Origin of the sequence: Nakamurella alba, assembly GCF_009707545.1 — a bacterium.
GTDB lineage: Bacteria > Actinomycetota > Actinomycetes > Mycobacteriales > Nakamurellaceae > Nakamurella > Nakamurella alba.
Genome location: NZ_WLYK01000001.1, coordinates 57672 through 114123, shown reverse-complemented (window position 1 = coordinate 114123; position 56452 = coordinate 57672). Strand labels below are relative to the sequence as shown.

General features: G+C 68.4%; 56 protein-coding genes (2 of these 56 only partly in view). 17 read left to right on the top strand and 39 right to left on the bottom strand.

Annotated elements, in window-relative coordinates:
• The 7 genes in view from GIS00_RS00540 to GIS00_RS00510 are tightly spaced (each overlapping or abutting the next) and all read right to left on the bottom strand, a layout consistent with a single transcriptional unit that may run on beyond the window.
• Window positions 1–582 carry the 5' portion of an acyl-CoA dehydrogenase family protein gene (locus GIS00_RS00540; RefSeq protein ID WP_154766501.1) on the bottom strand. Its footprint begins 564 nt before the window's first position, so 582 of the gene's 1146 nt are visible here — the first part of the coding sequence; it begins with the start codon at window positions 580–582; its stop codon lies beyond the left edge, outside the window.
• On the bottom strand, window positions 575–1477 hold the full coding sequence (locus GIS00_RS00535) for an SDR family NAD(P)-dependent oxidoreductase (protein WP_154766500.1): 903 nt from the start codon (window positions 1475–1477) through the stop codon (window positions 575–577). The genes GIS00_RS00540 and GIS00_RS00535 overlap by 8 nt, the downstream gene beginning before the upstream one ends.
• Window positions 1470–1925 (bottom strand): Zn-ribbon domain-containing OB-fold protein, encoded by a 456-nt coding sequence (locus tag GIS00_RS00530; RefSeq protein ID WP_154766499.1) that lies wholly within the window; start codon window positions 1923–1925, stop codon window positions 1470–1472. The genes GIS00_RS00535 and GIS00_RS00530 overlap by 8 nt, the downstream gene beginning before the upstream one ends.
• The gene (locus tag GIS00_RS00525; RefSeq protein ID WP_154766498.1) at window positions 1922–3094 is read right to left on the bottom strand and encodes a thiolase C-terminal domain-containing protein; all 1173 of its coding nucleotides are present in this window, start codon (window positions 3092–3094) and stop codon (window positions 1922–1924) included. The genes GIS00_RS00530 and GIS00_RS00525 overlap by 4 nt, the downstream gene beginning before the upstream one ends.
• A complete protein-coding gene (locus GIS00_RS00520) occupies window positions 3087–4748 on the bottom strand; it encodes a class I adenylate-forming enzyme family protein (protein ID WP_154766497.1) in 1662 nt (553 codons plus the stop codon). Before GIS00_RS00520 ends, GIS00_RS00525 begins: the two co-directional genes overlap by 8 nt.
• Window positions 4745–5194, bottom strand: a complete 450-nt coding sequence (locus tag GIS00_RS00515; protein WP_322097294.1) for a MaoC/PaaZ C-terminal domain-containing protein — start codon at window positions 5192–5194, stop codon at window positions 4745–4747. Before GIS00_RS00515 ends, GIS00_RS00520 begins: the two co-directional genes overlap by 4 nt.
• Window positions 5191–5622, bottom strand: a complete 432-nt coding sequence (locus GIS00_RS00510) for an FAS1-like dehydratase domain-containing protein (protein WP_196073051.1) — start codon at window positions 5620–5622, stop codon at window positions 5191–5193. Before GIS00_RS00510 ends, GIS00_RS00515 begins: the two co-directional genes overlap by 4 nt.
• Window positions 5623–5729: 107 nt before the next feature.
• Between GIS00_RS00510 and GIS00_RS00505 the strand changes: the two genes are divergently transcribed.
• Window positions 5730–6440 carry a TetR/AcrR family transcriptional regulator gene (locus GIS00_RS00505; RefSeq protein WP_154766496.1) on the top strand — a complete coding sequence of 237 codons (711 nt, stop codon included), beginning with the start codon at window positions 5730–5732 and terminating at the stop codon, window positions 6438–6440.
• 3 nt (window positions 6441–6443) lie between these two features.
• Here the strand turns inward: GIS00_RS00505 and GIS00_RS00500 are convergent, their stop codons facing one another.
• From GIS00_RS00500 to GIS00_RS00465, 9 genes are read right to left on the bottom strand one after another with little or no spacing between them, the layout of a single operon-like run.
• Window positions 6444–6992, bottom strand: a complete 549-nt coding sequence (locus GIS00_RS00500) for a nuclear transport factor 2 family protein (RefSeq protein ID WP_154766495.1) — start codon at window positions 6990–6992, stop codon at window positions 6444–6446.
• Between the two features lies 1 nt (window position 6993).
• A complete protein-coding gene (locus GIS00_RS00495) occupies window positions 6994–8232 on the bottom strand; it encodes a cytochrome P450 (RefSeq protein WP_154766494.1) in 1239 nt (412 codons plus the stop codon).
• A 15-nt stretch (window positions 8233–8247) separates the two neighbouring features.
• Complete coding sequence (locus GIS00_RS26745; RefSeq protein ID WP_196073050.1) at window positions 8248–8724, bottom strand: nuclear transport factor 2 family protein; 477 nt, start codon at window positions 8722–8724, stop codon at window positions 8248–8250.
• A 43-nt stretch (window positions 8725–8767) separates the two neighbouring features.
• Complete coding sequence (locus GIS00_RS26740; protein ID WP_196073049.1) at window positions 8768–9322, bottom strand: hypothetical protein; 555 nt, start codon at window positions 9320–9322, stop codon at window positions 8768–8770.
• Between the two features lie 60 nt (window positions 9323–9382).
• A complete protein-coding gene (locus tag GIS00_RS00485; protein ID WP_154766492.1) occupies window positions 9383–10240 on the bottom strand; it encodes an enoyl-CoA hydratase/isomerase family protein in 858 nt (285 codons plus the stop codon).
• On the bottom strand, window positions 10233–10949 hold the full coding sequence (locus tag GIS00_RS00480) for an enoyl-CoA hydratase/isomerase family protein (protein WP_154766491.1): 717 nt from the start codon (window positions 10947–10949) through the stop codon (window positions 10233–10235). Before GIS00_RS00480 ends, GIS00_RS00485 begins: the two co-directional genes overlap by 8 nt.
• Window positions 10946–11860 (bottom strand): enoyl-CoA hydratase/isomerase family protein, encoded by a 915-nt coding sequence (locus GIS00_RS00475; RefSeq protein WP_154766490.1) that lies wholly within the window; start codon window positions 11858–11860, stop codon window positions 10946–10948. Before GIS00_RS00475 ends, GIS00_RS00480 begins: the two co-directional genes overlap by 4 nt.
• Window positions 11857–13137: a CaiB/BaiF CoA transferase family protein gene (locus GIS00_RS00470; protein ID WP_154766489.1), complete on the bottom strand. Its 1281-nt coding sequence runs from the start codon at window positions 13135–13137 to the stop codon at window positions 11857–11859. Before GIS00_RS00470 ends, GIS00_RS00475 begins: the two co-directional genes overlap by 4 nt.
• A gap of 2 nt (window positions 13138–13139) precedes the next feature.
• The gene (locus GIS00_RS00465) at window positions 13140–15185 is read right to left on the bottom strand and encodes an acetate--CoA ligase family protein (protein WP_230312704.1); all 2046 of its coding nucleotides are present in this window, start codon (window positions 15183–15185) and stop codon (window positions 13140–13142) included.
• Between the two features lie 7 nt (window positions 15186–15192).
• On the opposite strand from GIS00_RS00465, the gene GIS00_RS28210 reads away from it, so the two are divergent.
• The gene (locus tag GIS00_RS28210; RefSeq protein WP_255454591.1) at window positions 15193–15327 is read left to right on the top strand and encodes a hypothetical protein; all 135 of its coding nucleotides are present in this window, start codon (window positions 15193–15195) and stop codon (window positions 15325–15327) included.
• An 84-nt stretch (window positions 15328–15411) separates the two neighbouring features.
• On the opposite strand, the gene GIS00_RS00460 is transcribed toward GIS00_RS28210, so the two are convergent.
• From GIS00_RS00460 to GIS00_RS00450, 3 genes are read right to left on the bottom strand one after another with little or no spacing between them, the layout of a single operon-like run.
• A complete protein-coding gene (locus GIS00_RS00460) occupies window positions 15412–16131 on the bottom strand; it encodes an ABC transporter ATP-binding protein (RefSeq protein WP_196073048.1) in 720 nt (239 codons plus the stop codon).
• Window positions 16128–18074: a branched-chain amino acid ABC transporter ATP-binding protein/permease gene (locus GIS00_RS00455; RefSeq protein ID WP_154766486.1), complete on the bottom strand. Its 1947-nt coding sequence runs from the start codon at window positions 18072–18074 to the stop codon at window positions 16128–16130. The genes GIS00_RS00460 and GIS00_RS00455 overlap by 4 nt, the downstream gene beginning before the upstream one ends.
• A 4-nt stretch (window positions 18075–18078) precedes the next feature.
• Window positions 18079–18945: a branched-chain amino acid ABC transporter permease gene (locus GIS00_RS00450; protein ID WP_154766485.1), complete on the bottom strand. Its 867-nt coding sequence runs from the start codon at window positions 18943–18945 to the stop codon at window positions 18079–18081.
• 183 nt (window positions 18946–19128) lie between these two features.
• Here GIS00_RS00450 and GIS00_RS00445 point away from each other — a divergent pair, with 183 nt between their 5' ends.
• From GIS00_RS00445 to GIS00_RS00430, 4 genes are all read left to right on the top strand, one after another.
• Complete coding sequence (locus tag GIS00_RS00445; protein ID WP_154766484.1) at window positions 19129–20322, top strand: CoA transferase; 1194 nt, start codon at window positions 19129–19131, stop codon at window positions 20320–20322.
• On the top strand, window positions 20322–21209 hold the full coding sequence (locus GIS00_RS00440; protein WP_154766483.1) for an alcohol dehydrogenase catalytic domain-containing protein: 888 nt from the start codon (window positions 20322–20324) through the stop codon (window positions 21207–21209). Before GIS00_RS00445 ends, GIS00_RS00440 begins: the two co-directional genes overlap by 1 nt.
• A gap of 66 nt (window positions 21210–21275) precedes the next feature.
• Window positions 21276–22757: an HtaA domain-containing protein gene (locus GIS00_RS00435; protein WP_196073047.1), complete on the top strand. Its 1482-nt coding sequence runs from the start codon at window positions 21276–21278 to the stop codon at window positions 22755–22757.
• 83 nt (window positions 22758–22840) lie between these two features.
• Window positions 22841–23305, top strand: coding sequence for a MarR family winged helix-turn-helix transcriptional regulator (locus GIS00_RS00430; protein WP_154766482.1), 465 nt, complete (start codon window positions 22841–22843; stop codon window positions 23303–23305).
• 58 nt (window positions 23306–23363) lie between these two features.
• Here the strand turns inward: GIS00_RS00430 and GIS00_RS00425 are convergent, their stop codons facing one another.
• The gene (locus tag GIS00_RS00425; protein WP_154766481.1) at window positions 23364–24638 is read right to left on the bottom strand and encodes a cytochrome P450; all 1275 of its coding nucleotides are present in this window, start codon (window positions 24636–24638) and stop codon (window positions 23364–23366) included.
• The gene (locus tag GIS00_RS00420) at window positions 24635–25168 is read right to left on the bottom strand and encodes a VOC family protein (RefSeq protein ID WP_154766480.1); all 534 of its coding nucleotides are present in this window, start codon (window positions 25166–25168) and stop codon (window positions 24635–24637) included. The genes GIS00_RS00425 and GIS00_RS00420 overlap by 4 nt, the downstream gene beginning before the upstream one ends.
• Here GIS00_RS00420 and GIS00_RS00415 point away from each other — a divergent pair.
• Complete coding sequence (locus tag GIS00_RS00415; RefSeq protein ID WP_322097293.1) at window positions 25134–26339, top strand: NAD-dependent epimerase/dehydratase family protein; 1206 nt, start codon at window positions 25134–25136, stop codon at window positions 26337–26339. The genes GIS00_RS00420 and GIS00_RS00415 overlap by 35 nt on opposite strands.
• 17 nt (window positions 26340–26356) lie before the next feature.
• On the opposite strand, the gene GIS00_RS00410 is transcribed toward GIS00_RS00415, so the two are convergent.
• A complete protein-coding gene (locus GIS00_RS00410) occupies window positions 26357–27292 on the bottom strand; it encodes a DMT family transporter (RefSeq protein ID WP_196073046.1) in 936 nt (311 codons plus the stop codon).
• Between the two features lie 145 nt (window positions 27293–27437).
• Between GIS00_RS00410 and GIS00_RS00405 the strand changes: the two genes are divergently transcribed.
• Together GIS00_RS00405 and GIS00_RS00400 are read left to right on the top strand one after the other, a co-directional pair.
• On the top strand, window positions 27438–28382 hold the full coding sequence (locus tag GIS00_RS00405) for an MBL fold metallo-hydrolase (protein ID WP_154766477.1): 945 nt from the start codon (window positions 27438–27440) through the stop codon (window positions 28380–28382).
• On the top strand, window positions 28379–29338 hold the full coding sequence (locus GIS00_RS00400; protein WP_154766476.1) for an aldo/keto reductase: 960 nt from the start codon (window positions 28379–28381) through the stop codon (window positions 29336–29338). The genes GIS00_RS00405 and GIS00_RS00400 overlap by 4 nt, the downstream gene beginning before the upstream one ends.
• A 30-nt stretch (window positions 29339–29368) precedes the next feature.
• Here GIS00_RS00400 and GIS00_RS00395 read toward each other — a convergent pair whose 3' ends face one another.
• From GIS00_RS00395 to GIS00_RS00345, 11 genes are all read right to left on the bottom strand, one after another.
• Window positions 29369–30337, bottom strand: a complete 969-nt coding sequence (locus tag GIS00_RS00395; RefSeq protein ID WP_154766475.1) for a zinc-binding dehydrogenase — start codon at window positions 30335–30337, stop codon at window positions 29369–29371.
• 259 nt (window positions 30338–30596) lie between these two features.
• Window positions 30597–31955 (bottom strand): carboxylesterase/lipase family protein, encoded by a 1359-nt coding sequence (locus GIS00_RS00390; protein ID WP_196073045.1) that lies wholly within the window; start codon window positions 31953–31955, stop codon window positions 30597–30599.
• Between the two features lie 29 nt (window positions 31956–31984).
• Window positions 31985–32998: an ABC transporter ATP-binding protein gene (locus GIS00_RS00385; protein ID WP_322097292.1), complete on the bottom strand. Its 1014-nt coding sequence runs from the start codon at window positions 32996–32998 to the stop codon at window positions 31985–31987.
• Window positions 32995–34926 carry a dipeptide/oligopeptide/nickel ABC transporter permease/ATP-binding protein gene (locus GIS00_RS00380; protein WP_154766473.1) on the bottom strand — a complete coding sequence of 644 codons (1932 nt, stop codon included), beginning with the start codon at window positions 34924–34926 and terminating at the stop codon, window positions 32995–32997. The genes GIS00_RS00385 and GIS00_RS00380 overlap by 4 nt, the downstream gene beginning before the upstream one ends.
• On the bottom strand, window positions 34923–35864 hold the full coding sequence (locus GIS00_RS00375) for an ABC transporter permease (RefSeq protein WP_154766472.1): 942 nt from the start codon (window positions 35862–35864) through the stop codon (window positions 34923–34925). Before GIS00_RS00375 ends, GIS00_RS00380 begins: the two co-directional genes overlap by 4 nt.
• A gap of 72 nt (window positions 35865–35936) precedes the next feature.
• Complete coding sequence (locus GIS00_RS00370) at window positions 35937–37460, bottom strand: ABC transporter substrate-binding protein (protein WP_196073044.1); 1524 nt, start codon at window positions 37458–37460, stop codon at window positions 35937–35939.
• Between the two features lie 68 nt (window positions 37461–37528).
• Complete coding sequence (locus tag GIS00_RS00365; protein ID WP_154766470.1) at window positions 37529–38383, bottom strand: enoyl-CoA hydratase/isomerase family protein; 855 nt, start codon at window positions 38381–38383, stop codon at window positions 37529–37531.
• The gene (locus tag GIS00_RS00360) at window positions 38376–39308 is read right to left on the bottom strand and encodes an isocitrate lyase/PEP mutase family protein (RefSeq protein WP_154766469.1); all 933 of its coding nucleotides are present in this window, start codon (window positions 39306–39308) and stop codon (window positions 38376–38378) included. The genes GIS00_RS00365 and GIS00_RS00360 overlap by 8 nt, the downstream gene beginning before the upstream one ends.
• Window positions 39309–39365: 57 nt before the next feature.
• Entirely contained in the window at window positions 39366–40013 is a 648-nt protein-coding gene (locus GIS00_RS00355) for a cysteine hydrolase family protein (RefSeq protein ID WP_154766468.1), read from the bottom strand.
• The gene (locus tag GIS00_RS00350; RefSeq protein WP_196073043.1) at window positions 40010–40948 is read right to left on the bottom strand and encodes a dihydrodipicolinate synthase family protein; all 939 of its coding nucleotides are present in this window, start codon (window positions 40946–40948) and stop codon (window positions 40010–40012) included. The genes GIS00_RS00355 and GIS00_RS00350 overlap by 4 nt, the downstream gene beginning before the upstream one ends.
• Window positions 40932–42176: a CaiB/BaiF CoA transferase family protein gene (locus tag GIS00_RS00345; RefSeq protein ID WP_154766466.1), complete on the bottom strand. Its 1245-nt coding sequence runs from the start codon at window positions 42174–42176 to the stop codon at window positions 40932–40934. The genes GIS00_RS00350 and GIS00_RS00345 overlap by 17 nt, the downstream gene beginning before the upstream one ends.
• A gap of 194 nt (window positions 42177–42370) precedes the next feature.
• Here GIS00_RS00345 and GIS00_RS00340 point away from each other — a divergent pair, with 194 nt between their 5' ends.
• On the top strand, window positions 42371–43138 hold the full coding sequence (locus tag GIS00_RS00340; RefSeq protein ID WP_154766465.1) for a GntR family transcriptional regulator: 768 nt from the start codon (window positions 42371–42373) through the stop codon (window positions 43136–43138).
• 359 nt (window positions 43139–43497) lie between these two features.
• Window positions 43498–44301 carry an alpha/beta fold hydrolase gene (locus GIS00_RS00335; protein WP_154766464.1) on the top strand — a complete coding sequence of 268 codons (804 nt, stop codon included), beginning with the start codon at window positions 43498–43500 and terminating at the stop codon, window positions 44299–44301.
• A gap of 138 nt (window positions 44302–44439) precedes the next feature.
• Here the strand turns inward: GIS00_RS00335 and GIS00_RS00330 are convergent, their stop codons facing one another.
• Together GIS00_RS00330 and GIS00_RS00325 are read right to left on the bottom strand one after the other, a co-directional pair.
• Window positions 44440–45000: a dihydrofolate reductase family protein gene (locus GIS00_RS00330; RefSeq protein ID WP_154766463.1), complete on the bottom strand. Its 561-nt coding sequence runs from the start codon at window positions 44998–45000 to the stop codon at window positions 44440–44442.
• A gap of 126 nt (window positions 45001–45126) precedes the next feature.
• Window positions 45127–46068: an alpha/beta hydrolase gene (locus tag GIS00_RS00325; RefSeq protein ID WP_230312950.1), complete on the bottom strand. Its 942-nt coding sequence runs from the start codon at window positions 46066–46068 to the stop codon at window positions 45127–45129.
• Window positions 46069–46288: 220 nt separating this feature from the next.
• On the opposite strand from GIS00_RS00325, the gene GIS00_RS00320 reads away from it, so the two are divergent.
• The 6 genes from GIS00_RS00320 to GIS00_RS27105 all read left to right on the top strand — a co-directional run bounded on the left by GIS00_RS00320 (window position 46289) and on the right by GIS00_RS27105 (window position 52658).
• Window positions 46289–47206: a LysR family transcriptional regulator gene (locus GIS00_RS00320; RefSeq protein ID WP_154766461.1), complete on the top strand. Its 918-nt coding sequence runs from the start codon at window positions 46289–46291 to the stop codon at window positions 47204–47206.
• A 122-nt stretch (window positions 47207–47328) separates the two neighbouring features.
• A complete protein-coding gene (locus GIS00_RS00315; RefSeq protein WP_154766460.1) occupies window positions 47329–48339 on the top strand; it encodes an alpha-hydroxy acid oxidase in 1011 nt (336 codons plus the stop codon).
• A gap of 381 nt (window positions 48340–48720) precedes the next feature.
• Window positions 48721–49710: an NAD-dependent epimerase/dehydratase family protein gene (locus tag GIS00_RS00310; protein WP_154766459.1), complete on the top strand. Its 990-nt coding sequence runs from the start codon at window positions 48721–48723 to the stop codon at window positions 49708–49710.
• A complete protein-coding gene (locus GIS00_RS00305; protein ID WP_196073042.1) occupies window positions 49707–50660 on the top strand; it encodes a glycosyltransferase family 2 protein in 954 nt (317 codons plus the stop codon). The genes GIS00_RS00310 and GIS00_RS00305 overlap by 4 nt, the downstream gene beginning before the upstream one ends.
• Window positions 50657–51691 carry a glycosyltransferase family 2 protein gene (locus GIS00_RS00300; protein ID WP_154766457.1) on the top strand — a complete coding sequence of 345 codons (1035 nt, stop codon included), beginning with the start codon at window positions 50657–50659 and terminating at the stop codon, window positions 51689–51691. The genes GIS00_RS00305 and GIS00_RS00300 overlap by 4 nt, the downstream gene beginning before the upstream one ends.
• 40 nt (window positions 51692–51731) lie before the next feature.
• Window positions 51732–52658: a glycosyltransferase family 2 protein gene (locus GIS00_RS27105; protein ID WP_154766456.1), complete on the top strand. Its 927-nt coding sequence runs from the start codon at window positions 51732–51734 to the stop codon at window positions 52656–52658.
• A gap of 186 nt (window positions 52659–52844) precedes the next feature.
• On the opposite strand, the gene GIS00_RS00290 is transcribed toward GIS00_RS27105, so the two are convergent.
• The 4 genes from GIS00_RS00290 to GIS00_RS00275 all read right to left on the bottom strand — a co-directional run.
• A complete protein-coding gene (locus tag GIS00_RS00290; protein ID WP_154766455.1) occupies window positions 52845–53894 on the bottom strand; it encodes an NAD(P)-dependent alcohol dehydrogenase in 1050 nt (349 codons plus the stop codon).
• A 383-nt stretch (window positions 53895–54277) separates the two neighbouring features.
• Entirely contained in the window at window positions 54278–55354 is a 1077-nt protein-coding gene (locus GIS00_RS00285) for an NADH:flavin oxidoreductase (RefSeq protein WP_322097291.1), read from the bottom strand.
• A gap of 193 nt (window positions 55355–55547) precedes the next feature.
• A complete protein-coding gene (locus GIS00_RS00280) occupies window positions 55548–56171 on the bottom strand; it encodes a hypothetical protein (protein ID WP_154766454.1) in 624 nt (207 codons plus the stop codon).
• 118 nt (window positions 56172–56289) lie between these two features.
• On the bottom strand, window positions 56290–56452 hold the end of the coding sequence (locus GIS00_RS00275) for an alpha/beta hydrolase family protein (protein WP_154766453.1). 1082 nt of this gene lie beyond the right edge of the window; the window shows 163 of its 1245 coding nt (coding positions 1083–1245); its start codon lies off the right edge, out of view; the stop codon is at window positions 56290–56292.

Below are 56452 nucleotides of genomic sequence, written 5' to 3'. Positions count from 1 at the left end.
ATCCGCCGCGACGGACACGACTCCGAGCGCACCGGAGGGATCACGACCGACCACGAACAGGCGGTCGACCCGGTCACCGTCGATCACGTGGTGCAGGCGCCCGTTCACGGTGGCCGTCGATCCCTCGATGTCGATCCGGACGGGTGTCGACCGCGGATCCCAGTCCCCGGCCGGGCCCACCCAGCCGACGGTGGCAATACTGCTGCCCGAGATCACCGGCGCGAGCGCCGCCACGGCATCGTCCGTCCCCAGGGCCGTGAGCAGTGGTACGGCCAACCCGAGGGTGCCGAAGGACGGCACCGGGACCAGGTTCCGCCCTAGTTCCTCGAAGACAACGCCGGCCAGGCCCGGGGCGAGCCCGTCACCGCCGAGGACTGTGGGCACGGCCAGGCCGACGAGCCCCAGCTCGCCCACCATCCGTCGCCACAGGACGGAGGGATCGTCACCGGTACCGTCCAGGTAGCGACGTGTGACGGCGAGTGGCGCGACATCGGCCAGGAAGGCCCGCAACGTGCTCCTGATCTCGGCCTCCAGCGCCAGTGCCTCGGCCGGGTCCTCGACCGCCGGTGATGCGCTAGGCATGGGCGGCGGTGGGGTCCGGGAACGGCGCGAGCGCCGGCGAGCGGTCGCGGAACAGCTCTGCTGCCGCCGGAATGAGTTCGGCCACTGTCCATCTGGAGTCCCGGTCGAGGTGGGCGACCTCCTGCCACGGTTCCAGCAAGGACACCGTGCCACCGTGGACGACGAAGGTCCGACCGGTGATCTCGGACGACGCATCGGAGCACAGGTAGCCCACAAAGGGGGCGATGTTGTCCGGATCCCATCGGTCGAACCCCTCGCCGGCGTCGAACAGTCCGAGGTGCTCGGTCATCGGGGTGCGGCTCCGTGGACAGATGGCGTTGACCGAGATGCCGTAGCGCTCCAGCTCCCTCGCCGCCACCATCGCCAGTCCGACGATCCCGGCCTTGGCGGCGGAGTAGTTGGCCTGCCCGACGTTCCCGTAGAGCCCTGCCTCCGAGCTCGTCATCACGACGTGTGCCCCTGCAGGGCGACCGGTCTCCTTCGCCAGCTGCCGCCAGTGGGCGGACGCGGCCCGCAACGGTGCGAAGTGGCCCTTCAGGTGGACGGCCATCACCGCATCCCACTCGTCCTCGACCATGTTGACCAGCATCCGGTCGCGGATGATCCCGGCGTTCAGTACCAGTCCGTCCAACGCACCGAACGACGAGAGCGCCTTCTCCACCAGGCTTTCGCCACCGGACCAGGTCGAGATGTCGCTGTCGTCGGCGACCGCCGTTCCTCCCGATGCCCGGATCGCCCCGGCCGCCGCAGCGGCGGCACTCCGACCGTCCGGTGTGGTCCCGAGATCGTTGACGACGACGCGGGCACCTTCGGACGCGAGCAGCTGTGCATGGCTCAGCCCGATGCCACGCCCGGCACCGGTCACCGCGATGACCTTGCCGTCGAGTTCACCCATGGGACCCGTCCTCCCCCGCCACCGGCTGGTCCGAGGTGTCCGGTCGCCAGAACGGCAGGCCGATCTCCCCGTAGACGACGGGGTAGCCCCGCACACGCATGCCGATGCGGACCTGCTCGGGCTCGCAGTCGGTGATCGTGCCCATGATCTTGATCCCGCCGGCCAGTGCGATCATGGCGACCGGGTACGGCGCCTCCGAACGGAACGGCTCGGTGCCCATCTGTCGGATGATCGTGTAGGTCCACACCACCCCGGCCGGTTCCTGCTCCTCGAAGACCGGTGTCGCACCGCACTTCTCGCAGAGCGCACGAGGATAGTGCTGCCAGTGACCGCACTCCGGGCAGTGCTGGACGACCAGCCTTCCGGCGGCCCACTCCCCGAAGTACGTGCGGGTGTACTCGTCGCCCAGCCGCGGGAGCGGGCGCGACACCGTCGGGTTGATCCTCATGCCGCACGCTCCGATCCCAGCAGCACGGCACCGATCGCCGAGGCCCAGCCGCCGGATCCACCGGCCATCACGACATCGCAGTTGGGCACCTGCACCTCGCCGGCCTCACCTCGCACCTGGCGCACTCCCTCGATCAGGAGGTGCATGCCACGCATGCCTGGATGGCATGACGACAGCCCGCCGCCGTCGGTGTTGGTGGGGAGACGGCCCCCGGGTCGGAGATTGCCTTCGGCGACGAAGGGACCGCCCTCCCCCTGTTTGCAGAACCCGAAACCCTCGATCAGCAGCAGGACCGTGATGGTGAAGCTGTCGTAGGTCATCAGTGCCTTCACGTCGTCCACCGACAGGCCCGTTCCGGCAAAGGCGTCAGCCGCCGCGCGGGGAGCGCCGGTGGTGTCGAACGTCGGTGACTGGTGGATGCTCCAGTGGGTCTGGGCGACACCGCTGCCGAGCACGTGGACTGCCGGCCGTGCGAGGTCCTTCGCCCGCTCCGCGGTGGTCATGATGATGGCACCTCCGCCGTCCGACACGACACAGGAGTCGAGCAGCTTCAGCGGGTCCGCGACGTAGCGGGAGTTCATCACGTCGTCGACGGTGATGGGTTTGCGGTACATCGCATGCGGGTTGTGCGCGGCGTAGGCGCGGGTGGACACCGCGACCTCGGCGAGTTGCTCCTCGGTGGTGCCGAACTCGTGCATGTGCCGCTGCGCGAAGAGGGCGTAGGAGCCGACCACGGAGTTCCCGTACGGGGATTCGTACTGGCGCATGCCGAACGGCCGCAGGTCGCCGCCGCCGGTGCCCAGCGTCCGGCCGACCGCGGAGTACAGGTCGCTGCCGTAGGTGATCACCGCGACCTCGACCAGGCCGGCCCGGATCGCCAACGCGGCGTGTTGCACCAGGTGCTCGAACGAGGAGCCTCCGGTGTAGGTGCTGTCGGCATAGCGGTACTCGATGCCGAGGTACTCCGCGATCTCCGGCACGGAATAGGTGTCCATCCCCGGGATCACCGCGTCGGCGGTGAAAAGACCGTCGATGGAGGACTTCTCGATACCACTGTCGGCCAGCGCACGCTGCAGTGCCTGTGCATGGTGGCCCAGCACGTCCAGGTGCGGTGCCCTGGGGTAATCGGAGACGCCGACCCCCACGATCACCGGTCTGCGGTCAGACATCCTTCGCCTCTTTCTGTTCGGCATTGACAGGCGGCAGCGCCGCGTCGTTCTCCCCCGCATCGATCAGGACGTTCTTGCGGACCTTGCCGCTGGCGGTCCGGGGGAGACCCTCCGCCAGCACCCGCCAGGTCACGGGGAACTTCTGTTTCGCGAATCCGAGCGCGTCGAGATGGTCGAGCAGCGGCTGCGGCCCGTTCCAGACCACACCGTCGGACAACCGCAGGAAGGCCGCGACCCTCTCTCCGAATCTCTCGTCCGGCAGGCCCGCGACCGCCACCTCCAGGACGTCCGGGTGCTGCACGAGGGCGAGCTCGATCTCCTGGGCGGAGAACTTCTCCCCACCCCGGTTGATGATGTCCTTCAGCCTGCCGGTCATCTTCAGCCAACCGTCGTCCGTCACGTAGCCGACATCACCGGTGTAGAACCAGCCCTCGTCGTCGAGCTGGCGGGCGGATGCAGCCGGGTCGGTGTATCGCTCCATCACCTGGGGCCCCCGGACCCGCAGCTCGCCCTCCTCGAACGGCGGCAGTACCCGGCGCAGTTCGTCGACGGCCTCAACGGTCATCGACGGGAAGATGCGGCCGTCGAGCTCGGCACGGCGTTCCAGCGGGTCGCCAGGCCCGAAGCCCGACAGGGTGCCGGCCTCCGTCATGCCGTAACAACTGCCGGCCGTCACGCCGAAGTCCGCCGCGCGCCGGATCAGCGCCGGCGGGGTGACCGACCCCGCGCTCGCGTAGAGCCTGATCGGCCGGTCGGAGAATCGGCCCGAGGCGTAGATGTCGACCATCTCGGACAGGAAGAGCGCAGCTCCGAGCATCACCGTCGCGGCCTCCTGCTCGGCGATCTCCGCGGCCTCGATCGCACGCCAGTGGGGCAGCACCACGACCCGGGCGCCAGTGAACAACGGCAGGAGGATGGCCGCGTTGAACCCGCCCAGATGGGACAGCGGGGTCCCGACCAGATACACGTCGTCGGACCTCACCTGGAACGTCGAGACCCAGTTCCGGGCGTGCGCGAGGCACTCCCGAGCGGTGAGCACCGCGCCTTTGGACTTCGCGGTCGTACCCGAGGTGTAGAGGATCAGCGCAGGCTCGTCCGGCCTCCCGGGCTCGGGAAGGTCGACGTCGTCGACACTCTCGGGGAGGTCGCGGAACGGCACCCAGCCGTCGGCGTCACCGCCGATGACGTAGCGCACGCGCGGCGCCCAGTCCGTGCTGGACAGGATCGTGTCGATCTCGGTCGGTGGTGTCCGCGAGCTGACCGTGGCCGCCACCGCCACCGCGGCGGGGCGCGCGTCGTCGAGGATGTGCCGCAGCTCGTGCTCCCGGTAGATCGGGATGACAGGGACGTCGACCGCGCCGATCCGGAAGGCCGCCAGCTGGAGCACCAGCGCCTCCAGCCGGTTGGGCACCTGGATCAGGATCCGGTCGCCCCGGCCGATGCCGCGACCCACGAGATCCGCCGCGACGGCGTCGACCCAGCCGGAGAAGCGTCGGTAGGTCCACCTCTCACCGCCGAAACTCACGTACTCGTCGTCCGGGCGGCGGACAGCCTGCCGGATCAGCAACGACCCCAGCCGGTCGGGCTCGTCCTCCCACCCGACTGCACCATCGGCACCAGGTACGGCGGGGTGGATGAGCCCGGGCGTCGTCATGATGCGTCTCCCATGTCGGTGGCCGTTCGGTGATGAGGAGGAAGTTCGAACTCGGCGGTCGCGGACACGGCGACTCCCCCGCCCTGCCGGGCGCACACCAGTTCCACGGTGATGTTCCTGGTCTCCCCTGCGCCGGAAGCGATCTCACCGACCACCCGAGCGGACAGATGCAGGACGTCCCCGGGCCAGACCTGCTCGCGGAATCTGGCGCGGAACCTGCGGATGGTCTGCGCTCCCCAGATCGACGTCGCATATCCGGCGAGCAGGCCGGCCGGGAGCATCCCGACGGCGAAGGCCTCCGGGTACCCGGCGGCTCGTGCGAACCCGTCGTCGTGGTGGATGGGATTGAAGTCGCCGGAGGCTCCCTGGTAGCGGACGATGTCGGTGCGGGACACCGGGCCCACGGTCCGCGGCAGCGGATCGGCGGAGGTGACGGTGGTGGTCACGAGGCGTCCACGGCCGCAGCGGTCTCGATCGCCGTCATCTCGGCGGTGGCAACCAGGGCGCCGTCCTCGGATCGGAACTCGGTCGACCGCACCGCGAATCTCATGACTCCTCCTCGCCGGCCGCTCTTCTCGTAGCGCCGGGTCACCGCCGAGGTCGCCCACAGCGTGGTCCCGGCAACGGGCGGGGGGCCGTGGAAGACGAATTCCTGTTCGCCGTGCAACGTCCGGCCGAGCTCGAAACCGAGATCCTCGGCCACCTGGACCGGATCCTCGACGAATTGCAGGACGGTCAGGAACGTGGCCGGGATGCTCATGGCACCCGAGTCGTCCTGGAGTTCCGACAGGTCGATCCGGACGGCCCGGGCGAACTCACGCACCTTGCCCGGCTCGACCACCAGCGGAACGGCCGCCGGCCCAGCATCCGACATCTGCGGACCTCCATGTCCGGTCGTCACTACTGTAAGCCTTACAGTAACGCCATGCAGAACGGTATGACATCATCTGCGGGACCGCAAGCCCGGAAGGGGGTACGACTGTGGCCGGACGACCGACGAGCACCCGCCGCGAACGCGGCTCGCTGAGTACCGAGGACATCCTCGATGCGGCGTTCGCCGTGGCCGGAACCACTGGGGTCGACGGAATGTCGGTCCCGGAGGTGGCCAAGCACATGGGTGTCGGGGTCACCAGCATCTACTGGCACTTCCGCAAGAAGGACGACCTGGTGCGGAGCATGAGTGATCGTGCGGTCCGGACGGTCGTCGCAGCCCTTCCGGTACCGACCACGGGGCAGGACGTCCGTGAGTTCCTGGAGAACTACTTCAGACAGCTGCGGGACGTCCATCGGCGGAACGACGTACTCACCGATCTGACCTGGACGAGGATCCGCTCGTACAGCCTCGACTCGACACATGTGCTGTACCACCACATCGAGGTGATCCTGGAGTTCATGATCGGGGCCGGCTTCGTCCCGCTCACGGCCTGGAACTCGTTCAGCACCGGCTACACGTTCACTCGTGGGGTCGTGGTGGGAGAGCGCATCCAACACCTCAACCACTCCCCGATCCTGCGCGACACCGTCTCGAAGCTTCTTGATCACGACACCATGCCGATCCTGTCCGAGTTGCTCAGCAACGACGGGATCATGCTGGCCATGGTGTCCGACACGGAGTTCGACCACGGGCTGCGTCTGATCCTGGACGGCATCGTCGCAAGCGGGGACGCCCGGCTGCGGTCCGGACGCGGGTGACGATCACACCCCTGGGGTCCGCGCTGCGGCGAGGTGCGCGTACGACTGGTCGGACGGAGTCCGGTCCGCACCGCTGCCGATCGTCAGACCTGCCACCGTCTCCTCCCAGAAGAAGTCCCGGCGGTACCGCCGGTGGTCGATCGCCCACCTCCCGTTCCTCCGGGACAGCGCGTCGAGGTAGCGCCCGTGGACGCGGCGGACCACATGATGACCCACTCCCTGCGGAGCCGGCATGACGAGCGTTGCCGTCACGTAGGTCTCGGACGCTGCCGCGTCCCCGGACACCTCGATCGTCGCGTTCGACATCTGGTGATGGCTGGCGAGCAGGGTGCGGTTGTAGTCGTTCAGCCAACGGATCAGGTCGGGACCGCTGCCGGAGAAGATGTCGGCTCCGTAGTCGCCGGTCCCGTCCTCGTGGAAGATCGAGCAGCCGAGTTCGTCGTCGATCCGGTCCATCGCACGGAAGTACCGCAGCAGCACCTCGTGGATCTCTGCCTTGGCAACGACGTCGCGCAGTTCACCGCCGGCGACGCCCGTCCCAGCATCGGTCATGTCAGAGCACCACCTTCAGCTCGACGGGCGCACGGAACTTCACTCCCACCTCCACCGGATCGAACCCCGGCGCGAGATCCATGTCGGGGAACCTGTCGAGCAGCGCGTTCACCCCGATCTCCAGCTCGTTCTTCGCGAGCATGGCCCCTACACAGGCGTGGATCCCGAACCCGAAGGCAAAGTGCTCACCCGAGCCGGAGAACGCCTTCTCGTGATTGAAGTCCTTCCGGTGCAGGTCGAAGGTCTCGGAATCGGAGAACCGGCGCTCGTCACGGTTCGCCGAAGCCATCACGAGATGCACCAGCGACCCCTCGGGCAGTTCCACCCCCGCGACCTCGACGTCCTGGGAGAGCACGCGGGCGTTCATCTGCGACGGCGGGGTCACCCTCAGGGTCTCGCTGATGGCCGGCAGCACCAGTGAACGATCATCCCGTACCTGCTCGAACAGTTCCCGGTCACGGAGGAGATGACGGAAGACACTGCCGAAGGTCTTGTCGGTGGTCTCCGAGCCGGCATTGAGCAGCTGGGTGGTGTGCGTGGCGACTTCTTCGTCCGACAGGCTCTCCCCCTCGATCTCGGCGGTGGCGAGGGTCGAGATCAGGTCGCTTCCAGGATGTCTGCGCCGCTCCTGGACGATCGGGGTCAGGTACTCCCACAGCTCCGCCCGCGCGGCGATGCCCGAGGCGTGCACCTCCGGATCCTGCGCGAGGTTCGCCAGGAACGCGATCATCCGGTTGTACCAGCCGAGGAACATCTCCTCGTCCTCGGTGGGCAGCTCCAGCATGGCGGTGATCACCGAGACCGGCAGCTTGTGGGCGAACACCTCGAGCAGATCGACCTCGTCTCCGGGCGCCAGCGGCTCGAGCAGTCCTTCCACGGTCCGGGCGATGCCGCCGTCGAGGATGCGCGTGACGTTCCGACGGATCACCGGGGTCCAGGAGTCGAGTCCGTGTCCGCGGAAGTTGGGGCTGACCAGGGCACGTTTGCGAGCGTGCTCACGCCCCTCCAGCTGCAGCAGGCTCCTGCCGAACACCGGCTCGAGCTGCCATTCGTAGTTCTTGGAGGTGAATGCCTTGTTGCGGTAACCGGCCAACACATCGGCGTGACGGGTGATCAGGTGCGACTTTGTGCTCGGGTCGTGATGCACCGGGTCCTCTGCGCGAAGGACCCGGTACACCGCATAGGGATCGGCTGATCCCGCCTCCGACAGCAGCGGCGGGACGGCGACGGTACCGGTCATGCCAGGGTCCTCCGATCAGAACGCGGGGAGCAGGCGGATGTCGGTGCCCTCGCTGACGAACCAGCGGGTGACCAGGCGCTTCGCAATCCGCCAGACACCGTCGCCGCGACGCTCGTAGCGGTCGTCGTACGTGGCCGACACCAGGCTGATCTTCCCGTCGTGGTGCTCGCAGATCGCGAAGCAGTCGCTCTTGCCGGTCGCGAGATCCGGTCCGTCGAAGGTGATCACGTGGTTGGTGGTCCAGTGCTTCGTGCTCTTCCACGCCTTGCCGATCACCACCTGGGACTGCCGGATCCCCTCGATGCCGATGAAGTCCCCACGACCACCGGGGATCAGGTACTCCGCGTCGTCGTGCCACAGCGACAGGAACAGGTCCAGCTCGCCGTGGTCGACCCCGCGGCAGTACCCGGCGACCAACTCCGCCAGGGCCGTGCGGCTGGTGAGCTCCTCGACCCGGTCCTCCAGGGAACGGATCTGCGTCGATGCCGTCATCTCGTGTCTCCTCGTCGTCGTCGGAAGTCGGAAAGCGGGCGTCTCAGCGCAGGCGCGCCGGGTAATCGGCGGGGAGGTCCTCGGCCGCCAGCGGCTCGATGGACTTGTCGAGGACGTACCGGTCCTCGCCCAGTGCCATCTCGTTCTCGTCGAAGTGCCAGAACACCACCGTGATCCCGGAGAGCATGTAGTGATCGGCGCGGTCGTCGTCCTGCGCGACGTAGCCCATCTCCTTGGCCACCTTGGCCGGCAGGATCTGTCGATAGCGTCCATCGGTGACGATCTGCTCGTCGTCGATCATCAGCCGGTCCTTGATGGACTCGATGACGTAGGAACCGCACTCGACCATCTGCTCGTAGTTCTCCACCACGGCCTTCCAGCCCTTCGGCCCGGTGTCGCCGGGCACATCGGCGAACACCCCGAATTCGTGGTACTGCGGGTCGGGTGCGAGGGAGGCCAACACGGGCTCGAGGTCGGCCTGCACCTCACCCTTGGCGTGCGCGACGACCTTGGCCAATTGGCGGCGCTGGCGATCGGTGGTGGCCTTGTGCATGTGCGGTTCGTAACTCGTCCAGGTCAGAGTGGCATCGAACTTCATGGTTCTCGTCCTTTCGGGAACGGCGGATGGGTGGATGGACGGAATGCGGCTGCTATCCGTTCAGAGCCCTTCCCGGGAAGCGTGCAGGGCGGCTTCCCGGCCGGACTCCCGGAGATCGCGGAGGAAGTTGGTCTCCCCCGGCTGGAAGTGGATGTTGCTGAGCGATGCTGCGACGACAGCTGTCGCGGCGAAGGAGAAGTCGACACCCATCTTGGCCAGAGAGGCGAAGACCGCGTACTTCTCCGAGACGATACCGTCACGCATGATCGAGGCGCACATCTCCGCATAGGAATCGACCGCGGCCGCCGCCGTGTCGACCGACTCGACCTTGTCGACCAGGCCGTACTCGAGTGCCTGCGCGGCGGTCCAGGACCGCCCGAGGTAGAACAGGTCCTTGGCCCGTTTCAACCCGACCTCCGCGATCAGCAGGGACATGTCGCCATCGACCCCGACGTTGTGCCAGCGCGGGCACCCGAACCTGGCATCGTCCGAAGCCACCACGATGTCCGAGCACAAGGTGAGGTAAAGGCCCGTCTCGAAACAGCGACCCCCGGCGTGCAGCACGGTCACCTTCCGACATTTCAGCAGGCGTGAGTAGAGCCCGCGCGGACCCCACCAGTTGTCCGCCTGCGCGATGAGGCGCGCCCGTTGACTCGGGTGCTTCTTGATCGCGCCGCCTGGAGCGTCCGTGTACACGTCCCAGATCTCGTCGACGTCCCAGCCCGCCGACAGGTCGTCACCGCGGAAATCGATCACCAGGACCTTGAGATCGTCGTCGTCGTCGACCAGATCGACGGCCCGGACGATCTCCGCGGCCATGGCCCGATCGATCGCGTTGTCGCGGTCGGGACGGTCCAGGGTCAACCGGGCGATGTGCTTGCCCCGATCGGCCTGGAAGTGCACTCGCGGGTCAGACATCGTTACCTCCGGGGCAGGCCGTCGCTGCTGCGTGGGCGTAGAAGCCGGCCAGGTCGAACTCGCGGCCGACGCCCGAGGCGTCCAGGACCGGTTGCTGGAGCATCTTCGACATCACGACGCCGTCGAGCGGCATCCGCGCGATCCGGGCCGCCGCCGACGCGACCCCGTCGCTGAGCTCCGACCTGGGGATCACCTCGTTCACCAGCCCGTAGGACCTTGCGGTCTCCGCGTCGAGCACACTGTCCCGTAGCATCCATGCCTTCGCCCGATCGAGGCGGACGGTCAACGCCGCGAGCACGAAGTTCGCCTCGGGGTGGCCCCGGAACGGCGAGGCGAACCGCGCGTCCTCGGCCGCCACCGTGATGTCCGTGGCCAGGACGAGCATGGTGCCGGCCCCCGAGCAGTTTCCCGACACCTCGGTGACGGTGACCTTCTTCGAGAACGTCAGTGCCTGATGGACGGCCGAGGCACCGGCGAACTCCTGCTGCCAGGTGGTGAAGACGGCTTCGGCGGCCGGGAGCCGGGTGGACCGGTCGGTCGCGAAGTCACCGGTCGAACGCAGCACCACCACCTTCACCTCGTCGTCGTCGGAAAGGTCGACGACGGCGTCCCGGAGCGCGCCGGCGAACCCCGCATCGCCCGCGCCCAGCGGGGCGAAGTCGTTCACCTCGATGACGGCGACCCAGTCCTGCACCGACGTGCGGATCATGTCCGCCCCCCGACGCGGTCGCGCGGGTCGACGGCGCCGTCCCGCTGTTTGTCCCGGTCCAGGGCCCCGCCCACGCCGACCTCCCTGGCGGTCTTCCAGAAGTTCATCTCGTCCGGCGCCGACTGCAGGAAGTGCGAGACCAACAGGCCCGTGATCGACGGGACGCTGGTGTCCATCACCGCCTCGGCCGCCTTGATCCGTGCCTTGAGGTAGAGCAACTCGGCGGCCGGTCGTCCGGAGATCTCCCTGGCGATCCGCTCGGCGGTGCCTGCGAGCTCGTCGACCGGGGCGGTCTCGTGCACCAGCCCGAGCAGGTGGGCTTCGGTGCCGGACATCGGCATCGCGGTGAAGCCGGTGCGGCGGACGGCCTTCGTGCCGATGATCCTGTTGATGTGCACGCTGGCCACTGCGCCGGCCGGACCCAGGAACCGTGCTTCGAGCGCGCCGATCCGCGCATCCTCGGCTGCCACCACCACATCCACCTTGCAGGCGATCATGAAGTAGGCGGCAGCTGCGCAGTACCCGTGGATCTGGGCGATCGTCACCTTCGCGGACCGGGAGATGGACTGGCTGAAGCCCAGTCTGCCCCAGGCCATGTCGGCCCCGTACCGATAGCCGACGTTGAGCGTCCGCCGCCGTTCGTGCGGGCGTCGCTGACCCCATTCCTCGTTGATCTCGTTGCCGCTGCAGAACGAACGGCCGTTGCCGCGGAACAGGACGACACGGACGCGATCGTCCGCATCTGCCTCCGCCATGAGATCGGAGATCCGATCCCGCATCGGCACGCTCATGGCGTTGTGCTTCTCCGGGCGGTTCAGGGTCAGCGTCGCGACGCCGGAGTCCGGGTCCACCTCGTAGAGCACCTGGTGCTCGGCCGCGGCGATGCTGTCGGGCGTTCCGTACCTGGTCATGCCACCGGCTCCGGGACGGCAGCGGACGACCCGACGAGCGGTTCCGGCGGGGCGCCGATCTCGACGATCCCGAGTTCGGCGAGCGTGGCGAGGTCGTCGTCCGCGAGGCCGGCCTGCGACAGCACCTCCGCACTGTGCTCGCCGAGTTCCGGGGTGAACGTCCCGACACGGAGCGGCGTGTGCTGCAGGTGGAACGCGGGTCCCACCAGCCGGATCGGGCCCGCCTGACGATCGTCCTGCTCCACGATGTAGCCGTTCGCCCGCACGTCGGGGTCGTCCGGCAGGTCGAGGAAGGAGTTGACGGGAGCGGCCGGCACCCGGTGCGCCTGCAGCACCCCGATCCATTCGTCACGATCCCGGGTGAGGAACGCCTGCTCGATGATCGGCTCCAGTTGGTCGCGGTTGGCCTCCCGGATCCGGCTCCGGCTGAACCGCTCGTCGTCCGAGAGCTGCCGCAGGCCCAACGCTTCCGCCAGACCGAACCACAGCTTCTGGTCGGTGGCACCGATGACGAGCCACTTGCCGTCCCGGGCCCGGAACGCGCCCGACGTCGAGGTGACCCGGGTGCCACCCAGCCGGAAGACGTGGTCGGCCTCGAGGGCGATGGTGACCTCCGCGGGATGCAGGGCGATGGACGCACCGACCAGGGAGGCGTCGACCCGCTGGCCGACACCTGTCCGTTCACGGGCGACCAGCGCGGACAGGACGCCCATGGCGAGGAACATGCCACCGGCGACGTCGGCCAGTCCTCTGGTGGCCAGGCGCGGCGTGCCGTCGGGTGCACGGTTGAAGTCCGAGACGCCCGACATCGCCTGCGCCACCATGTCGTACATGGGGTCGGCAGCGTTCGGACCGTTCGGCCCGTGCCCCGACCCGGCCGCGAACACGACCCGCGGGTTGACCGCCCGGATGTCGTCGTAACCCAGTCCGAGGCGGTCCATCACGCCGGCCCGGAAGTTCTCCACGACGACGTCGCAGTCCCGCGCCACCTCGAGCACCAGTTCCCGGCCCCGTGGCGTGGTGATGTCGATGGCCAACGAGCGCTTGCCCCTGTTGAGGACGTGGAAGAACCCGGCGAAGCCGCGTGGCGAGACCCGCAGGCGGCGATCCCACTCGCCGCCGGGACGCTCGACCTTGATGACGTCGGCGCCCAGATCGGCCAGGATCCTGGTGGCGTAGGGGCCTTGCATGAATCGGGTGAAGTCCAGTACCCGGATGCCCGTCAGCGCACCGGTTCCCGGCGCGGGGTCGGGCACGACAGGGTTGGTGCTCGTCACGGTCACCGCTCCTCCGTCACGATCAGCACGTCCAGCGCCTCGGGTCCGGCAGCACCGACCCGCAACGGGTTCACCTCGAAGGCGACCAGATCCGGGCCCAGCGACACCGCGGCCGCGGCGATGTCGTTGATCGCATCGATCACCGCATCCAGATCCGCGGCAGCGGCACCGCGGCCGCCGGTCAGCATGGTGATGCCCTTGAGCTCGAAGAGCATGTCGCGGATCTCCGGCCGTGAGACCGGCAGCACCCGGAGGCTGCTGTCCTTCAGGGTCTCCACCCAGATGCCACCGAAGGCGACCGTCAGCACCGGACCGAAGGTCGGGTCGACCGTCACGCCGACCAGCAGCTCGGGCGCAGCGGGTCGCATCGGTGACACCAACACCCCCCGCACCGATGCCCCGGGCACCCGGACGGCTGCATTCGCCGTGACCCGCCGGTATCCGTCCGCGACCTCCGCCGCTCCGGACAACCCGAGGGCGACCCCGCCGACATCGGATTTGTGCGGGATGTCGGCGGAGCAGACCTTCAACACCACGGTGTCGCCCAGTTCCGCTGCCGCCGCGACAGCATCTTCGGCCGTGGTCACCAGACGGGCCGGGACCACCGGGATCCTGCCGTGCTGCAGCAGCTGACGGCCCTCCCACTCGTCCCAGGTGCCGGCCGGACCGACGACGCCGGGCGGATCGATTCGCTCAGAGATGGGCCCACGGTCCAGGATGCTCGTCCGCCGGTCGCACCAGGTCAGCATGTAGCCGATCGATCGGAGAGCCAGGTCGACCCCCGGAAGCAGGTGGAGGTCGTTGTCGTGCAGGAGCTTCCGCGCGTAGTCGGTGACATCGAGATTCGTGTTCGACGCCAGGAACACCGGCACCGGCGATGCCTTCACGATGTCCCCGATGATCGCCATACGACTCTCGATGAAAGCCGGGTCCGCCGGCCGTTCGGAGGGCAACGGCGTCATCATGGTGAACATGAAGTCGATACCAGGTTCCCGGACAGCGATCTCCATCAGGTCATCCTCGGCCTTGGTAGGCCGCGGACGCGCCCTGGCGTGACCGAAGCCGGTGGTGTCCAGCGGGTTCAGCGTGTGCGCGAAGGGTGGGAGGTGCACCTGCAGGTCGGCCACGATCGGCTCGCTCCAGGGAGGTAGCGACAGGCCCTCACGGTGCGCGAGGTCCGCGATCACGTTGCACCCGCCGCCCGACGAGGTGACCACCCCCATCCGGCGTCCGACCGGACGCCGGCGGGTGTGGCCCAGCAGTCCCGCAGTCGCGACCAGCTCCTCCAGGCTCTCCACCCGGACGATTCCTGCCTGCCGGAAGGCGCTGTCGACGACGGCATCGTTCGTGGCCATCGCACCGGTGTGCGCCATGGCCGCACGCATGCCCTCCTCGGACCTGCCGGCCTTGTAGACCACGACCGGCTTGTCGGCGGCGAGTGCCCGGTGCGCCAGCGGGATGAACCGCTCCGGATCCCTGACGGTCTCGAGGAACAGGGCGATCGACCGGGTCGACGGCTCGTCGATCAGGTACTCGAGGACGTCCAGTGTGTTCATCACCGCTGAGTTGCCGAGCGAGACCCAATGGCTGATGCCGATCGCGTGCGCCTGGGTGTACTCGTAGGCCGCACGGCACATCGACCCGCTCTCGAACACCGCGCTGACCGCTCCTGGTATCGGAGCGCGGTGCGAGGCGACCGCCCAGGGTGCGATGCCCAGGGTGGCGTTGATGAAGCCGATGGTGTTGGGGCCCATCAGGGTGATGTCCAGGTCCTCCGCCTGCCGGCGCAGTGCGTCCTGCAGCTCACGACCCTCCTCCCCGGCCTCGGTGTACCCCGCTGCCAGGGTCACCGCGTTACGGATGCCGGCCGCGGCCGCATCTTCCAGGATCTGTCCGACCCGGTTCGGACCGACCATGACGAACGCGAGGTCGACGGGCTTGTCCAGTTCTCGCAGGGTCGGGACGGTCCTGCGGCCGAACAGCTCGGGGTACTTGGGGTGGACGAACTCCAGTTGCGGGGCTCCCCCGCCGAGCTCCAGACTACGCATCAGATTGATGCCCCAGCTGGACGTCTCGGAAGCACCCACGATCGCCACGCTGCGCGGCGAGAAGAAGTCCCGGATCCTCCCGGGCGAGACCAGGGATCTCGTGGGCATCACGTCGGTGTCGGTCAAGGCAGGATCCTCCTGAGCAATTTCAAGCGATGGTACTTCATGTGGTGAACTTTTTCTCGATAACCGACTTCGCCGTGACCCTGGCGCATGTGGTGGCGGATCAACCGAAGTAGGCGCTGGTGAGCGCAGCACCTACCAGCTCGGCGGGAGAGCCGGTGGCAGTGATCCGGCCGTCGCGGAGCACCACCATCCGGGTGCAGATGTCGGCCACCCGGGTGCTGTTCTGCTCCACCACGAGCAGCGACACCCCACGCTCGCGGAAGGCCGAGAGGGAGGAGTAGATGCGATCGACCACGAGAGGTGCCAGACCCAGCGAAGGTTCGTCCAGCAGCAGCAGTTTCGGATCCTCGATGATCGCCCTGGCCATCGACAGCATCTGCTGTTCACCGCCGGAGAGCAGCCCTGCGAGCTGCGTGCGGCGCTGGTGCAGCACGGGGAAGAGTTCGTCGATGAGCTCGCGCGAGGCGGCGAGGCGCCGCCGTACGGCACTGCCGCGCAGCGACATGGTGGCGATCTGCAGGTTCTCCTCGACGGTCAATGGACGGATGACGCGGTGACCCTCGGCGAGGATGCTCATGCCGCGGCGCACCAACTCCGGGGTGCCCAGACCTGAGACATCCTGCCCGTCGTAGGAGATCGTGCCCTCCCGGAGCTTCACCCCGCCACAGATCGCCTTCAGCAGCGTCGATTTGCCGGCCCCGTTCATCCCGACGAGGCCGACCACCTCGCCCCCGCCGACCGCCAGGTCGATGGCGTGCAGCACCGGGTGGTGTCGGCCGTACCCGACGGTCACGCCGCGCAGGGTCAGCAGGTCGGTCATCGCGCCGCTCCCAGGTAGGCCGAGATCACGTTCTCCTGGGCGAACACCTCGGCCGGCGGCCCGGCCGCGATCACGCGACCCGCCTCCAGCACGTAGATGCGGTCGCATGCAGCAGTGATCAGCGGCAGGTTGTGGTCGACGAGCAACACTCCCAGGCCCCGGCCGGACAACCCCCGGACGATCTGGGCGACCTCTTCGCGTTCCAACTCCGTCAGGCCCGCGCCGGGCTCGTCGAACAGCAGGAAGGCGGGGTCGAGCATCAGGTTCCTGGCGATCTCGATCATTCGCAGCACGCCGTAGGTCTGGGCGCCGGCCGGCCGGTCCGCCAGGTGCCCGATCGACAGGTCGGACAGCAGTTCCATGGCCTTCTCGCGGGACCTGCGATCGTCGCCCCGCGCCCTGGGCAGGAACAACGTCTGACGCACGGTGCCGGCCGTCGCCCTGCCGTCCCCACCGAGCATCACGTTCTCCACGACGGAGAGATCCGGGATGACCTTGGGGCTCTGGAAGGTCCGGCCGATGCCGAGGTTCACGACCTCGTACTGCCGGAGGGCACCGAGCACGACGTCGTCGAAGCGGACCTGACCGGATGCCATGGGGGTGTCCCCCGTCGCCGTGTTGAGCAGGGTGGTCTTGCCCGCTCCGTTCGGCCCGATCAGGCCGACCACCTCCCCGGTGGACACCGTCGCCGATGCACCGTCGACGGCCGTGTTCCCTCCGAACCGGACCGTCACGGCGTCGAAGCCGAGGGTGTGGGACGTGGTCCGCCGGCGGACCAGCTCGACGGCGGACCCGGCATGTTCCGCCGCTGCTTCGAGATCCACCGGTTCATCGGCGGAGGTTCGTGTCGGATCGTCCGCCGACGCGACCGCGGGGCCCGCATCGTCCGCTGCTGTCGCCGCGGCAGCGGGGTGACCCGATCGACGGGCCCGCCCGCCCTTGATGAGGGAGAGCAGCGCCTGCACGCCGCCGGCGATCCCGCCGCGGGTCCCGATCACCAGGACCAGGATGCCGAGACCGTAGATGAGGTCGTGCGCGGCGCTGGTGGCCAGTGACAACTCGTCCATCACCAGCAGGGCGACAACACCGAAGAGCGGTCCCCAGAAGTAGCCGGCCCCACCGAGGATGACGGCCAGCAACAACGCGATGAGTCGCCCGAAGCTGAAGGTGTCGAGGTCGATGACAAGCTGGAAGTGGGCGAAGAGTGCACCGGCGAGACCGGCGAGACCACCGGCGATCGCGAACGCGACGAGACGGGTGCCGGATGCGGAGAGTCCCACCGCGGCGAGGATCCGCGGGGACTCACGCAAAGCGGTGAACTTGCGACGCATGGCCGACCGGTGGATGCGGGTCATCAGCTCGAACACCAGCCAGGCGAACACCGCCACGAGCCAGAAGTAGGAGGCTTCGCCACCGAACAGCGTGGTGCCGAAGAACGTCGGCGACGGGATGAAGTAGAGACCGGTCGTACCTCCACTGAAATCCTGCCAGTTGACGAGGATCTCGGAGACCGCCAGACCGAACGCGAGGGTCTGGATCGCCAGGAAGATCTCACCCAACCGCCGGGAAGGGATCGCCACCAGCACGGAGAGCGCCGCAGTGCCCACGACGGCAATCGCCAGACTGGCCCAGAAGCCCAGGGAGGTATGCGTTTCGAGATACACGCTGGTGAACGCACCGAGACCGTACGTGATCACGTGGGCCATGTTGAACCCGCCGGCGTAGCCGTAGATCACATTGAACGAGGCCGCCAGGATGTATGCGATCAACCCTTCCGTGGCGATCTGCACGAGGTAGGCGTTCCCGGAGACGAAGAGCCCGAGCAGCACCAGGAGGATCGGGGCTCCCGCCCGCACGAGCGCGAACTCGCCGAGCCTGCGTCGTACGGTGGCGGCATTCCCGGCCCGCGTGTCGGTGGCGGTCGTCGTCGACGTCGAAGTCATGCCCTCACACCCGTTCCGAAGCGCCCCGGAAGGCGAAAAGTCCGTGCGGTCGCACCAGGAGCACGATGCTCAGTACGACGAACAGTGCCGTCAGTTGGTAGCCGGGCGCGACGAACTGGTCCGTCGCCGAGACGGCGAGGCCGGCCACCAGCGCGCCGCCGACCGCGGTGAAGATGTTGTCGAGACCGCCGATCACTGCTCCGACCAGGGACAGCACCAACAGCGTCGGTGCTACTTCCACCGAGACGCTCGCCAACGTCGCCTGGAAGAGGCCGCCGATGACCAGGCAGACTCCCGAACTGGTCCAGGCGATCAGCTCGAACCGGTTGGCCCTGACCCCGTACATGGCCGCCAGTTCCCGGTCGTGCGCAACGGCGGTCAACGTCCGGCCCATCAAGGTGCGGTCGAAGACGAACCAGAGCAGTACCAGCAGCACGACCGCCAGGCCGATGACGAGCAACCGCTGTGCGGCCGTCTGGTAGCTGCCGATGGTCACGGCGCCGGAGAGCCATGGCTGCACGACAGTGGGGTCGCCACCGAAGATCTGTCGGGTGGCGAAGTTCAGCAGCAGCCCCACACCCAGTGAGGCCAGGGTGAGCCCGATGGCCGATACCCCGCGCCGTTGAGCGGGCACGATGGCCACCACATAGGTGACTGCACCGATCAGGGCGCCGGACACGAGCGTGGCGACCACCCCGACCGCGCCGCCCAGATCGGCGGACCAGGAGGCGCAGGCGGCCGATGCGAAGACGGCGACGTACCCGGCACCGAAATTGACCACACCGCTGACGCGGAACACCAGGCTGACCGATGCGACCAGAGGGACCAGGACCGCTGCCATGGACAGAGCGGCGATGACAAAGCCGATCATCCGTACTCACTTCCTTGTCAGTACACGTCGAGCTGCCGTCGATGTCCCGGTCGGGGCGGCTACCCCGGAGCTCACACGCTCTTCGGCGGCGGTGGTGGGCCTGGACTGTGACCGGCAGTACAGTTAACCTAGTATACGAACGGCCCCGGAGCCAGATGCAAGCACCAATTCCCGAGGAGATCCGTGAGCGACAACGACGGCCCACTGTCGGACCTGCACATCCTGGACCTGTCCAGCTTCGTCGCCGGCCCGTCCTGCACGCTCACCCTCGGGCAACTCGGCGCCGACGTGCTCCGCATCGATCCGGTGGGCGGCGCGCCGGACGCCGGACGCCACCCTCTCGGCGGGGATGGTTCCAGTCTGTACTGGGCCGGCCTGAATAAGCAGAAGCGCTGCACCACACTTGATCTCGCCTCCGAGGATGGTCGCGACACGGTCCGGCGGCTGTTGGGCGCACCGGGTCCGGGCCATGGCATCGTGGTGACCAATGCGGTGGGACGCGGATGGCTGTCGTACGAGTCGCTCCGGTCGGTCCGTGACGACCTGATCATGGTGCGGCTCGAGGGCCGGTCGGACGGCACGACCGCGGTGGACTACACGGTGAACTGCGAGACAGGTCTGCCGGAGCTGACCGGACCATCCGCCTGGCAGGGACCGGTGAACAGCGTGCTGCCGTCGTGGGACCTGCTGGCCGGATTACAGGCTGCGACATCGTTGCTGGCCGCGGTCCGCCGCCGCGAGCGGTCGGGCGGGGGTGCGCTGTTGCAGCTGAGCCTGACCGATGTCGCGGCCTCCACGATGGCCCACCTCGGGTACGTCGCCGACGCGGCGGCGAACGGCACCCGGCGCCAGCGGGACGGCAACTCCATCTACGGCAGTTACGGCCAGGACTTCCCACTCGGCGATGGAAGCCGCATCATGCTGGTGGCACTGACCAGCAGGCACTGGCGGAACCTGTTGGCGGTGACCGGCTGCGAGCAGACAGCCGCCCGGCTGGAAGCGGCCGCGGGCGCCTCGTTGGCCGACGAAGGAGTGCGATACCGGCTCCGCTCCGACGTGACACGCATGCTCTCCCCGTGGTTCTCGACCCGTGGCCTGGACGAGGTGGCCGGCAAGCTCGATGCCGCAGGGCTGCCGTGGGGCGTCTACCGCACTGCGAATGACATGGCGACCTCACCGCACGGATTGGTCGCGCGGAGCGAGATCTTCACCGAGGTGGAACATCCCGGCGTCGGACGGTACCCGGTCCCGGGCGCCGCGGTCCGGGCACCGTGGAGGGTGCCGCTCCGGCCCCGACCAGAACCTGCGCACGCCGCCGTGGTGGCGGAGGAATGGGTTGCACGAGGCGCGGCCCCAGCGGAACAGGGAGTGGCCTGATGTTGGCAGTGACGACCACAGCGACACCCGGCGGGGAACTGCACGTGACGCAGACCGCCGATCCGGTACCGGCGCCGGGCGAGGTCCTCGTCCGGTTCGAGGCCTCCTCGGTGAATCCCGCAGACCGGAAGATCCACAGCGGGCTCATCCGGCCGCGGATCGGCGAGGGGCCCTGGGTGCTCGGCTGGGACCTGGTGGGTCGTGTCGTCGACGGTGACGGCTTCGCGGTGGGTCAACGTGTTGCCGGGATGTCCGCGATGGCGAGCACCGGCCGCGGGACCTGGGCGGAACTGGTTGCGTTGCCTGCTCGTTCGTTGACCCCGGTCCCCGATGCCCCGCCAGCGGCGTTCGCCCATCTCCCGTTGATCGGCCTGACCGCCCGCCAGGCCGTCCTCGACCTGGCCGGCAGGCCCGGTGAACGGGTGGCCGTGACCGGCGCGGGCGGCGGGGTCGGGTCGCTCGTCGTGCAGATGCTGTTGATTCGGGGCATCAGCCCGCTGGCCGTGGTCCGCGATCCGGCGTCGCCGCCCGGGATCGTCTCGCAGCTGGGGCTCGGGGTGGCCGGTATCGAAGCGCTGCAGCCGGGATCCGTCGATGCCGTCGTCGACGCCGCCGGAGTCGACGTCGGGGCGGCGGTCCGGAACCACGGCCGGTACATCTCGGTGGTGCCGGGCGCTCCCCGTACCGGCCTCGCCGAAGAGGTGTTCACCACGACGGTCCGGGTGGCGGAGGACGGCGGGCACCTGGCCGAGGTCGTGGATCTGGTGGCCACCGGATCATTGTCCCTGCCGCCGGCCGTCGACGTCCCGCTGCGCGAGGCGGGCCGCGCCCTGCGCTCGTCGACACCCGGTACCCGAACCACACTCTCACTTGCCGCAGACCGCTGACCCGGGCCAGCACCGGACCTTCTCCGGGGCGCGATCCTGCACCACCGCCGTCGAAAGGAACCGAGGTTGAATGCACCGACAGCGCAGCCACCCGACAGCCTCGTCTGGGGCATCAAACGCAGTTTCGTCCGCTATGTCAACGTGCTCGACGACGGAGTGTTCGCCGCCGACGGGGGCGCGGAGTGGATGTCGGACCAGTCGGTCCGGTTCCCCTTGGTGTCGGCCGCCGGCTACGACCCGGTCACCCGCACCGGAGTCGTCCGTTACGGTGGCGTCGCCCGGGTCGAAGGTCACTTCGGAGCCATGTCGGTGGTCCTCGACGAACCATGGCTGGAGTTCGGGGAGACCTCGGTGGCCCTGACAGTCGCCGACCCGGACCGGGATCCCGGTCACCGGATCCCCGTTGTGGAACTGGATCTCGTCGAGCGCCCGACGGAGACCGCATCACCGGCATCCCGGACCGCGCCTGCGACCCTCAGCCACCAGGGCACCACCCTCTTCAACAGCCAGTACTTCCCTGGAGAATCGATGGACCCGGTCATGTTTTCCTTCCCCGTCACCGACGCACCACCGGCGGATCGGACCGCTCCGGCCACCGCCCGGTCCACTCCGGACCCGGCGATCGTCCTGCGCCTGGTGGTGCAGGAGAGGGTGCAGGAGTCCGAGGGCGTGGTGTCCCTGTCGTTCCGCACGCCCGACGGCACACCGTTGCCGGGATGGTCGCCGGGATCGCACATCGACGTGCATGTCGGCGACGATCTGGTGCGGCAGTACTCCCTGTCGTCGATCACCCCGGACCGGGAGACCTGGCGCATCACCGTCCTGCGCGAAGGCGCCGTGTCCGGCCGCCTCCACGAGATCGAGATCGGCACCACGGTGGAGGTGTCGCTGCCCCGCAACAACTTCCCGCTCGTCGACTCCCCCCGGTACCTCTTCGTCGCCGGCGGTATCGGGATCACCCCGCTCGTCCCGATGATCGAGGCGGCCGAGCGGAGCGGCGCCGAGTGGTCACTCGTCTACTCCGGGAGGAACCGATCGCACATGGCGTTCCTGGACCACCTTGCGGGCTACGGCTGTCGGGCCAGCGTCATCGCGACGGCCGACTCGCCGCGGGTCGATCTGATCGAATTCTTCCGGGCCCCCCGGCCCGACACCGTTGTGTACGCCTGCGGTCCGGAATCCATGTTGGTGGCCCTGGAAGGTGCCACGGCCCACTGGCCGGCCGGCACACTGCACACCGAACGCTTCGTCCCACGGGAGTTCGACGACTCGGGAGACGTGGAGTTCGAGGTCGAGTTCGTCGACAGCGCTGTCACTGCAACTGTTCCGGTCGGTCGCACGATCCTGGAGATCGCCGAGGAGCACGACATCCCGGTGATCAGTTCCTGCGCCGAAGGCACGTGTGGCACCTGTGAAACGCCGGTGCTGGAGGGCACACCCGATCACCGGGACTCCATTCTCACGGACGAGGAGCGCGTGCAGGGGAACACCATGTTCATCTGCGTGTCCCGCTCGGTCGGTGGCTGCCGGCTCAGGCTCGACATCTGAGGACCAGATCCGCCGTGCCAGCGGGCGTTTCGGGAACATCACCAGGTAAACTGTCGCGAACTGCACTCATCCAGGAAAGCGACATGGCGAAATCCCGAAAAGCTCCCGAGGACGAATCCACCTCCGGTCTCACCCAGTCCGACCTGGTCCGGCTGCGGATGGTCCTGGGTCGGTTGGGACGCATGCTGCGCCAGCAGAACGACGAGGATCTACCCTACGCGCTGATCGCGCTCATCTTCGCCATCCATCGGAACGAGCCCGTCACGGCCAAGCAGCTGGCGGAGGCAGAGGGCATCACACCTCCTGCGGTCACCAGGTCCCTGGCCCGCCTCGAGGAACTCGGCATGATCATCAGGACCGCAGTCCCGACCGATCGACGGGTGCAGGAGATCGAGCTGTCGACCAAGGGCGAGCGGACGCGGGTCAGCCTGTTGCACAAGCGCGAGATCTGGTTGACGAAGCACCTGGAGAAGCTGGACGCCGACGACATCGGACTGCTGCTGAGCGCACTTCCGGCCCTCGAGCGGTTGACCGGCTTCGACTCCTGATTCCCGGGGCGCCCTGCCGGACGGAACCGGGGCGTGTGACGGGAGCCGGTCCCGATCGTCAGGCGTCCTGTGCGGGCCGTAGTCGCAGGAGCATCGACCCTGGTGTCCGCAGGGAACGGCCTCCCCAGATCATGGACTGGTCCGGGTCCAGCGAGACCCCGGGGAACCGCTCCGCCATCTGGCGGAACAACGTGACCGCTTCCATCCTCGCCAGTCCTGCCCCCAGACAGGAATGCGGCCCCATGCCGAATCCCACGTGCAGACGGCTCTCCCGACGTCGGATGTCGAGGACGTCCGGGGCGTTGAACACACCCGGATCACGGTTGGCCGCTGCGAGCACACCGATCACCGAGTCACCGGCACAGATCTGCACACCGCCCAACATGCGGTCCTGTGCAGCGACATACGGGAGGAAGTGCGCTGGGGTGACGAACCGTGTCAGTTCCTCGACCGCGGCAGCGGCGAGATCGGGCTCCGCGACCAGTGTCTCCCACTGATCCCGCTGCCGCAGCAGACTGAGCATCCCGATGCTGAGCAGATTGCTGGTGGTCTCGTGACCGGCGAAGATCATCAGTGCGACCATGGCGCGACTGCCGGCCCGATCGATGGTGCCGGCGGCCTCCGCCCCGAGCAGGGCCTCGATGATGCCCGTGCGGCGGTCGCCCTGCTCCTGCGCGATCAGCAGTTCGTCGATGTATCCGAGCAGGCCGTCGTAGGCCCGCTCGGCCTCGACCGCGGCATCCTCGCTGTCGGCGTTGAACTTGTTCTCCGCGATGCGTTTGGCCCACGAGTGGATCTGGTCGAGATCCGTGAACGGGATACCGAGCAGGTCGCCGAGCACGATCAACGGCAAGGAGAATGCGAACCGCTTGAAGTCGACGGAGCCGGCTGCGGCATCGAGCTCATCGAGCCCCTCGGTCACCCGCTGCCGCACTCTGCTCTCCATCTCCGTCTTCAGGGTCCGGACCGCGAAGGGTGGCTGGACGATCTTCTTCAGCCGGGGGTGCTCCGGCGGGTCCAGCCGGACCAGCTGCAGGAACTCCTGGTCGAGCACCGAGTCGAAGGCCTCCCGGCCGCGCGCGCTGAAGTCCTGCCGTGCGCGCTCGTAGCGATCGGAGTGTTTCGTCGCTGCGCGGCTGTAGAGCACATTGTTGTCCCCCAACAGCTCCTTCACGTCGGCGTGCGTGCTGAGGACGACGGTGTCGTCGAGTCGCAGCACCGGATGTTCCCGACGCAGCTCGTTCCATGTCGGGAAGGGATCCGCCAGGATGTCGGCGTCACCCTGGAACAGCTTGCGTACCCGGTCGGCCAGCGGCAGTTCGGCAACGTTCACGGCTGCTCCTGGCGGGCCGGCAGGTCGAACGGCGAGACGTACTCGATGCCACGCTCCTCCGCGGCGATCCTGATCCAGTCACCGATCTCGGCCGCGATCTCGTGGGAGACGAGCTCGATCCACATCCCGGGCGAGAGCTCGCTGTAGTGGAAGCTGGCCCGTGCCACCCCACCGTCGTCGGCGACGCCGGACAGCTCCATCCGGAAGCCCTGCTCGGAGAGGTGTGCCGCAGCGCCGGGCAGATCGTCCGTGAAGTAGCCGAGGTGGTGCACATGCCGGCCGCCGGTCACGTTCAGGTACGGCGAGGGGTCGATCTGCTCCAGCAGCTCGATGTGGTGCGGGCCCTGCAGCGAGTAGGTGAACCGGACCTCCCGCCCGACCACCCCGTCCGGGCAGAGCAGCGGCACCGTGGAGGAGAGCGGCGGAGCCCAGTCCAGCCCGAGAGTCCGCCCCCAGGACTCCATGGCATCGTCGAGGCTGTCGACGATGATCCCGGTGTGGTACAGCTTCAGAAACGGTGGCACGCTCACGTCCGCACTCCTCGTTGAGGTTTCGCTACACCGCAGATGCTATACGTTGTTAACTACCAGCACCAGGCTCCCCGACGTCGAGGCGGTCAATGTGGAAACTTCTGTCCTGGTCGTCGGCGCGAGTGGGTTGGTGGGGACGGCCGTGGTCCGCGAGTACTTGACGACCGGAGCGGCCGTGACGGCGGTGTCCCGTCGCCCACCTGGGGTACCGCTCCAGGATCGGCTGCGGCATCTGCCACTCGATCTGCTGGACGCGACCGCCACCGCCGATGCTCTGCGCGCAACCGGTCCGTTTGATGCCGTCGTCTACGCCGCTGCATTCGAAAAGCCTGGTCTGGTTCCCGGTTGGTCCGACCCGGATCAGATGCAGACCAATCTGGACATGCTCCGGAACACCCTCGAGGGACTGGTCGATCGGCCGCCACGGCACATCACCACCATGCAGGGCACCAAGGCCTACGGCGTCCACCTTCACCGCATCCCGTTGCCCGCCCGGGAGCGGGCTCCACGGGATCCGCACCCGAACTTCTACTGGCTGCAAGAGGACCTCCTCCGGGAATACTGCGCCCGTCACGGATCGGAATGGACGATCTTCCGACCGGTCCAGGTTGTCGGCCCGGCCTTCGGCGTCGCCTACTGCACGCCTCCGGTGATCGGCGCATTCGCGGCTCTCGCGCGGGAGTCCGGTGAGGATTTCTCCTTTCCGGGTGGACGTTTCGCCCCGGTGCATACAGTTGACGTCGGCCTGGTCGCACGCGCTGTCGTCTGGGCACGTGCCGAGCAGCGTGCCTTCGGCGAGCACTTCAACCTGACGAACGGGGAGGTGTTTTCCTGGCCGGAGATCTGGCCTTCCTTCGCCGAGGTCTTCGGCATCACCGCCGCCGAGCCGAAGCGGCAACGGCTGACCGACTTCTTCGCCCGGCACGCCGACACCTGGGACCGCGTGGTCCACCGACACGGTCTACGCCCCTTGCCCCTCGACGCAGTGCTCGGCACCAGCCATCAGTACGCGGACTACACCTTCGGCGCCGACCTGGTCGGACACGCGGACCCGGCCCTGGTCAGCACCGTGAAGGTGAAGCAGGCCGGTTTCACCGAGGTCCGCGACACCGAGGCGGTGTTCCGGGAGGCCCTGACCGGCCTGATGGAGCTGAGGGTCCTCCCGCACTGACCGGGACTCCGGCGGGATCACACAGCCGTCGGCGGGTTGGCCGGAGGTGTGGACCGCCGGCTGACCAGGATGCCGGCCAGGATCACCGCACCACCCAGTGGCTGGTTCCAGGACAGGGACTCATCAAGAAGTACGGCCCCGGCGACCACACCCACCAACGGCATCAGATAGGTCACCGTCGAGGTACGGGAGGCTCCCCAGTCCCGGATGAGCCTGGCATTCCAGATGTACGCGATGCCCGTACCCAAGGCGCCGAGTATCACCACGGCCACCACCGCCTGGGCATTGAATCGGACCGGCGCGCCGAGGGTCGCCAACCCGGGGCCGAGGAGGACCCCCGCGCACAGCACCATCTGCATCGTCGCGACAGTCATCGGTTCGTGGCCGGTCCCGGCCACGAACCGGCGCATGTAGACCAGACCGAAGGCGTAGACGGTCGCCGAGAGCAGCATGGCGAGCTCGGCGGCGAGGTGCAGGTCGGCGCCACCTCCCGCCAGGTTCCACGGCGCCAGCAGCACCACCACTCCGGCCACCCCGACGAGCAACCCGAGAACCTGGGTCGAGGAGAAGCGCTCGTTGCGCAACAGCAGCGGGGTGAACGCAACTGTCAGCATCGGTGCCGCAGCATTGTCGATGCTCGCCAGCCCACTCGGCAGGTATTGCACGACCCATGCCGTCAGCGCGAACGGGATCGAGCACTGCGCCGATGCAACCACGAACATGTGCCACCAGATGCTGCGCCCACGCGGCAATCTGCGACCGGTCGCGAACAGGACCGCCAACAGTGTGACCGCACCGAGCAGGGCCCGGACAGCGGCCAGTTGCAGCGGCGGGAACATCCCGATACCGATCCGGATCAACAGGAAACTCGAGCCCCAGGTGAAGACCAGAGCGATGAACAGCACGACGTTGAGGCGTGCGCGATCCCGCTCGCGACCGTCTGCAGCGACCACGTGGTCTCCTGGGAACAGCATCGGGCAGCATCCGACGGAGGCGCAGTTCGCACCTGTTGTCCGACAACCGTTCCGCCGTCATATCATCCTTGATAGTTAACATGGTACATTACCTGGGTTCCACCGACCGGCCGCAGGAGCAGCGATGTTTCCTTCCCTGACCACCACCGCGCTCCCTGCCGTGGATCCGATCCGCATGGAATTCCCCGGACCGTCACGACGGCACTCCTGGGCGTACCTGATCGTCGATGCGATCGGTCGGGCACATCTGATCGACTGCGGTCATGACACCCCGGCGAATAGGGAGGCGCTGATCGGCGCCCTGGGAGAACACGGCCTCGCTCTGACCGACATCGCGACCATCACCGGGACGCACGCCCACCCGGATCACATCGGGATGGCCGCCCACCTCCGCCGGGTGTCGGGCGCGCGGCTCGCCCTGCACCACCTGGAGGCGGACACGATCCGTCGTCGCAGCACGTTCGGCGGACCGGACCTCCATGCGACGCTCCGCCGGTGGGGTGTCCCCGTCCGGGTACAGACCGAACTGCTGCGGACCGCATCCCGGGAGGTGATGGACGGCATCGACCCCGGCATCGACCGACTCCTCGAGGACGACGACCGCCTCGAGATCCCCGGGCGGGACCTGGTTGTCCTGTCCACTCCCGGCCACACCAGGGGCCACATCTCGGTCGTCGACATGACCGGCGGCGTCGCGTTCGTCGGGGATCATGTGTTGCCCGCGCAGAACCCAGGGGTCGGCCTGGGCGGCCCGGGACTGACCAATGCGGTCGAGGACCATGTGCTGTCCCTGGACCGACTTGCATCCTTCGACCTACGCATGCTCTACCCGGGCCACGGTCGGCCGATCGAGAATCCGGCCGAACGCATCAGGCAGATCCGTTCGCACATCTGCCGGCGGCACGGTGAAGTTCGCGGCGTCGCCCTGGACGAGCAGACCGTCTGGGGCATCGCCTCGAAGGTCAGTTGGTCAGGCGGTTGGGAGACACTCACGGGCATCCGCCTGTTCTCCGCCCTGCAGCAGGTGGAACTGCACACCCAGGTCAGGTCTCTGGGAGCCCGCGCATGACGGCACCGCCGACCGACTCCGAGGGGACCCTCAACGAGCTGCCGATCGTTCTGGGCGGCAACACGTTCGGCTGGACGTCCGACCGGGCCGCGTCGTTCGCGGTGCTGGATGCCTTCGCAGCTGCGGGCGGACGGTTGATCGACACCGCCGACATCTACTCCGCCTGGGTACCAGGGCATGTCGGTGGGGAGTCGGAGCGCATCCTCGGTGAGTGGCTCACCCGACGCCGGGACACGGGACTGCCGACCCCGCGAGTGGCGACGAAGGTCGGCAGGCATCCCGACTTCACCGGGCTGGCACCCGAGGTCGTACTCGCGGCAGCAGCGGCATCGTCGGAACGACTGCAGATCGACGTGATCGATGTCTATCTCGCCCACTACGACGATCCGACGGTGCCGATCGAGCAGACCGCGGCGGCCTTCCGCCAGTTGCAGATCGAAGGCACGATCATCGATGTCGGCCTGTCAAACTACAGCGCGGCCCGGATTCGCGAGTGGATCGCCGTGGCCGACCGGGAAGGCTGGGCACGGCCCCGTTACCTACAACCGCACTACAACCTCGTACACCGACGGCCCTTCGAGTCGGAACTTCGATCGGTCGCTGTCGATCTCGACCTCAGAGTCATGCCCTACTTCGGGTTGGCCAGCGGCTTCCTCACCGGCAAGTACCGGACAGCGGCCGACCTGGCCGGCGCCAGCCGACAGCAGTTCGCGGGTCCGTACTTCTCGAAGGAGGGCCTGGCGGTCGTGGACGAGCTGGACGAAATCGCCCGGAGCCGCGGCGTCGAGATCGCCACGGTGGCACTGGCCTGGCTCCGCCAACAACCCGGCGTCCACGCCCCCGTGGTCAGTGCCCGGACCGTCGAGCAGTTGCCCGCCCTGCTCGCAGCCGCATCCCTGGTGTTGAATCCCGCCGAACTCGACCGGCTCGATCGTCTCTCCTCCCTGGTGGGATGACCTGTTGGGTCGACGTGCGTGAAGCTGCGGTCAGTCGTTGGGCCTTGTCACCATGCGGCCCAATACTTTTCCCGAGCGGAGGCGGTCATAGGCGGACACGAGTTCATCGAAGGGCACCGCCTCAACGGCGGGTGTGATCTGACCTGCCGCGATGAGGTCGAGCACCTTCCGCAGCACCTGGCCCTTCGGCGAACCCAGCGAGCCGATTAGCGACTTCCGTCCGAGCACCAGGGAGAGGGGCGACACGGTCATCTGGGAGGCGCCGAGTCCGACGAGCACCACGCGACCTGCGACACCGACCGCATCCACGGCCGCTGATGTCGTCCGGCCGCCCACGAAGTCGATCACCAGCGACAGCCCCTCGTCCGTCAGTTCGGTGACGTCGCCGACGCATGAACGGGCGCCGGCCGCTTCCGCCGCGGCGAAGCGCGAGGGGTCGATGTCGACGCCGAACACCGTGGCTCCGCTGAGCCCGGCGATCCGGACCGCGCTCAGCCCCAGACCGCCCAGCCCGATCACAGCGACCCGGTCGGCCGCGGAGATCGCACCCGCCTGGTGAACGGCGGAGTACGCAGTGGAGATGGAATCCGGCGCCACCGCAGCGATCTCGATGGGGACTCCATCGGGCACGGTCACCAGGCTGGTGACCGGGACGGCGCAGAACTGCGCCAACCCGCCGTCGATGTGCATGCCGGGCGTGACGTGCCTCTGCTCGCCGCTGCCGATCGCTACCCGACGCCCCAGCCACTCGTCGTCAGCCGGATCGCCGACCTCGACCACCGTCCCGGCGACCTCGTGACCGAGGATGCGTGGCCGGGTGACCGTGTAGTCCACGGTGTTCTTCGCCGAGAACTGCATGCCCTCCATCACGTGCAGGTCGGTGTGGCACAGGCCGGCGGCGCCGACCTCGAGCACCGCCCAGCCGGTTGCCGGCCGGGGCTCGGGGACATCGACGATCCGGACGGCCGATGCTTCGGGGTACAGAACGGCTGCACGCATGGAAGGTCTCCTGTGGACATGGCCGACAGCGCTCGGTTCCAGCCGCACCACACGGAAGGGGGTCTCGGCTCCGGCAGCTGCGGATCAGTGGCCCCAGTCTGCCTTTCGGAGCGGTCAGTGGGCAAGCCCCGACCACGTCACAGCAAAGTGGCAGGTCCCTCGGAACGCGCCTGTCCGTCCACTCCGAGGTCGGGTTCACGGAAGGTGGATTGTCGCGACCCGGCCTACGTCCACGTGCGCGAGTCGGGCCCGCCGAGAACTAGAAGGTGACACCCGCAGCCAACCGCGGCTTCGTGTCCATGAGCATCACCGAGTCGAAGTCGTCGAACGGCGGCCAACCCGGATCGCCGGTCTTCGCGAACCTGGCGAACCCCTCGTGCATCAACCTGGCCACGGACCGGGGTGGATTCGGCCCGGTGAACTCGGCGACGTAGGGCGCGTCGAGAGTGTTGAAGAAGAACGGTATGTCGAGCGAGTGCGCGGACAGGATGTAGCGCTCGGCCGCCGACTTCCATTGGAACTCGTAGCGGAAGGTCGGTGCGCCGCCTTGCCCGACCCGGTCGCGGGCCAGTTCGTCGGTCGGTCGTCGGAATCTGCGGTCGGTGACCTCCTGCCCCCGTCGGAAGCCCTCGTCCGTGTAATGGCCCTTGCGCAGCGAGCCCCAGGTGCTCTCGTTCTCCGTTGTTCCCAGCAGCATCGGTACCGCAGATGTCATCCCCGTCCGCACGGCCTGGGTCAGGGATCGGGGGATGAGGTCCCCGTCGATGACCGGCGTCCAGGAGAACGACGACGTCGGTGCACCACCACGCACGCTCTTGGAGATCAGCTGGAAGTGCTCCCGGGCGAGGGTGTCGGGTGGCACGCGGAGCATCGATTCACGGTGAGGTGCGGCTCCGGTGATCCTGGCGAGCTCCTCCGTCAACTCCCCAGACTCTGCCAGGGTTCTGGTGCGGGATGCGTCGAGGACGCCACTGGCGATGATCGCCCGCCGGAAGAGCCCTGCCGCGCGTGGCGCGGACAGCAGGGCGCCCACGGCGATCCCGCCGGCCGACTGGCCCATGACCGTCACGTCTGCCGGGTTGCCACCGAAGGCGGCGATGTTCTCACGCACCCAGTTCAGTGCGGCCAGCCAGTCGAGGAGGCCCCGGTTGGTGTCGGCCCCCTCGCACTCGAGGAAGCCTTCCGCACCGAGGCGATAGTTGATGCTGACGAAGACCAGACCCTGTCCGGCAAAGGATGCACCGTCGTACCAGGGGTTCGCGCTGCAGCCGGCGTAGAAGCCACCGCCGTGGATCCAGACGAGCACCGGGCGAGGCTCGCTCGGGTCGAGCTCGGCCGTCCAGATGTTGAGGTTGAGGATGTCCTTGCCCGGGATGATGGGCTCGGGCACATCTGGCAGTCCTCCCGCGGCCGCGTGGGTCACCTGCGGAGACGTCGCACCGAAGGTGAAGGCCTCGAACGGGTCGGTCCACGGCGCTGGTGGCCGGGGTGCCCGGAAGCGGTTCTCTCCGAAAGGTGCTGCCGCGTAGGGGATGCCACGGAAGACCGAGAGGCCGTCCTCGATCGTGCCGATCACCGGCCCTGCACACGTCGGTACGCGGCGCGTGGTCTCGGTCATGCGGGAGCTTCCTCCTCGATAGGCGCCGATCATGGGCTCTTCGACGCGATGGCTGTTTCGACGAGCGGGATCTCGCCGGCTCGCACGCAGGCGATGCTGCGGCCGTCCGCCTGCATCGTCAGCGGTGGGGTCTCGTCGATGCACCGCGACTGGGCGTACGGACATCGTGGCGCGAAAGGACAGCCGATACCGCCCCGGGGGGCGAAGGCCGTCCTGGTGCTGGTCAGTGCGCGTGCTTCCCGCCTGGCCTTCTGCTCGTGCACATCCGGCACCGGGACGGAGGCGAGAAGCGCTCTGGTGTAGGGGTGCGCCGGTCGATCGCACACCTCGGACACGGTCCCCGTCTCCATCACCCGTCCGCGGTAGAGAACGATGACCCGGTCCGAGATGTGGCGCACCACTCCGATGTTGTGCGAGATGAAGAGGTAGCTGGTGCCGGTCTCGCGCTGCAGGTCCTCCAGGAGGTTCAGCACCTGGGCCTGCACCGAGACATCAAGGGCGCTCACCGCTTCGTCGCACACGACCAGGTCCGGATCGAGGATCAGCGCTCTGGCGATCGCGATCCGCTGCCGCTGGCCGCCGGAGAACTCGCCGGGATACCTGTGCGCCGATGTACGTCTGATGCCCACCCGCTCGAGCATGTCGAGAATGCGAGCATCGGTGTCCCGTCGGGTCGACCGGACACCCGCCACCGTCAGCGGTTCGCGCACCGAATCCATGATCGGCGCCGACGGGTCGAGTGAACTGAACGGGTCCTGAAAAACGGCCTGCAACTTGGTGCTGAGCAGCCTCCGGTCCTTGGGACGACGATGCGTGATGTCCTGCCCGTCGAAGACGATGGATCCGCTCGACGGGCGCTGCAACCCGAGGAGCGCCGATCCGATGGTGGTCTTCCCGGAGCCGGATTCGCCGACGACGGACAATGTTTCCCGGCGCGCGATCGTCAGGGACACGTCGTCGACGGCCCGGAACGACCCTCGCCCGAATCCCCGCGAGTAGTCGACGCTCAGGCCGGTGATCTGCACCAGGCTGTCGGGTCTCACCGGAGCTGCCCTTCCAGTTGTGCGGCGATGTCGTGCTGGCGAATGCAGCGGACGTGGTGGTCCTCCGCCTCCATGACCTGGGTCAGTCCTACTGCTTCCGAGACGCAGGAATCAGTGGTGTAGGAACACCTGTCGGCGAAATGGCACCCTGACGGCCAGGCCCCGGGAGCGGGGACGGTGCCCGGGATGGCCGGCAGCCGCTCCCCGCGTGGCGCCAACATGGGGTTCGCCCCCAGCAGCGCACGCGTGTACGGATGCCGGGGACGCGCGAACAACTCCTGCACCTCGGCGAACTCCACGATCTCGCCGGCATACATGACCGCCACCGATTGACAGAGGTCTGCCACCACGCCCAGATCATGGGTGATGAGGACGATCGCCATCCCCGTCTGTTCCTGCAACCGCCGCAACAGACCGAGGATCTCGCCCTGGATGGTGACGTCGAGTGCAGTGGTCGGCTCGTCGGCGACCAGTACCCGGGGTCGGCCGGCCAGTGCACAGGCGATCGCGACCCGTTGCGCCATTCCACCGGAGAGCTGGTGCGGGTAGCGGCGGGCCGTGTCCTCCGGATCCGGCAGTCCGACCTGTCCGAGGAGCTCGAGCACCCGTTGCCGCCGCTGTGCCCCACGAATCCGGTCGTGTCGTCCCACGAGTTCCCCGAGCTGGCCGGCCACGGTGAAACACGGATCGAGAGCGACCATCGGATCCTGGGAGATGTAGGCGATCCCGGTGCCCCGGACTGCCGCCCGTACCCGGTCAGGAGCGTGGTTGAGATCCACACCGTCGAACTGCACGTGCCCGGTCACCGTTGCCGACCGTCCGAGGCTCCCCAGCACGGCGGACGCGGTGACGGACTTGCCGCACCCGGACTCCCCGACGATCGCCAGGGCTCCTCCGCCGGCCAGATCGAAGTTGACGTCCTTGACAACCTGCAGTTCGCCGAAGGTGACGGCCAACCCGCGCACCGAGAGGACTGCTGTCTCCGACACCGGGAGTGCCGGCCCGGAAGGCTCGTCCGGGCGCCGGGCGGCCGTGGTCGTCGGCCGGGACCTGTTGCCGGACGACGTGTCCCGCAGCGCGTCGGCGACCAGCAGGAAGGCCATGATCACCAGCGTGAGCAGCAGACCGCTCGGCAGGATCAGCCACGGCTCCTGGGCGAGCACCTGCTGGGCATCGCTGACCATTCCGCCCCAGCTCGGGTCCGGCGGGGTGATGCCGAGGCCGATGTAGTTGAGTCCGCCCTGAACACCGAGGATCACAGCGGCGAGCACTGCGGCGTTGACGATGATCGGACCCCAGATGTTCGGCAGGATGTGCTTGATCATGATCTTCGTGCGCCCCATGCCGATCACCTCGGATGCGGCGACGAAGACCTCGCCGCGTACGGACCGCGCGGCACTCCGGGTGACCCGCACGATGGTCGGCGCCGAGTTGATCCCCACGGTCACCATGCCGGCGGCGGCGTTGTTGTCGGTCAGCGCATAGACCATGAGCATCGCGATGATGCCCGGTACCGCCATGATGACCTCGGTCGCCCTTGAGATCACGTTGTCCACCACGCGGCCGAGGTAGCCGGCGCACAGACCCAGCACCACTCCCAGGACGAGGGCCACGCCGAGGGCCTGCGCGAGCCCCAGCAGCGAATGCTGCCCGCCGACCAGGAGTCTGCTCAGCACATCCCTGCCCAGGCGGTCCGTTCCCAACCAGTGATCGGCGGAGGGGGTGGACAACGCCGCGCCCAGGTCCTGCTCGTTCGGCGGGTACGGCACGATCACCTGGGCGAGGCTCACGGCAGCGACGACGAGCAGCAGGAATACTCCTGCGGCCACCCCCAGTGGCTTGCGCAGGTATTCGCGGACGGAGCGGAATCTGCTCCGGGTCGGGTCGGGCTCGTCGACCAGGGAAGCCTCTACGGTCACGGCGGTCATGCGGTACGCACCTTCGGATTCAGCACCATGGTGACGACGTCGATGATGAGGTTGACGATCACGATGATGATCGTGAAGTAGACCGCGATCCCCTGGATGACCGGGAGATCGGACTGCAGGGCGGAGTCCAGGGCCTGCGAACCGAGACCGGGCATGACGAAGATGTTCTCGATGATGACCGAACCACTGAGGGTGCCCACGAAGATCGTGCCCAGGACGGTCACGACGGGGCCTGCGGAATTGCGCAGGGCGTGCTTGTACACCAGGGAGAACCGCGAGATCCCGTTGGCTCGCAAGGTGCGGGTGTAGGGGCTCTCCAGAGCGACCATCATCTGGTCCCGGGTCTGCTTGGCCACGGCGGTGATCCCGCCGAAGGCCAGCGCGATCACCGGGAGCAGCAACGACAGGAACCACATCTCCGGATCGTCGCCGAGAGACACGTACCCGCTGGCCGGCACGAGGAGGAGCTCCACGGAGAAGACCGACACCAGGATGGTGGCGAGCCAGAAGTTGGGCACCGCCAGCCCGAGCGTGGAGACCGCATCGAGAATGCGGCCGATCGCCGTTCCCCCGGTGGTGGACAGGACTCCCAGGACGACTCCGACAACGGCGTAGACCAGCAGCGCACCGATGATCAGCGACAGGCTGACGCCGATGCGGGGAGCGAGGATCTCCTGGACGGATTGGCTGGTCTGGTAGGAGTTCCCGAGATCGCCGTGCAGTGCCTTGCCCAGCCACCGCATGTACTGCGCGACCAGGGGTTGGTCCAGGCCCAGCTTCTGGTTGAAGGCCGCGACCTGCTCAGGTGATGCATCGATGCCGAGAACTCCACGTGCCACGTCGGTCGGGGTGATGCCCTGGATGAAGAAGGTCAGGGTCGGCACCACGATGAGCAGTGCCAGTGACGTCGCCAGCCGGAGAACGAGGGTCTTGACCATGCCGGGCCCCTCAGGACGTCCGGTGTCGACCGGCCGGCACCGGCCGGTCGACACCAGGGTTGGTCGGAGACATCAGGTGGCCGGGGTCCAACTGGTCGGGTCCGGCCACGGGTAGGTGCCCACGGTTCCCACGTCCACACCCTTCGCCGAGAACAGCAGTGCATCGCTGCTCACCACCGGGATGGCGAAGGCATTCTCGACCATGAACGTGTTCGACGCCTCGGCGGCCTTCTTCCCGTCCGCTGATTCGACGTCGTACTTGAGCTGCGTGGTCGCCAGTTCCACCGCTTCGTCGTTGGTGAACTCCAGCCAGTTGTAGCCGGACGGCTTGAGCGCCATCTGGCGCATCACGGTGAGCTGCGCGGAGTACTGGAACGTGAAGGTGGTCGCCGGGTACTTCTTGCTGCGGATCAGATCCTGGTAGGCGGGGAAGGACGCCGCGGTCTTGATGGTCACGTCGACACCGATCTCCTTCCAGGCCGCCACCAGCGCCTGGGTCAGCAGGTCCCCGTTGTCGACGGCCGGCTGCTCGACGATGCTGAAGCTGAACCCGTCCGGATAGCCCGCTTCGGCCAGCAGCTGCTTGGCCTTCGCAGGATCGTAGGGGTAGTGGTCCTGCAGCGCGGGGACGTACCCGGCAATGGATTCCGGCACGAACTGATCGGTCGGCCGTCCGTACTCGCCGTAGAGCGAGGAGACGATGCTCGCCCGGTCGATGGCGTAGTTCAGCGCCTGCCGCACCTTGACCTCGCCCAGCGCCGGGACGAGCACGCCGTCCTGGTCGGCGATGTACGCCCCGAGCAGACCGGACGGTGCCGACGAGACGGTGAGACCGGCCGACTTCGCCGCGTCCGCGTTGGCGGCCACCCCCTGGGCGACCTGGACCTGGCCCGACCGCACCGCGGACAGCAGCGAGTTCCCGTCCGTGAACACCTTGATGACGATCTTCTTGTAGTGCTGCCTGCTCTTGTCGTAATAGTAAGGATTCTGGATGTAGGTGTACTGCGAGTTCGCGATCGTCTGGGCGGGATCGATCATGTACGGCCCGGCACCGTTGGTGCTCGATCCGAGCGAGTCGGGATCCGCCAGACCTTTCGGGCCGATGATCGCGCCGGCGAGGCCGCCCTGGTCGAAGGCATAGGTCAGCATGGGATCCGGCGTCTTCAGCGCGACCGTCACCTGCATCGGTCCGGTCGCGGACACCGTGGACACCCGGCTGAACCAGCTGACCAACGTGCCGCTCTCCTGGTAGCGCTGCAGCGATTTGACCACTGCCTCGGCCGTGAGATCGCTTCCGTCGCTGAACTTCACGCCGGACCGCAGGTTCAGCACGAACGACATCCGATCGGCGGAGTAGGCCCAGTCCGTGGCCAGTCCAGGCTTCGTCGTGCCGTCCGGAGCACGCTCGATCAGAGCGTCGTAGGCCGGGACGATGTACCAGACCCCGGGAACCCCGTTGGCAGCGATCGTCGGGTCGAGGCTCCTCGGCGCGGCACTCGCGCCGATGGTCAGGGTGGACGAGTCATCCGCATCGGCGGACGACCCGGAACTGCAGGCGGTCAGCCCGAGGGCGGCGACCGCGATCAGTGCTGCCAAGCCGCCTCGGAGGAGGCGCCGACACCGCAGTCGATAGGTGGCAGACATTGCGAGATCCTTTCTGGTTGCTACCGGTGACCGGCGCTGGTGGAATGTAAAGCAGTTTCTTTCCGGTGGAAGACATGGGGCGCGAAGTCGGGGACACGGCGATCTCCCGCGGCGCGCAGTCCCTCGGCGAATGCCGCGGAACCGAAATCGTCTGCCTGCGCTGCACCTTCGCGCGCGAAGGCCTGCTCGAGGGTCTCCGGGGCGCCGGACCGCAGATGTGCGGCCAGCGCGCCGAGCACCGCGGGCGACGACTCCGCGATCCCGTCGGCAATCTGCAGGGCACGGTCGAGCACGGACTGCGCCGGGACCGACTCGAGCGCCAACCCCATCCGGGCCGCGTCCTGTCCGCTGAAGTAGGAGCCGGAGAAGAGCAGGTACGCGGCGTGCTGCACTCCCACCAACCGGGGCAGGAACCACGATCCGCCCATGCCGGGGTGAAGTCCGAGACGGGAGAAGTTCAGCCGCAGCCGGGCGTCCTCGGCGACGATCCGGATGTCGCAACCGAGGGCCAGGCACAGTCCCGCTCCGACAGCGGCGCCGGCGACCGCCGCGATGGTCGGCACCGGCAGCTCCCGGAACGACAGACACTGCCGGTAGAAGCGGTGCATGTCGGCGGAGACGTCGACCCCGCCGGCCGCGCGCTGCTGCAGGGCGGTGAGCATGGCGAGATCACCGCCCGAGCTGAACGCCGGTGGCGCTCCTGTCACCACCAGACACCGCAGACCGGGATCGTCGCGCAGCTCGCCGACGGCCCGCTCGATCGCCACCGCCATGTCGGACCCAAGTGCATTGCGCCGTGTGTGGTCGACCAGAGTCAGTACTGCGACGCCGTTCTCGCGCCGGTCCAACGTCACCATCCGGTTCCGGTCAGACACGGGCGGTCCATCGCCGGTGGGCCGACACGTAGGCGTCGTAGTCCAGCGCCTTGTTGCAGTCGTCGTAGCTCGCCAGCCCGTCCCATCCGTCGAGCGACCCGTCGGTCAGCAGCCGGGTCATCGAGTCCTCCACGGCCTTCATCACGGCACACATCGACTGCACCGGGTAGACGGACAGGTGCACGCCGAGTTCGGGCAGTTCGGCGGCCGGAGGGTATCCCGCGAGCATCCCGTCCCCAGCGGCCTGCAGCATCGGCACCCCCGGGAATGCCGCGTGCAGGTCGGCCAGGTCCTTGCGGATCTGGGCCGCGTCCGGCCCCATGTACGGGATCGGGAAGAGCCCGTCGGCACCGGCCTCCAGGTAGACCGTGCACCGCTGCACCAGATCATCGAAGCCGTTGACCTTGCGGGCGTCGCACCGGGCCAGGATCAGGAGGTTGGGGTCCTGCCGTGCATCCACGGCAGCACGGATCTTGTCGGCCATGTGCTCTGCCGGGATGAGACCGTACGGCAGCTCGTCGGACTTGAAGTACGGGGCGCGTTTCGGCGAGATCTGGTCCTCGATGTGCAGTCCCGCGATGCCTGCCCGCTCGAGCTCACGGACGGCCCGGTAGACGTGCACCGGCTCTCCGTAGCCGTCGTCGGCATCGACGACGACCGGTACATCGACCGCCTCGGCCATGTTGTGTGCCGCATCGGCGACATCCTGCATCCGCATGATGCCGACATCGGTCACGCCGAGGAAAGATGCGGCGACCCCGGCGCCGGTCATGAAGATGGCCTCGGCACCCGCGTGGGCGGCGATCTTGGCCGTGAAGGCGTCGTGCATGCCGGGCAGGATCGTCGTCCGGCTGTCCTCGACGTTGCGTACCACCAGGTCGTGCAGACGTTGCCGCTTCTCGGCGGCGGTCACGGAGCTGAACATCGATGTCCTTTCGGTGCTGCAGGAGGGCTGCTCTGCGCTGCCCCGAGGGGATGGGACTCAGGAGGTCGCGGGGACCGTTCGGACGGCGCCTGCCCGGGACCACACCTGCTCGACCGTCGCCGAATCCGTGACGTGGCACCAGGAACGCAGGAAACCCAGGCTCCTGTCATGGTTCTCCTGCGCATAGGCGCCGCAGGCGTCCTCGACGACGATCGCGTGGTAACCCTCCGCGGTCGCGTGCCGGACGGTGAACTCCACCCCGATGTCGGTGGCGAAACCGCATACTGCGACCGATCGGACGCCACGGACCTTCAGCATGCTGTCGAGCGGGGTGTCGAAGAACAGCGACGGCTGCGACTTCCGCAGGACGTGGTGGTGCGGGGCCGGCCGCAGATCGGCGAGGAACTCGACGTCGTGACTCCCCTGCTGCAGCATCGGCCGCAACTGCCGCACATCGGTGACGGACTGCTTGCGCATCATCCACAGCAGCCACGGTGCCGGCGTCGCGTCGAGAGGCGGGAAGACGTGCTGGCTCCAGAACACCGGCACGCCCGCCGCATCGGCCGCAGTCACCAGGCGGTTGCCGGCACTCACGATCCCGGCGACGTTCGGCGCCTTCCCTGCGAGCCCGTTCTGCAGATCCCACATGATCAGCGCGGTGCTGTCGGGATCCAGTGCCGCTTCGGCGGTCACGGGGATGCTCATCGGGCGATCACCTCCGACATGCCCTGCAGCTCGGGGATCTTCAGCGCCTTGACATCGGCCAGCAACACGTCGAGATCGTCGTCCGGGATCGGCAGGAGTGGTGCTCTGAGCGAACCTCCCGGCAGGCCGAGCGCATTCATCAACGGCTTGAGCCCCCGGCCGACGCTGCCGCCGAACCTGTCGATGGCAGCCCACAGCCCGAGGATCTGATCGAAAGAGGTGCGCAGGGACTGCTGGTCGCCGGCCACGAAATGGCGGACGACGTCGGCGAAAAGTCGGGGCGCCACATTCCCTTCGGCGCCCATGAGGCCGGTTCCACCGAGGCTGAGGACGTTGACGGCGTTCCACACACCGGCACAATGGATCTCCAGCCGGTAACCCAGTTCCCGGATCGCGGACGCCAGGTACTTCGGGTCCATCACCGAGATGTTCATGCCGACGAAGTTCTGGTGCCTTTCGGCAAGCCCGACGAGCAACTCGATCGGCAGGGTGTAACCGATGAAGAAGTGACTGGAGAGGTAGACCGGCAGCGACGTCGCAGAGATCGCCGCGTCGTAGTAGGCGGCCATCTCGGCGAGCGAGGGTTTCGCGCCGTGACCGATGTCGAGCGAGTACACCTGCACCGCATCGACTCCCAGCTCCTCCGACCGGCGGACGAACCTGATCATCTCGTCCGGTGTCCGGGGCTCGCGGCCCATCGCCCGCACCGGGACCTGCCCGCGCAGCTCCTCGACCCCGATGGCGAGCACCCGGTCACGCTCGGCATCGGACAGGGTGAAGGCCTCGCCGATACCGGGGCCGACGAGGTTCACCGCCACCCCGGCGTCCCGGAGGCGGCCCAGTTGATGGCGGAAGGCGACCTCGTCGACTGCGCCGTCCGCACCGTACGGGGTGGCTGCCACCACGATCGCGTAGCGCTCAGGAAGTTTCGGCATGCGTTCTCCTGTCAGAGTTCTCGGTGTTGTACACAGGGACGGTGGAGCCCTCGCGGGCGACACCGGGGATGTCATCGAGCCAGGCAGCGACGGACGGCTCGTCGCCGGGTCGGTGGTAGCGCGGGGCGGAAACGTGCGGCCCGAAACGGTCGCCGTCGACCACGATCGGCAGGTCGACGACCGGGATCGACGAGTAGTCCGGATCTCCCACGGCGCGGGTGAGCAGACCTTGCTCGGCCACAGCGGGATCGAGCAGGGCCGACGCGAGATCGTTGACCTTCGAACACGGTACGGATGCCGCGGTGAGCCGCTCCACCAGTTCGTCCGCGAGCAGGGCGGCGGTCCGGCCTCCGATCAACCCGGCCAGCGGATCCCGGTGTTGGACCCGGCTCGCAGGACTCGCAAACCTGCTGTCCTGCAGCGCTTCCGGGAGATCCAGGACCTGACACAACCGCTGGAAATGTCGATCATTGCCCGCGGCGATCATGACATGTCCGTCCAGAACCGGGAACGCCTGGTAGGGCGCTGTGAGCGGGGAACCCGACCCCAGTGGCGCGGGGCTCCCCCCGACCAGGGCATGCCAGGACACCTGGTGGGTCATCATCATCATGATCGAATCCAGCAGGCTCACGCCGACGGTGCACCCCGCCCCCGATGCGTCCCGCTCCCGCAGCGCAGCGAGAACACCCAGGGCAACCCACATACCGGTGCTGAGATCGGTCAACGAGGCCGGGACCCGTACGGGTTCGCCACCTTCCGATCCCGTCATGGCCATCAGCCCGGAGAACGCCTGGACGATCGGGTCATAGCCGGACATGTGCCGGAACCGACCTTGCTCACCGAAGGCACTCACGGATGCGTGGACGAGGCCGGGGTTGACCGCCCGCAGCTCCTCGGCGCCGAGCCCGAGCTGCTCGAGGACACCTGGACGGAAGCTCTGCACCAGCACATCTGCACCCGTGGCGAGTTCCCGGGCAACCTGGCGGTCGGCCGAGTCCTTCAGATCCAGCGTGATCGACCGCTTGTTCCTGTTCAAGGCATAGAAGCAGGTGCTCAGTCCCTTCCACTTCGGCGCGAACCCCCGGGCGTCATCGCCGCCACCCGGCCGCTCGATCTTGAGGACATCGGCACCCAGATCGCCGAGGATCATCGACGCGAAGGGGCCGGCCAGATTGACCGAGAAGTCGAGAACCCTGACACCGCGCAGCGTGTTCCGCAGCGGATTCATGCGCTTGTCCTTCCACGCCGCACGGACAGGTCCGGCGACCGAGATGCAGTCGACCTTGAGTGCTTCTATTGGCCGTACAATACACGACAAGAGCACTGCGTCAACTGATCCGGTGGGCGTAGACGGTAGGGTGATCGAACCTCTCAGAGCCCGTCGGACCGGCGGGTGGACGACGCAAGGAAGGCGGGGCGGATGTGACTCCCGCTGAACCGTCGTATCGGAGCCTGGCGAACGATCTGCGCGCGCGGATCGCCCGGCAGGATTTCGGGCAGGAGGGTCGGCTGCCGACCGAGTCGGCGTTGAGCGAGCAGTACGGGCTCAGCAGGCAGACCGTGCGGCGCGCCTACCAGGAACTGGCCGCCGAGGGCCTGGTCCGGCGCTACCGCCGCTGGGGAACCTTCGCGTCTCCGCCGGGGCAGTACATCCGGACCTTCGGCGCACTCGACGATGTCATCGCGATGTCACCCGACGCCGAGGTCCGTGTCATCCGCGCCCTCGGCCCACAGGACCAGCCCGACTCCGACGCCGTCCTCGCACTCGACACGACCGAGATCTGCGAGATCCAGGTGCTGAGGTTGAACAACGACGTCGCCTTCGGAGTCGCGCGCATCTACCTGCCGGCCGAGCTGGGCGAGCGGCTCGCCGAGAGCGGCGCCGTACCCGGCAGCGGTGAACCCGTTGGCGGCATGATCATCTCACGGGTCGAGCAGGTCTGGCCGCGACCGGTCGCCCTCGTCCGGCAGGAGCTCACCGTCGCACCGGTCGGTGACGAACTTGCCCCACTGATCGGTTGCTCCCCCGGCCAGTCCGTGCTGCGGATCAACCGCGTCTTTCTCGACAACGAGGACGTCCCCGTCCAGTACACGGTCAACTACTTCAACTCCGACCGCTACCGCTATCGCGTCGAACTCCACCGCAATCACAGATCCGAGGACGGTGGCGTGTTCCGCAACGGCCGGTGAGGGCTACGTCCATCGAGGCAGCATGCGTTTCGCAACTGAAACATTCGGCGGGACGCTCACGTTCTCCCCAGTGACCCCGCCCTTCCTTCGTTGTCGCGCGCCCTGTCAACCGGGCGGGCTCAGGCAACCGGCCAGGATCGTGTCCATCTGCCCACGCCGAAGTTCGGCACCGGCATCGAGCAGTCCGCCGAGAATCCGGGCGGCGTAGCGTTCTGAGCAGAAGGCGTCTGCACCGGGATGTGAACCACGATGGAGGTGCACACTTGCAGTGGCAACGACGCGCTTGGCAGGCAGGTGGGTGGAGCTTCGATCCCGAGCGGCCGCGAACCCCGCCACCGACCGATCCGAAAGGGCACCTCATGACCGGTTCGATCACCGCACCGCCTCCGCCACGGGTGCTCGGATCCTCGGGACCTGCGGTGCTGCTCCTGCCCGGAGGTGCCGAACAGGTCGAAGGCTTCTTCCCGGGCCTGGCCGAGGGACTCCTCGAGGAGCCCGGCTGCCGGGTGATCCTGTGGGACCGGCCGGGGGTCAGCGGCACCCCTGGCGACGTGCTGCTGGCCGACGCCGCCGATCACGTCCACGAGATGCTGAGTGCTCATGGACTCGGCCCCGTGGTTGCCATCGGGCAGAGCCTGGGCGGCGCTGTCGCACTGTTGACGGCCGTGCAGCACCCCGATGACATCGCCGGCCTGGTGCTGCTCGACCCGACACCGATCAACGATCCCCGCATCTGTCGGCAACTCGGACGGTCTCTCCGACTCCTGGCCGGCATCCGCCCACGATCCCTGCGTAAGGTGCTCGCGGGCCGGCTCGTCAACTCCGCGGGCAAGAAGTTGCTCCGGCGCCCCGACCTGCGCCCCGAGGCGCGCCCTGCGATCCAACGCACGATGCAGCTCGACCTGGACCTCCTGGCCAGGTCGGTGGTCGGGATCAATGACGTCGCAGTTCGTTTCGATCCAGCGCGCCTGCGGCACGTCCCGGCCGCCGTGGTGACCGCCGACCGTAAGGAGTCGTCGCCGATCCGGAAGGCTCACGTGCGGCTGGCACAAGCGCTCGGCACGACCGTGCTCGCCTGGCCTACCGCCGAGCACTCGGTGCACCTGACACACCCGGACGAAGTTCTCGACGCGGCCCGACATGTCGTCCGTCGGGTCACCTGACCGCTGTTGACACCAGCAGGCTCCGCCGCGTGTCCACGATGCGCTCATTGCGGGCCGAGGTCCGATCAGTTGGAAGCCCGCTGCACTGCTGATCGATGGCCTGCGCTCCTGACTCCTACCCCTGGACCGAGGACATGATCAGCCGCCGGGCCGGGCTCTCACCGCCACTGCACCTGACTTGAACATCCGCCGGTCCACCACCTCGAGCTGGATCCGCTCGCGCAGCCCGGCCAGCAGCGTCGGGCCGTGGCCGGCGAGGACCGGGTGAACGAGGAACTCGTACTCGTCGATCAATCCCAGATCCGCCAGTGCCAGCGGAAGCGTGACCCCGCCGACCCACAACGCACCGCCGGACTCTGCCTTGAGCCGCCGCACCGACTCTCCCAGATCGCTTGTCACCAACTCGGCATTCCAGTCGACCTCGCCCAGGGTGCTCGACACGACGTACTTCCGGGCACCGTCGATCGCCTCGGCGAAGCGGATCTCCCGCTCCCCCATCCAGTCCGGCCACACGCCGGTGGATGGCCGTCGCCACGCGGACTGCATCATCTCGAAGGTCACCCGGCCGAAGAGCAGTCCGTCGGCCTGTTCCATCTGCTCGGCCCAGAAGGCCATCGACTCGTCGTCCGGAGCTAGCCCGGCCTCGTGATGGCAGCAGCCGTCCAGCGTGACGTTGATCGAGTAGCGCAGTGGTCTCATCCTGGCCGCCTTCTCCTGCCGGGGTTTCGCGTCATCCGGACCCTACAGAGACCCCCGCCAGGACCACTTCTCATCGGCACTGTGCGAATCGCCCGGACAAGGCGCGCCGGGCCCGCCGACCGGAACTCAGTGCAGCGCCGACCTGAGCCAGCTGATCACCGTCGGCAGCAGTTCGTCGAGCTTGTTCATGGCGCAATGCGTGCCACCAGGGATCACGCGGACATCGGCCTGCGCAAAGCCCCGCCACAGGTCCAGATCCGCGGACGGGACGTGCGGATCGTCGTCGCCGTTGATCACCAACGTCCGACACGCCCTGCCGGCCGCGACCAGATCGTCCAGAGCCAGTGTGCCGGCATGGGAGAGGAACTGGGCGTCCGTCGGTGGGCCGGCGAAACCGAAGGCGTTGCCGACGATGCCACCCATGCTCTGCGCCAGTTCGTGGAAATGTCCCGGACCGAAGGACGCTGTGGTCACCGGTCCGCCGATGACCACCGCCGCGTCCACGGCCTCGGTCAGGGAGGAGTGGGCGGCGAACCAACCGCCGAAACTGAACCCCAGATGCCCGACTTTCCCGGTGGTCAACGTACGTGCATACGCAACAAAACCATCGACGACCGCAGCGGAGTCGCGGGTCAGGGGCACGTGGGTCAGTTCGCCGGTACCCGGATGGTCGAATGCGAGGACCCTGACCCCGGCACCGAGCACGTAGGCGATCCACATCTGGTGAAGATCCATCTTCCACGTGTCGACGCCACCGCTGACGAGCAGCACCGGGGTGGCCGCGGTGGCATCCCGCCCGGCCAGCAGGTGGACCGGAACCTCCACCACCTCGCCGCTCACGACGGTGGTGACCGTGCGTCGCTCGAACGTCACCGGGAACTCCTCGGACGCCCGGACGTACTGCTCGATCTGGTGCTGCATCGCGATCGCCTTGGGCCTGTCGGCCAAGCAGGGATAGCGTGCACCGCCGTAGGCCAGCGAGGCGAGCCAAGGCTGTCCCGATTCGGCATACCTGTCAGCGATCCTGCTCCATTCGAAACACCAGCCACCCGGGCCGTCAGCCCACATGTCGGTGATCGTTGCCATCAGGAACTCGAGGTCGGTACGCGGCACGCCGAGACCCACGAACTGCGGGGCTCTCTCGGCGAACACGTCGCGGGGATCACTGGGGAAGGTCTAGCTCATCATCGCCTCCGGTGCTCGGGAGTCAGGTCGGACCTCGTCACCGTCCCAGTCGCCGTCGTCAGCGGGAACTGCGAAGTTGCCAGACCGGCTATGTTCTACGGACATGGCGCTCGAACTCTCCCAGTGGCGGGCGTTCCTAACCGTCGCGGAGTGCGGCAGCCTCATCAAGGCGGCACAGGTGTTGCACACCGACCAGCCGGCGCTCAGCCGGGCCCTGCGCCGGACGGAACGGGCTGTCGGCGCGCCGTTGTTCGTCCGCAGCAACAGGGGCGTCATGCTCACGGATCTCGGACGCCGCCTCCTGGATCCGGCCAGGAAACTCGTGGAGCACTCTGCCGCCGTCGACACCGAAGTACAGGCCGAGGTACGACGTGCCTCCGGCGTGCTGCGCGTCGGTGCCGTCGACATCTACCCGATCAATGCGGCGATCGCCGAGGCAGTCTCCGGGCTCGTGGTGTCGGGCCGGCCGCTCGGCACCGAGGTCGTCGGTCTGCCCTGGCTGTCCCACCCTCGCGCACTGCTCGCCCGAACCATCGACATCGGCTTCGATCTCACCGTCGATGGTCAGCTCCTCGAGCCGGGACTGCTGCGCCGCCGGCCGATCTGGACGGAGACGGAGGCATTCGCGGTGATCTCCGATCGCCACCCGCTGGCCGGCGCGGAGGTCCTGGACCCCCGCGACCTGGCCGAGGTGCCGCTGCACCTGCCGGACAAGGCCCTGAGTCCCGCGATCCACGACCTGATCCTCGGCAACCTGGCCGGGGCCGGCGTGCCGGCGCCACGCCGCGCGGAGCCGCTCGGGACCATGGCCGACGTCATCGCCCAGATCACCGCCGGTCACGGTTGGCTCTACAGCGCAGGCACTCTCGGCCGTCACGTTCCTCCAGGTACCGTCGCGAGGCCGCTCCGGGTCGCGCTCCGGCGGCCCGTACGCTTCGAGCTCGTCTGGCACGTCAACACCGATCCCGAGGCCACCGAGGCTTTCAGTTCCCGGTTCATGACGGTTCTCGACGGACGGTGAATCAGCCCTGTCCACCGATGGTCACAAACTGATCAGCGGCGACGGGCGCTCGGAGGGGCTGCACGGCACAATGCCGAGGAAGCGGGACATCAGTGTTCCCCACGACACCGGGCGGTGGGTAGGTGGATCTGGCGATGCTGCTCCGCTCGGCCACGGAGCTGCTCCCTGCCGATGTCCTGCACTACCTGCAGGCCACCGCAGGCCCGGATTCCGACGCCGACGAGAAGGCATGGCAGTCGGTCGCTCTGGTCCCCCGGGTGCTGCAGGGCGTCGATCCCGTCGACACCCGGACGAGCCTTGCGGGCCGCTCCTGGGCGACCCCGATCCATGTGAGCGCCACGGCCGCGCACGGGCTGTACCACCCGGAGGCGGAGGTCGCGACAGCCAGGGCGGCGCGGAAGGCGGGCGCCCTGTTCTGCTACTCCAGCTCGGCCACCCTCGAGGTCACCGCCTTCGCGGCCGCGGCCGGCGGGCCGTTCTGGGCGCAGGTCTACGTGATGACCGACCGGGGTCGCACCCGGGACTACCTGGCCCGCTGTGTTGCCGGCGGGGCCGAGGCGCTGGTGCTCACCGTCGACAATCCCGGCCGCATCGGCGATCCGCCGTTCCGGACGGTCACCTCCGGGTTCGACGTCCGGCCGGGCAACTACCCGGGCTGGGACTGGCCGACCATGTCGGCGCACATCACGGCTGCCCTGACCCCTGCCTCGATCGGCGAGCTGGCCACGGAGTCCGGCCTGCCGGTCTGGGTGAAGGGAGTCCTGGACCCGCGGGATGCAGCTGCAGCGGTGGACGCCGGTGCCACCGGGATCATCGTCTCCAACCACGGGCGGCGGCAGCTCGCGGGCGTGGTCACCGTGGCGGTGGTTCTTCCCGGCATCGTCGACGCGGTGGGCGGGGAGGTGCCCGTCCTGGTGGACGGTGGCATCCGCTCCGGGACCGATGTCCTGCGCGCGCTGACCCTGGGCGCGACCGGGGTCGGCATCGGCCGTCCGGCACTGTGGGCGCTCGCCGTCGGCGGCCCGACGGGGGTGACCACTCTGCTCGACGACCTCACCGCCGACCTCCGGCGCGGGATGGCCGGGCTCGGCGCCGGCACGATCGACGGCATCCGGGACCACCGGTCCCCCTGACCGGAAGCGCGACCAGGCAGTTCCGTCAGTGAGTTCACGCCCCGTCACCACTGCAGGACCCTCGGTGCCCAACCGGACGCGCTCCTCGGAGTGATCGAACCGTCACAAGAACGCAGGAACCGGGCAACGGCGTGTCGGTCAACAACCCTTTGGAGTTGCCCTATCGCTCGTTCGGCCTAGATGCCCACTACTGACGGTAGCCTATGGTGGGCTGCACAAAGGCGCCATTACCCGGGGAGGGAGCATGCGGCAGCGGGATCGACGACACCGGACGACCCTGCCCTGCCGCCGGCCATTGCTACCGGAGTCCGCATGCTGCAACCGATCTCACCGCGATGCGAAGTTGCGGCGGGAACAGCCGCTCCGGAAGGAGAGTCCGGCATGCCGTCACCGTTGAAAGGCGGTCCGACGCGCGCGATCGACCACGCCGTGGTGCTCGGAGGTGCCGGGTTCATCGGGTCGAACCTGTGCGAGCAGCTCCTTCGCCGGGGTGTGCGGGTGACCTGCGTCGACGACTTCAGCACCGGCTCCCCGTCGAACATCGCCGGGTTCCGGGCGCTCGGCGACTTCAGGTTCGTGCACCACGACATCTGCGACGGACCGATCCCGCTCGACGACCGGGATCCGGTCGGCGCGGTGTTCCACCTCGCGTCGCCCGCCTCCCCCGTCAAGTACCTGGAGCTGCAACTCGAGACGCTGCAGGTGGCGTCGATCGGCACGTTCCACGCACTCGACCTCGCGGCCCGGACCGGCGCCCGGTTCGTCTACACCTCCACCTCCGAGGTCTACGGGGACCCGGAGGTCAGCCCGCAGCCGGAGACCTACGTCGGCCGTCTCAGCAGCATCGCCGAGCGGGCCGTGTACACCGAGGGCAAGCGGTTCGGGGAGACGCTGGTCTCGACGTACCGCCGGACCCGCGGCGTCGACACCGGGATCGTCCGGCTGTTCAACTCCTACGGCCCGCGGATGTCGCCCGACGACGGCCGCCTGGTACCGACTTTCGTCGGACAGGCCGCCGCCGGCCTCCCGCTGACCGTCGCCGGGAACGGGGCGCAGTCGCGATCGCTCTGCCACGTGGACGACATCGTCGACGGACTGCTGGCGATGATGACCTCCGACACCCCCGGTCCGGTCAACCTGGGTAACGACGACGAGCGGACGGTGCTGGACCTGGCGCTGCTCATCCGCGAGCTGTGCGGATCGTCCTCGCCGATCGAGTTCGTGCAGCGGCTCGCGGACGACCCGTCGCGCCGGTGCCCGGACATCCGTCTCGCGGCAGAAGTTCTCGGCTGGGCGCCGCAGGTGACGGTGACCGACGGCCTGCGCCGGACCGTCGACTGGTACCGCTCCATGACCGCGGCCGTCGCGTGAGTCGACCGCGCTGGGCGGTGGTGGTCGTGAACTTCCGCAGCAGCGCCCTGCTGTCGGAGAACTTCGGATTCACCGCCGACCTGCCCGCGGACGCCGTCACCGTGGTGGTCGACAACTCCGCCGACGAGGCCGAGCTCCGCACCCTGCACCGGGTTGCCGATCGCCGGGGCTGGACGATTGTCACCTCGGCCGGCAACCCGGGATTCGGTGCAGCGGTGAATCTCGGTGCTGCCACTGCCTTCTCCCTCGGCTGCGAAGCCCTGCTCCTGGTCAACCCGGACGTGCGACTCGACGCCGGGACGGCGCAGGCGCTGGTCGGGACCTGTCTGGACGACGTCGGCGCCATGGCCGCGCCACTCATCCGGGACAGCACCGGAGCCGTCACCTTCCGCGGGTCGGAGGTGAGCATGCGGGACGGCCGGATCCGCGGCCTGGGCCCGGTCGTGATCACCGCCGACGGGCCCGCACCGGGAGTGGCCCGCCTGCCCGCGGGATCCGAGAGATGGCTGACGGGAGCCTGCCTCGCCGTGCACCGCGACCTGTTCACCCGCATCGGCGGGTTCGACCCCGGCTATTTCATGTACTGGGAGGACGTCGACTTCAGCGTCCGGGCCGCGCGGGCCGGGGCCACCCTGGCGCTACGGCTGGACCTGGAGGTCGTCCACGACGAGGGTGGCACCCAGCGGCGTCCCCGCGCCGGTCGGGGGAAGTCCGGTCTGTACTACTTCTACAACGCCCGGAACCGGCTGCGTTTCGCCGCCCGGTTGGTGCCACGGGGTCAGCGACGCGATTGGGTGCTCGGCACCCCGGCGGTGAGCTGGGAGATCTACCGGCGCGGCGGACGCAGACAGCTGCTGCAGGCACCGATGTCGCTGGTGCACCTGGTCCGGGGTGCCGCGACCGGCCTCCTCGCCCTGGCCCCGCGTCGGGTGGGCAGGCGGTCGGCATGACCGTCCTCGAGGAGCTCGCCGACCCGCGCCCGTCACCCGGCCCCGCCGCTGTCCGGGTCCGGATCGCCATGCTGACCTTCCACCGCCCGCAGGACCTGGCCGAGGTGCTCCCGCTGCTGACGGCCCAGGCCGACGAGGCCGCCCGACACCGATGGCCGGCCGGCCGTTCGCTGGACGTCGGCATCGTGATCGTCGACAACGACCCCGCGGGCAGCGGACGTCCCGCCGTCCGTGCCTCCGGGGTCTCGGTGCACTACGTCGTGGAGCCGACGCCCGGCATCGCTGCCGCCCGCAATCGCGCGCTGGACGAGACCACCGGCGCCGACATCGTGGTGTTCATCGACGACGACGAGCGCCCGCACCCGCGCTGGCTGGTCGGGCTGCTGGAGACGCACTTCGCCACCGGGGCGGCCGCGGTGGCCGGGCCGGTGATCTCGCAGTTCGTCGGCGACCTCGACCCGTGGGTCGCCGCCGGTGCGTTCTTCCACCGGCGGCGCCTGCCGACCGGCACCCGGATCGAGGTGGCCGCCACCAACAACCTGCTGCTCGACCGTCGACAGGTGGACGCGCTGCGGCTCCGGTTCGACCGCCGGTTCGGGCTCAGCGGTGCGGATGACACCTACTTCTCCAGCTCCCTGCACCGGAGCGGCGCCGAGATGGTGTGGTGCGACTCGGCGATCGTGACCGATGTCGTGCCCGCGGAGCGGATGACCCGGTCCTGGGTCGTCCGCCGGGCGTTCAGCAGCGGCAACTCCTCAGCCCTGGTGGCGGTGGAACTGCGGGAGCGGGTGCTCGGTCGCACCGCCACCCGGTTGCGACAGATCGGCCGCGGACTGATCAGGTGCGCGGCGGGCGGCACCCGGTTCGCCGCCGGTCTCGTCCTCACGGCACCGTCCCACCAGACCCGAGGCCTGCGCACCCTGGCTCGCGGCGCCGGGATGCTGGTCGGCAGCGCGAGCCTGATCTACCAGGAGTACGGGGCGGCCTCCAAGCGGAAGCGGCGTCTCCGGCGACTCGGCCCGGTGAACTGACATCGACCGCAGCGAAACGGTTCCCGCACCGCCGGCCGTGGTGGTGGCCGTCCTCAGCTACTGCCGGCCGGACTTCCTCCGACGGCTGCTCCCGCTGCTCCGTGACCAGTTGGTAGAACTGAAGCGCGGCACGGAGCACCACCGGGCCGAGATCCTGGTCGTGGACAACGATCCCGACGCAGGAGTGCGCACACTCGCCCGCGACTGGGCGGTCCACGGGGTGCGCTACGTCCACGAACCGCATCCGGGGATCGCCGCGGCCCGGAACCGGGCCCTCGACACCACCCGCGACGGTCTGCTGGTGTTCATCGACGACGACGAGATACCCGAGAACGGTTGGCTTCTCGCGCTGGTCGCGGCCTGGCGTCGTTGGGACTGCGCCGCGGTCACCGGTCCGGCCCGCGTCGAGTTCCCGCACGGTACCGACCCGTGGGTGCTCGCCTGCGGGGCGCTCGACCAGCCGGTGCGGCCGAACGGAACGGTCGTCGCGAGTGCAGCGACGAACAACCTGCTGCTCGACGTCGCCCGCATCCACGGCCTCGACCTGCGGTTCGACGAGCACTTCGGCCTGCTCGGCGGCGAGGACACCGTCTTCGGGCACACGCTGACCCGCCGGGGCGCCACCATCCGCTGGTGCACCGAGGCGGTGGTCATCGATCCGATCCGTACGGAACGGGCGACCCGGGGCTGGATGCTGCGGCGTTCCTACCGGGCCGGCACCACCTGGAGCCAGTTGCAACTGCGGGTGGACGCCCACGGACTGCCGCGCACCGGACGGACCTGGCACACCCGCCTGGAGTTGCTGGTCCGCGGCCTGGTCCGGATGGCCCGCGGTTCCGGACGCGCCCTGCACGGGGTACTGGTGCGACAGGTCGGCGCCACCGCCACCGGTGGGATCGCGATCGCCAGCGGCGCCGGCATGGTGCTCGGCGCAGTCGGTGTCACCGTGCGGGAGTACGGACGCTGATGGGCACTCACTGGTCGCACCCAGGTACCCGGTCGGCGGAGGTCATCGGTGTGTGGGAACGAGAACCGGTAGGTACAGGTGAGTCAGGGCGCGGCCACCGTGCCGGCCCGCGCTGTGGACCACCGGGAACGACTCCGGGCCCGACCTGTGCAGGTCGGGCCCGGAGCCGTCGGGGTTCTGGAACTGTCAGGCAGCGCCGATGGTGGCGGTGTCGATGACGAACCGATAGCGGACGTCGCTGGAGAGCACACGCTCGTAGGCGTCGTTGATCTGCTCCGCGCCGATCAGCTCGACCTCGGGAGCGATGCCGTGCTCGGCGCAGAAGTCGAGCATCTCCTGGGTCTCGGCGATCGACCCGATGCTCGAGCCGGCGAAGGTGAGCCGGTTGCGGAACAGCGAGAACACCTGCACCGGCAGCGGCTCCGGCGGGGCACCGACGTTGACCAGGGCGCCGTCCAGCCGCAGCAGACCGAGGTAGCGCTGCACGTCGATCGGCGCGGAGACGGTGTTGACGATGATGTCGAAGTGGTTGGCCAGCTTCTCGAAAGTCTCGGGATCACTGGTGGCGGCGTAGTTGTCGGCGCCGAACCGGAATCCGTCGTCCTGCTTGGACAGCGACTGCGACAGCACGGTGACCTCGGCACCCATCGCGTGGGCGATCTTGACCGCCATGTGTCCCAGGCCGCCCATGCCGACCACCGCGACCCGCTTGCCGGGCGCGGCCTTCCAGTGCGCCAGCGGCGAGTAGGTGGTGATGCCGGCGCAGAGCAGCGGCGCCGCGGCCTCGTAGCTGATGGACTCCGGCACCCGGAGCACGAAGTCCTGGTCGACCACGACATGGGTGGAGTACCCGCCCTGGGTGATCGTGCCGTCCCGGTCGACCGCGTTGTAGGTCTGTGTGTTGCCCTTCAGGCAGTAGTTCTCCATCCCGGCGCGGCAGTTGTCGCACTCCCGGCAGGAGTTGACCATGCAGCCGACACCGACGCGGTCGCCCACGGCGTACTTGGTCACGTCGGGGCCGACTTCGACGACCTCGCCGACGATCTCGTGACCGACGACCTGCGGATAGGTGACCGGCCCCCAGTCGCCGCGCACGGTGTGGATGTCGGAGTGGCAGATGCCGGCGTACCGGATGGCGATCAGCACATCGGTCGCGCCGACGGCGCGCCGCTCGATGGTGACCGGCACGAGCGGTTCGGTCGCGGACGGGGCCGCCCAGGCATGCACGGTGGACATGGTGTTTCTCCTTCGGATGGCGGCGACCGGTCGTGACCGGTCGCCGGTGGCGAGGCGTGGACCGACAGAGTGCCGGCGCGAGACGGTCGGCGGGGTGGCAGATCTGGATGGACGGCGCGCGTGGCGAGGTGGGCGCTCCCGCGTCCTCAGCCCCCGGAGCTCGGATCAGGGCGGGTCCTGGTTGCCGGCCCGTCGGGGCGGAACCGGGCCATCCCGTCTGTGCTGTGGTCCACGGTGTCCATCCTAGGGTCGACCGCAGGAGTGCAAGGCCTCCCAGGGGTGCCCTGTCGGTACACCCCTTCCCGGGGAACGCACGCCCGCGGTTCCGGCAACGTGCACCCGTGGGGCCGCGGAAGGAGTCGGTGGCGGCGGGCGTCCCCGGCTCAGCCCTTGGCGACGAAGTCGGGCCAGTTCTGGTCGATGTAGTCGACGAAGACCGGCGAAAGGAACTCGCCGCGCAGGTGGTCCGCCGCCACCGGCGGCGAGAGCGGGACGAAGTCGTTGTCCTGCAGTACCTTTCGGGCGAAGTCGTGATGCAGCACCCCACCGAAGCCGACTCCGACGAAGTCGACGGAGCGGTCCAGGCACCAGTCGACGTCCGCCCGGGAGAGGACCTTCCCGGCCACCCCGAGCCGGGTGCCGTGCCGGGGCAGGTCGACGAAGTGATCGATGAGCAGCCCGTGGTCCCCGAACCGGGATCCGGCGAACACGTCCCACAACGAGACGTCCAGGTAGTCGAGCAGCCCGGACGCCAGCATCAGCCGGGCGAGCTCCCGTCCCTCGTCCAGCGTGACTCCGTATCCCTCCGGCGAGATCCGAAGTCCCACCTGGAATTCCGGGACGGTAACCCGCCGGATCTCCTCCAGCACCTCGACGTACACGCGCATCCTGTTCTCGAAGGAACCGCCGTAGCCGTCGTCGCGGTGGTTGCGCCGGGCATCCAGGAACTGTCCGAGCAGGTAGCCGTGTGCGCCGTGCACCTCCACGCCGTCGAACCCGGCCTGCTCGGCCAGCCGGGCCGCGGAGGCAAAGTCGGCCACTGCCCGGGTGATGTCGTCGGTGCTCATCGCCGTCATCGCCGACCCGGGCTTCACCCACGGCCCGACCAGCGGCAGACCGGTCAGCGCCGGGTCGGCCCGGATGCCACCGTGGTGCAACTGCACGACGGACCGCGCTCCCGCTGCGGACAGGCCGTCGGCGAGCCTGCGCAGGCCCGGGAGGTGCCGGTCGCCGGCGACCCCGAGCTGGCCGGCCCAGGCCTGCCCCGACGGCGAGATGAAGGCCGCGCAGGTCCGGGCCATCCCGAACCCGCCCCGCGCCCTGGCCACCAGCCACTCGTACTCGTCGTCGGAGAGGCTCCCGTCCGGATGGCTCTGGGTGTTCGTCAGCGGCGCCAGCGCAAGACGGTTGTCCCACGACGGCCCGCGCGGGAAGGTCAAGGCTTCGGCCGGCGATGTCACAGTGCTCCTCGCGATGTCACGGTGCCCCCTCGTCGATGCGCGTGGGCACCGGATCAGTCGCCCGACCCCGATTCTGCCCGGACTCCGTCGCAGCACGGCCCGGCGGGGTCGGCCCCGTGGGGGAATCCGACAACGGCGGAGCCGGCCCGGTCGACGTGTCCGGGCCGGCGCTCTCCACCGCGGGACAGCGGGATCAGCCCCGTTGCGCTGCGGCCGCGGCCGGGTTCGAGGCACCGGCCGTCAGTGCCTGGGTGGCCTTGTAGCCGGCGAAGACCAGCGCGGCCGGGACGACCCAGTTGAGCAGCAGTCCTGCAGGCCCGGTGGCGTTGATGGTACCGCCGGCGACGGAACCGGCCGGATCGAGGTAGCCGGCGAGGAGGTGACTGCCGGCCATGGCGAGCATGACGACACCCCAGACAGCGCTGATCTTCCGGTTCACCGCGCGGAACACGGGCGAGTGCCAGTACTCCTGCGGCACCGACTCACGGGCGTACTGCTCGGAGAAGGGCAGGACAGCGGCGGATGCCAGCATCACCACACCCAGCAGCGCGGCGGCGCTGCCCCGACCGTAGTCGGCGACCCAGGTGGCGGCGTCGGTGCCGCCGGCGAAGGCGACGACGGCGAACCCGCCGAAGACGAGCACACCGGTCACATCGATGATCTTGATGCCGCGCAGGCCGTCCTTGACCATCAACGCCAGCGCGGTGACGACGGCGGCGACCGCCGCCAGGCCGGCCACGGTCGCGCCGGCCCGGTGGACGATCAGGCTGAAGACGATCCAGGGCAGCAGGCCGAGCAGCAGACTCTTGGGGTTCATGACTCTTTCCTTGTCGGATGTGGTGTGTCGGGTGTGGGATCGGAAGTGGAGTGTCGGTTCTGGCGGGGAATGACGGTGGAGATGCTGTGGTGGAACGGTTCTCGGCGGTGCCGGCCGTTCAGTGGGCCAGCTGCTCGTCCAGCCAGTCGAAGATCCGCTGTTCGGTGAGCTCCCGGGCCATCGGCTGGCAGTGGAACCGGGCGCCCTCCTCTGCGGTGAAGGTGCAGAGCCCGGCGCCGGCCACCAGCCCCACCAGCTCCTCCGACTGTCCGGGGAAGAAC

What these genes read in the sequence shown, in the direction of transcription:
- GIS00_RS00535 (WP_154766500.1), bottom strand. Translation starts at nt 1,477, where the DNA reads ATGGGTGAACTCGACGGCAAGGTCATCGCGGTGACCGGTGCCGGGCGT.
- GIS00_RS00530 (WP_154766499.1), bottom strand. Translation starts at nt 1,925, where the DNA reads ATGAGGATCAACCCGACGGTGTCGCGCCCGCTCCCGCGGCTGGGCGAC.
- GIS00_RS00525 (WP_154766498.1), bottom strand. Translation starts at nt 3,094, where the DNA reads ATGTCTGACCGCAGACCGGTGATCGTGGGGGTCGGCGTCTCCGATTAC.
- GIS00_RS00520 (WP_154766497.1), bottom strand. Translation starts at nt 4,748, where the DNA reads ATGACGACGCCCGGGCTCATCCACCCCGCCGTACCTGGTGCCGATGGT.
- GIS00_RS00510 (WP_196073051.1), bottom strand. Translation starts at nt 5,622, where the DNA reads ATGTCGGATGCTGGGCCGGCGGCCGTTCCGCTGGTGGTCGAGCCGGGC.
- GIS00_RS00500 (WP_154766495.1), bottom strand. Translation starts at nt 6,992, where the DNA reads ATGACCGATGCTGGGACGGGCGTCGCCGGCGGTGAACTGCGCGACGTC.
- GIS00_RS00495 (WP_154766494.1), bottom strand. Translation starts at nt 8,232, where the DNA reads ATGACCGGTACCGTCGCCGTCCCGCCGCTGCTGTCGGAGGCGGGATCA.
- GIS00_RS26745 (WP_196073050.1), bottom strand. Translation starts at nt 8,724, where the DNA reads ATGACGGCATCGACGCAGATCCGTTCCCTGGAGGACCGGGTCGAGGAG.
- GIS00_RS26740 (WP_196073049.1), bottom strand. Translation starts at nt 9,322, where the DNA reads ATGAAGTTCGATGCCACTCTGACCTGGACGAGTTACGAACCGCACATG.
- GIS00_RS00485 (WP_154766492.1), bottom strand. Translation starts at nt 10,240, where the DNA reads ATGTCTGACCCGCGAGTGCACTTCCAGGCCGATCGGGGCAAGCACATC.
- GIS00_RS00480 (WP_154766491.1), bottom strand. Translation starts at nt 10,949, where the DNA reads ATGATCCGCACGTCGGTGCAGGACTGGGTCGCCGTCATCGAGGTGAAC.
- GIS00_RS00475 (WP_154766490.1), bottom strand. Translation starts at nt 11,860, where the DNA reads ATGACCAGGTACGGAACGCCCGACAGCATCGCCGCGGCCGAGCACCAG.
- GIS00_RS00465 (WP_230312704.1), bottom strand. Translation starts at nt 15,185, where the DNA reads ATGCGTAGTCTGGAGCTCGGCGGGGGAGCCCCGCAACTGGAGTTCGTC.
- GIS00_RS28210 (WP_255454591.1), top strand. Translation starts at nt 15,193, where the DNA reads ATGCCCCAGCTGGACGTCTCGGAAGCACCCACGATCGCCACGCTGCGC.
- GIS00_RS00460 (WP_196073048.1), bottom strand. Translation starts at nt 16,131, where the DNA reads ATGACCGACCTGCTGACCCTGCGCGGCGTGACCGTCGGGTACGGCCGA.
- GIS00_RS00455 (WP_154766486.1), bottom strand. Translation starts at nt 18,074, where the DNA reads ATGACTTCGACGTCGACGACGACCGCCACCGACACGCGGGCCGGGAAT.
- GIS00_RS00450 (WP_154766485.1), bottom strand. Translation starts at nt 18,945, where the DNA reads ATGATCGGCTTTGTCATCGCCGCTCTGTCCATGGCAGCGGTCCTGGTC.
- GIS00_RS00440 (WP_154766483.1), top strand. Translation starts at nt 20,322, where the DNA reads ATGTTGGCAGTGACGACCACAGCGACACCCGGCGGGGAACTGCACGTG.
- GIS00_RS00430 (WP_154766482.1), top strand. Translation starts at nt 22,841, where the DNA reads ATGGCGAAATCCCGAAAAGCTCCCGAGGACGAATCCACCTCCGGTCTC.
- GIS00_RS00405 (WP_154766477.1), top strand. Translation starts at nt 27,438, where the DNA reads ATGTTTCCTTCCCTGACCACCACCGCGCTCCCTGCCGTGGATCCGATC.
- GIS00_RS00400 (WP_154766476.1), top strand. Translation starts at nt 28,379, where the DNA reads ATGACGGCACCGCCGACCGACTCCGAGGGGACCCTCAACGAGCTGCCG.
- GIS00_RS00395 (WP_154766475.1), bottom strand. Translation starts at nt 30,337, where the DNA reads ATGCGTGCAGCCGTTCTGTACCCCGAAGCATCGGCCGTCCGGATCGTC.
- GIS00_RS00390 (WP_196073045.1), bottom strand. Translation starts at nt 31,955, where the DNA reads ATGACCGAGACCACGCGCCGCGTACCGACGTGTGCAGGGCCGGTGATC.
- GIS00_RS00380 (WP_154766473.1), bottom strand. Translation starts at nt 34,926, where the DNA reads ATGACCGCCGTGACCGTAGAGGCTTCCCTGGTCGACGAGCCCGACCCG.
- GIS00_RS00375 (WP_154766472.1), bottom strand. Translation starts at nt 35,864, where the DNA reads ATGGTCAAGACCCTCGTTCTCCGGCTGGCGACGTCACTGGCACTGCTC.
- GIS00_RS00360 (WP_154766469.1), bottom strand. Translation starts at nt 39,308, where the DNA reads ATGTTCAGCTCCGTGACCGCCGCCGAGAAGCGGCAACGTCTGCACGAC.
- GIS00_RS00355 (WP_154766468.1), bottom strand. Translation starts at nt 40,013, where the DNA reads ATGAGCATCCCCGTGACCGCCGAAGCGGCACTGGATCCCGACAGCACC.
- GIS00_RS00350 (WP_196073043.1), bottom strand. Translation starts at nt 40,948, where the DNA reads ATGCCGAAACTTCCTGAGCGCTACGCGATCGTGGTGGCAGCCACCCCG.
- GIS00_RS00345 (WP_154766466.1), bottom strand. Translation starts at nt 42,176, where the DNA reads ATGAATCCGCTGCGGAACACGCTGCGCGGTGTCAGGGTTCTCGACTTC.
- GIS00_RS00335 (WP_154766464.1), top strand. Translation starts at nt 43,498, where the DNA reads ATGACCGGTTCGATCACCGCACCGCCTCCGCCACGGGTGCTCGGATCC.
- GIS00_RS00330 (WP_154766463.1), bottom strand. Translation starts at nt 45,000, where the DNA reads ATGAGACCACTGCGCTACTCGATCAACGTCACGCTGGACGGCTGCTGC.
- GIS00_RS00325 (WP_230312950.1), bottom strand. Translation starts at nt 46,068, where the DNA reads ATGTGGGCTGACGGCCCGGGTGGCTGGTGTTTCGAATGGAGCAGGATC.
- GIS00_RS00320 (WP_154766461.1), top strand. Translation starts at nt 46,289, where the DNA reads ATGGCGCTCGAACTCTCCCAGTGGCGGGCGTTCCTAACCGTCGCGGAG.
- GIS00_RS00310 (WP_154766459.1), top strand. Translation starts at nt 48,721, where the DNA reads ATGCCGTCACCGTTGAAAGGCGGTCCGACGCGCGCGATCGACCACGCC.
- GIS00_RS00300 (WP_154766457.1), top strand. Translation starts at nt 50,657, where the DNA reads ATGACCGTCCTCGAGGAGCTCGCCGACCCGCGCCCGTCACCCGGCCCC.
- GIS00_RS00290 (WP_154766455.1), bottom strand. Translation starts at nt 53,894, where the DNA reads ATGTCCACCGTGCATGCCTGGGCGGCCCCGTCCGCGACCGAACCGCTC.
- GIS00_RS00280 (WP_154766454.1), bottom strand. Translation starts at nt 56,171, where the DNA reads ATGAACCCCAAGAGTCTGCTGCTCGGCCTGCTGCCCTGGATCGTCTTC.